Genomic DNA, 57,671 nt, shown 5'->3' on the forward strand with positions numbered 1-57,671 from the left:
TTCTTTATGAGAATTCACTCAAATATCCAAAATATGAAAAAACCTCAAAGCTCATTTAGCTTTGAGGTTTTTACTATCAATATTTCCCAGTAGCACTAAATCATTTAAAAACGTGTTTTAAACTTCTTCGGCGCTTGGTTTTGTAGCTCTTGCATCTGTTTTTGCATCTCTTCAGTGCTTGGCATGTTATTTGGGTCAAGTCCCATCTGCTTTGCCATTTGCTGTGGGTTCACATCTTTAACACCACCTTGCTGACCGCCACCGCCGAATAATGGACCACCGCCGCCTGCTCCACTGCCGCCGCCCATCAACCCTTGCATCGATTTCATCATTTTACTGATGCCTTCAGGCTTAGAAATCATTTTCATCATTTTTGCCATTTGCTTGTGCTGCTTGAGCAAACGATTGACGTCTTGAATCTCACGACCTGAGCCTGCAGCAATACGGCGCTTACGACTTGGATTGATTTTATCAGGATTTTTGCGCTCAAATGGCGTCATCGAATTGATCAACGCTTCCATCTCACGTACTTTTTCTTCAGGCTTGGCATCTTCAACGGCTTTTTGCATATCAGAGCCGCCCATACCTGGCATCTTATCTAAGAAGCCTGCCATGCCGCCCATGCTTTTCATTTGCTGAAACTGGGTCAATAGATCTTCAAGGTCGAACTCGCCGCCCTTTTGCATCTTTTTCGCCATTTTTTCGGCTTTATCACGGTCAATCTTTTGCTCAACTTCTTCAACTAGACTTAAGACGTCACCCATACCAAGAATACGCTGGGCAATACGTTCAGGATGGAACAGCTCTAGCGCATCTAGTTTCTCACCGCGACCCAAGAACTTAATCGGCTTACCTGTGATGGCGCGTACAGAAAGCGCCGCACCGCCACGAGCATCGCCGTCAGTCTTGGTCAAAATAACGCCCGTTAATGGCAGCGCATCGTTAAAGGCTTTGGCAGTATTTGCCGCATCCTGACCAGTCATCGCATCAACAACAAACAGTGTCTCAGAAGGATTGACCGCAGCGGTTAACGCCTTGATTTCATCCATCATGGTTTCATCAATAGCCAAACGACCAGCTGTATCAATAATCAAGATATCTTGATATTGAATTTTAGCTTCCTCAATAGCACGCAAGGCGATATCAATCGGGTTTTCGTCGCTACTTGAGTTGACGAACTTGGCATTTACTTGTCCAGCGACTTGCTCAAGCTGGGCAATCGCTGCTGGGCGGTAAACGTCAGCAGATACCAGCATGACTTTTTTCTTATGGCGCTCTTGTAAGAACTTGGCCAATTTACCGGCAGTGGTAGTTTTACCAGCACCTTGCAGACCTGCTAGCAGATAAATAACCGGCGGCTTACCTGTCATCTCAAGCTGCTGATTGGCACTGCCCATCATTTCAGTCAGCTCGTCATGGACGATTTTGACAAATGCCTGTCCTGGTGCTAACTCTTTAAGCACTTCAGCGCCAAGCGCTTGCTCTTTGACACGCTTCACAAAATCACGAGTGACTGGCAATGCCACATCGGCTTCCAGCAGCGCCATACGTACTTCGCGTAAAGTGTCTTTGATATTGTCTTCGGTCAATTGCCCCGTGCCTGCGATATTGCGCAGACTAGACGACAATCGTTCTGTTAAAGTATCAAACATAAATAACTCTCAGTTAAAATAATTCTGGATTAAGCTTAACTCTTCATAAATGAAAGAGTTGATAAAAACTATTAGGGTATGCGATTGCAGGTATTCAAGCTCAATTGCTAAGCATTTATCAGGAATACATAAGACGGTGCTCAATTGAGTGCCATTTTATGATAAATTGGGTAATTATTCTAATAATACCACTTTAGCATGAAATTAAGCGCGTATTTTGCGCGCATTATGAGATGAGGTTTTATATCTTGCAACTTGCATTTTTACTTGCTGCGATGGCTTACTTCTTAGTCAGCATCTATATTGGTTGGGCGCTGATTCAAGATAGACCTATCCATAAAGGCCCAAGCTTAGGCTTATTATTTGTGGGCATGTTGGCACACGCAGCGCTACTTTATCCACACATAGTCACACTCTATGGGCTAAATTTCAATCTGTTTAATATCATCAGCTTGGTCAGCTTATTCTTTTTGTTTTTTTACGTCATGTTTTCTCTGTATCGACCTATTGTCAGTCTGGGTATCCTCGCGGCACCGACCGCTCTTGTAGGTATGCTAATCGGTCATATTGGACGCGCGCCTTATCGTCCGATTACAGATATTAGCATTGGGCTTGAGTCTCATATCTTGCTGTCGCTTGCCGCATATTGTGTGCTGCTGATGGCAGCGGTACAAGCGCTATTTTTGCGACTACAAATACGTGAGCTTAAGCATCAATCGATTCACCGCTTTTGGGTCAACAAGCTGCCGTCTCTTCAAAGCATGGAGAGCCTATTATTCGATATGCTATTGGTCGGCTTTGTCCTGCTGAGCGTTGCACTGGGTATTGGTTTTATCTACGTAGATGACTTGATGGCGCAGCATCTTGTGCACAAAACAGCCTTTAGCCTGATGTCTTGGCTGCTGTTTGGTGCATTACTTATCGGTAATTGGCGTGCTGGATGGCGCGGAAAACGTGCCGCTAATATGACTATCTATGCTTTTATTTTATTAGCGATTGGCTTTGTCGGTAGCAAGTTTGTATTAGAGATGGTGTTATAGAACCAGCTTCACAATAGTAATATAGTAAAAAGCTGCGAGTATTAAATAAGAATACTCGCAGCTTTTTTATTAAATATCTTTTAATACTCTGTTCTAAATTTCAAACCACTCTAATGAAAACCTAATTAAATACTACCGTCTTATTCCCTGCGACAATCACGCGATTTTGTACATGCCAATTGACTGCGCGTGCCAATACATTACGCTCGATATCGCGACCAATAGCGCGCAGTTCAGTGACACCTTGACGATGTGTCACACGGTGCACGTCTTGCTCAATGATAGGTCCTTGATCGAGCTCAGCAGTCACATAATGGGCGGTTGCGCCAATCAACTTTACCCCTTTATCGTAAGCTTGACGATAAGGGTCAGCACCAACGAACGCAGGCAAGAACGAATGATGAATATTGATAATCTGCATCGGCCAGCGCTTAACAAAGTCTGACGACAATATCTGCATATAGCGCGCTAGCACCAATAAATCATTACCCGCCATCAATGTATGGATCTTCTCTTCTGCTTCTACTTTATTATCTTTGGTCACTAGAACGTGATAAAAAGCGATACCAAAATTTTCTACTGATTGGCGTAAAGCAATATGATTACTTACCACGCAGGTAATCTCGCAATCGAGCAAGCCGCGCTGATGACGCCATAGTAAGTCTAATAAGGCATGATCAAATTTAGATACCAAGATACCAACTTTGGTCTTAATCGCATTGTCATGTAAGCGCCATTCCATATTGTGGCGTTTGGCAACGGTATGCGCAAAGCTGGCTTCAAAGTTATCGATAATCTCACTCAATCCCGCTAAGGCAAACTCTAAACGCATAAAGTATTGACCGCCTTCATGGGCCGTTGAGTACTGATCTAACGTAATGATATTGCCGCCATAGCGATGAATAAACTCAGATACGGCTTGTACGATACCGGCTTGGTCACGGCATTTAATCAATAGGGTCGCTGTAGCAGTAATAGTAGGAATCTCTTTAAGTGTCATTTGAAGTGACGTTTTTGGTGAAGCAATCGTTGCGGTGTCTGACATAGTACGCTCAATTAAAAATAAAACTTGCTGCTTGCTTTGAATATAGCTAACAGCATAGGAAACCGACTATTCTAATCGTTTTTGCAAGAATTTGCTGATTGAGTTGGTTATATTTAATTATATTTAATTATATTTAATTATATTTAATTATATTTAATTATAGAGATTATATTTAATTATAGAGATTATAGAGATTATAGAGATTATAGAGATAAAACCCCCAACGCGAGGGTTGAGGGTTTTTGTATTTATAATATTGTAAGATGCTTACTATATGACAGATATTGTGGTCGTTGTCGTAGTAGCGGCTGGAGCTGGTGTTGTTACTGATACTTTGATTTTATCATTAGGACGACAGCCGCTATATTCGAACTTATAGCTTACCGCGCTATCAACTACTTTACCAACTCCTAGATTAATAATACTAGGTAATTTCAAATTGCCAGAAGTAAGTTCTGCTTCACAGGTCACATTCGTATTTGCTACAGTTAAGGATGACCCTTCTGGCAACGTGGTACTTACTGAACCCGTACCGTTCCCACTGATTGAAACACTAATAGAGGTTGAACCTGATTTAACAATAGCCGTAGTATTTGGCTCAGCATTTGATACCTGTATTATACCATTCGTCAGTTCTACCGTAGGAGAGTAGTCAGTCTTATCTTCAGCCACAACACTAATGGTAGTTCCTGACGGCATACTGACCGTACGTGCACTATTACCATACATTTTAAAAGCTCGGGTGATTGCCGTCTTTCCTAAATTAGGATTAAGAGAACCAGGTAAACCCTCATATACTGGACTATCGGAAGCTAAACCTAGTATAAACTGTTGGCGTAAGATAGCTGACAGCTTATTATCACAGGTCTCTTCAATATTTGGTTGAGAGTTAGAAGAAGGTGCACAAACAGCGCCAGTAGCCCCTCTTCTATATACAAATTCGCCAGCTTCAGAATCATAATTGTTATTTTCGTTATCATCACGGAAGAAGTCGCCGATGTTATGCGTGAATATATCACCAGCGCTAAATTGATTATCGCCATCCTTATCAATATAAGCTTTATCACCTTCTACATAAGCAATTACTGCGACACGATTATCTACTGGACGTGGGTTTTGAGTACTGAACTCAACCGTACATATTCCTTTGTTAGTCGCGCAACTTGGCGTTACTCTACCACCTTCACTGACGAAACTCATTACCGTACCATCAGGTACAGGGTTACCCACTCTATCTACTAATCGTACTGTAATGGTTGCAGTATCGCCATCTACACTATTAGCTAATACGTTTTTGCTCAACGAAATACTAACACCATTTTGAGTTGCACGTCCTGTCGCTACAGAGACGTCTTTTGATAAGGCAAATATACTGGTATTTGATTTTAAGGTGGCTTTAATTTCTACAGGTCCTGGTAATGCACCTGGATATAAGTTGACGACGACCTTACCTTGCGAATCACTAGTTACTGTTCTGGGGGCTTGGTTATTTAATGTTACAAAACTAAAGTCAGTAGGTACCTGCAATTTACTTATTTCAACTTGCTGATTGGCAGCAGGTCTGCCATTTGCGAATACAGTAAACTCTATCTGACCTGAGCTTGATGAGCCACTATTACTTGCTCCTAACTGCAGTTTCTCAGTTGTGGTATAAAATATTGAGCTCGCTTCAATACCAGAGATGTTTATAGTCTTTGTTTGTCTGTTTACTGGATTGTTCGCAGGAGTAGCAGTGATGGTTTGTGCACCTTCACATAAGTTACCATTATCATCAATAGCCTTATAAGTTGTACTTACATCACCTTGATTGCTAGAAATGACACTATTACTATCAAAACTGCCACAACTAGTAGTGAAGTTTACAGTAACATCGTTTTGGTAGACGTCATTGATTGCATCTTTTGTTTTGAGAGTGATATTTGTATTACTACCCGAGTCCAAACTGGTAGATGACAATGTAAATTCAGTTAGTGACACTTGTATAGCCTGTAAAGAAAAGTTATAGCCAGGCGTAGTTTTGGTCAAATCATTATAATTAACAGTTGCGCTGAGTTGATAGCTTCCTGTATTTGCACTATCTAAAGGTTTGACGGATATAGATGCCTCACCTTTTTCATTCGTCAAAACAGTGTTATTGCTAGTACCAAATATAACACCTTCAGCTTGAAAGGATACCAAAGCATTGCTTACTGGATTTCTATTACCATCAGTTACTATCACTGTTGCACTCGCTCCAACTGACGTAATAGTACGAGTTACTTTGCCATAGGAATCTATTAAAGTTATAGGTGTTACATTGATAGCACTTACTGGTATTCCTGTTCCATCCTCACCGTTGCTACCATTGCTAGGCTTTTCAGGACCCAAATCAGGGGCAGGCGCAATTATATCCGTGCCATCTCCACCACCACAACCAGCCAGTGCCAATGCGCAGGTTAAAAAGGTGAGCTGAAATAACTTAAAAGTGAATGGTAATGAGCTGTATGACATGTTTGGAACTCCGCAACGGCAATCATTTATATAAGTAAACAGGCAAAATCATTACACGGAATCCTAATGGATTGGTAATGATACATACATTTACAATAATGCCAGTAGTATTAACAGATTGTATTAAATATATAACTGAGACTTTACTGACTTTTGTCATAACTTACAACTAAAAAGTGAATCCTTATTATTAAATAATCAACAACATAGTGCCTTCATTTCAGGGTATAATAGCCCTCCTTTAATCCAACAGTTATCACAAAAATATTTGAGTATTCATCTCTTTTATGGTATAAATGTCGGCTTTAAAATTTTCTGAATTGGTATGCTTGTTATTTGCCTTTAGATAACAGTAATATCAACTCAACATTCATATAGTTTTGTTTGGTGCAAAGCTGCCGCTTGCTGTGTCCATGCCGCAAAAACGTGCAACTTGCCCAGACTGGTATGAGAAAAACTCATACCTCATAGATTAGGAGTTCGCCATGTCTCGAGTTTGCCAAGTGACTGGAAAGCGCCCTATGGTGGGTAATAATGTTTCGCACGCAAACAACAAAACCCGTCGTCGCTTTCTACCAAACCTTCATAACCATCGTTTTTGGGTAGAGTCTGAAAATCGTTTTGTACGTCTACGTGTGTCTACCAAAGGTATGCGCATCATTGACAAATTGGGTATCGATAAAGTGCTAGTAGATCTACGCGCACAAGGTCAAAAAGTTTAAGTAAATATTGGCAGTCTAATTTATCGATGAATGTCGCTATTTAGGCTGCTGCTATGCTGAATATTTACCAGCCCATATATTTATGACTGGATACTATCTACAGCCACTTAATACTTTAGACCCATACCTATCGATTGAAGACCGCTCATTTACAGGAAAGCCATCATGAGAGATAAAATTAAATTAGTATCAACAGCTGGTACTGGGTATTACTATACCACTACCAAAAACAAGCGCACTATGCCTGGCAAAATGGAAATCAAAAAATTTGATCCAAAAGTACGCCAGCATGTGATCTTTAAAGAAGCAAAAATCAAATAATCTCCATTTTTATAAATGGTTTTATTTGAACAAAAAAAGGGTTTATCAATTGATAAACCCTTTTTTATTGTTGTTATTTAGACTGACTACTATTTATCTATTTGCTATTGATTTATACATCATTAACTATAGTGCGTCGGCTCTTTGTCATAGACATGCGCATGCCATTGACTCATCTGCTTTTGCATAATAACTTGGATTGCAGCATGAATCATATGCTGCCCAATCGCTTGGGTATCACTACCTAATATCTCTTTTAACTTATCAGAAAAATCAATGGTCATCAGCGGCGCATCATCTTGTTCAGCATCACGTAAGAGCAATTTGCCATCGTCTGCTTCTACCAGCTCAAGGGTCGTCTCTTTGGCAAACCCTGCAAACTGATCGGTACTGTCATTATCTACTTCAATCTCATTATCGATATCGTATGGCATTCATTGTATCCTTATTATCCCGATTTATACCTGTAAAAAACGCGCTGATTCCACTTACTAAAGCTACTGTCTTACAGTCATGCGGGCAAAACTATCTTATTCATACAATGGACGCTTTGGCGCTATAATTCAAGGGCTGTTCTATAAGTCTTTTGCACAACTCAGGCTCGATAGTCTTAGTTTTATAGAAATTACCAGCCTTTAACGCCAGTAACGCAGTTTTGCTAGGGTAAATAAGAAAGCAACAAACATACCGAGATAGTACATGAGCTTTAACTCTAATGTCGGATCACGATATTTGAACGGTAACGCTACTGTCGCAGTCGCGGTTGGCAGTATCAATAACATGAGCAGCCAGTTTTCAAAGACGTGTAGCCAGCCTTGCCAATCAGTTCCATGACGAAGCGAAGACAGACCTAGCAACAGACAGGCAATAATTAAGCTGGTAAATAAACCATTTGGTAAGTCTTTTGGATAAATAATATTGGCAATACTGGTCGGTATGATTCTCATGTAGAATTCCAGTCAAGCTTATAGAGCATGACTTAACGGTGAAAAAGTGTATCAAAAAACAACTTATAAAAATATTACAAGGTTATCTTTATTAAGGAGCTTTATCTCTACTAATAAAAACTTAACTATAAGTACCCATTAACCACAGCATTGAGATACAAGAGGTCAAATACCCCAAACTAATGGCATTCCAGCTCTCTATATGCATATCTTTAACCTTGTTAAGTAGGCGTGAACCTAGCCAAAATAAAAGGGGAATGCCTAGCATAAATGCGGGTACGATCACCGCCGCGTGGCGTAATACTTCACCGGCATCTTCACCAACCATCAGGCGAAAGCCGTAACCAGCTAGACTCAGAACAAGGGCGAACATGGCTAAGCCAATAGTAATACCTTTTGGCACTAAGCTACGTGATTGCGAGGCTTGCTGGGACCCAGCTCGATGTTTTGCATTTTGCATATTCATATTTTACCTTTAGCTGACGTGTCGCTTAATATAATCAGTCATACAGCGGCTATTAATAATAGGTAACTTTACTATTTAATAGTATATAACTTACTATATGGGGCGTTACTCCCCATTTGCCAAGGCAAGCTCTGCACGCATGGCATCGATTGCTGCTTTATAATCTTCTTGATTAAATATCGCTGAACCGGCGACGAACATATCAGCACCTGCTTCGGCAATGGCGCGGATATTATTGGCTTTGATACCGCCATCTACTTCTAATCTAATATCACGACCGCTAGTAATGATACGCTGACGTACTTGGCGAACCTTTTCTAGCGTCCCTTCAATAAATGACTGACCACCGTAGCCAGGATTGACACTCATCAGTAGGACCTGATCCACTTTATCCATGACATAGTCTAAATAATGCAATGGCGTTGCTGGATTCAATACCAAACCACACTCAGCGCCGCCATCTTTAATCAACTGCAAAGAACGATCGATATGCGAGCTTGCTTCCGGATGAAATGTGATAATGCTGGCACCCGCCTCTAAGAACTGCTCAATCATACTATCAACAGGGCTCACCATTAGATGCACGTCAATTGGTGCATCAATCCCATAATCACGCAGCGCCTTACAAATCATGCTACCAAACGTCAAATTGGGTACATAATGGTTATCCATCACATCAAAATGGATGACATCAGCACCAGACGCCAATACACGTTCTACCTCTTCACCTAATTTGGCAAAATCAGCAGATAATATAGAAGGGGCGATTAGATACGGCTTAGAGGGACTGATCATAATTGAGCTACCTAATGGATATTTGACTAAGGATTTAATATATAGATGTATGCATAGCACGAATAATACGTATGTCTATTATAACGGATAATCAGGGTCTATAATGGGTACTGAGTATCGATATTATAGGTAGACTCAGCAGATACAGACACATGCAGACAATTAGCGCGGTTTATATTGGGTTTTGCAATAAGCACGACCTACCGTAAAACCTCGTATCGCTTCATGCTTGGTAGCGCGATTGCTCACACGTTGACGCCATGAGCGAAACGAGGACGGTTTTAGCACCTGACGCATAAGTGTAATGACGCCGGACTCATTGAGACCATAGCTATGCTCTATCGCCTCAAACGGTGTCCTGTCCTCCCACGCCATCTCTATCACGCGCGACACTTGTGACTCATCGAGGGCATGAACAGTCATATCATTGCTAGAAGCGGCGATAACTGAGCTTGATTTGACTGCATGAGTTTGAGGATTACTTAAATTGGTACTGGTATGGTCTCGCTGTTTATTCTTTAAAGCAGCATCCATATCCGCTTGCATGGTGGCAAGCGTGGCTTTAGTAGCAACAGAATTATCCTCTACTGATGGAGTATCGGCAGTAACGGTACTTAAGTCTTGATAACTTGCCATAGGTATGACCTTTTAAATCTGAAACACAATAACGAACAATATGAGAGCAAATTTTAGCTAAGCTGTGCCATACGCCAGTGATGTTCAATATGCTCATTGATCACTGTTTGAATAAAATAATAGCTATGGTCGTGACCGGCTTGATAGCGCAATGTTAATGGCTGCTTGGCCTTTGTACAGGCTTGTTGTAACTTTGACGTTTGTAATTGACCATCCGCTAAAAACTCGTCGGCAGCGCCTTGGTCAACCAAGATGCTTGAGTATTGCTGACCGAATTGTTCAATTATCTGAGAAGCGTCTGCTTGCGCCCACAAGCTCTTGTCATCACCAAAATACTCTGTATAAGCTGCTTGACCCCATGCCGACTCACTAGCGGCGCACACAGGTGATAAAGCTGACACACTCACAAACTTGCCTGGGAATTTAAAGCCTAATAATAAGGCACCGTGACCACCCATCGAGTGACCCGTGATACCAATACTATCAATCGGAAACTCTGAGCGTAATAAATCATACAGCTCATCAACGATGTAACTTTGCATATTAAAATGCTCAGCCCAAGGTGCTTGCGTCGCATCGACATAGTAGCTTGCGCCTTGACCAACAAAATAACGCTCATCGTTTGGCACTTCACTTCTTTCGCTACCTTCACTACTTCTAGGAGAGGTATCCGGTGCGATAAATATCATACCAAGCTCGCTACATTTTTGTTGAAAATGCGCTTTGTGGGTCACATTATCGGCATTACAAGTGAGACCTGATAAATATAAAATCGCCGGACAACGCTGCCCTGCTAGTGCCTCATCAGGCAGATAAATACTAAAGGTCATCGGCGTCTTGGTAGCCGCTGATTGATGACTGTAATAACGCTGCTCACCATCAAAACAACGATTGACACTTTTTTGCGTAAGCTGGGTGCTGGCTGAGAGACTGTGGTTATAAGAATTATTCATAAGCATTATCCTTTTTAGCTAAGATAAAATAGTTGAAAACAGATGCTTATTTAAAAAAGCATCAGATTAAAAATGGGATAAAAATCAGTTCGCTGTGTTCTTATCATCTACAACTGTATCTGCGCCCGTACCCGGTGAAATATTGATAGTCGTTGTCGCATTCGAAGTATCTATAATGCTAGCAAGCGGCGGTCGTGTTTTATCAAATAACACTTGCTCAAATGCTGGCAACGCCGTTTCCATCAAACTACCGATCACCATTTGCGGCTCTGATGGCTCAAAACCCATAGAGATCTCACGCTCTTCTACTCGATAAGCGGCGTCTTTAAAGGCAGCAGAAAAACTGGTGTTTTCTCTTAAGCTTTCAGCAAAAAATGCTTGCCCAAAATAGGTCATTTCAGCACTATTGGTACAGCCAAATGACATCTTGTCTGTTGCCGAAGCGGTAATCACCACTGTCGTCGGCGACGCTAATTCATCAATAAACGAACCTGAATAACAAGCCGATACCACGATAACACGCCAGCGAATACCTGAGGCATCTAACGACTCTCGCAGCCATGTTGCATCCAGATTATCCATCGCAAGCGGTGGATTAGATAAATGGATAAAATCCTGATCGCCATGCGACGATAGTGTCATAAATAACACGTCTTCATCAGCGTTCATCTGCTGACCAATTCTTTTTAAGCCGCGTAAAATACTGGTTTTGGTGGCAATTGGCTCATCTAGCCAAGTGTAGTTATTATTAATCAGTGCCAATGAATGCCCGCTAGTACCAAAACGCACATCAAACAGCTCACGTACTTTATTAATCTCAGAACGGAAGACGTTTTGATCAGAGAATCCCGCCACACCCATAAAGTACCAATCACTTTTGCCCGGTATACTAGGATCTATACGAGCCAGCGCCTCTTGTAATAAACGCGGCTGCTCATATAAGGCGGCTTCTTCTAATACTGGCTCTACGGGTATCTGCTTAAATATGGGCTGGTCAGCGACGTTACGCTGCCATATCGTCAATAGTGCAACAGCACCGATGATGACGATGATCCGCTCCCACCACGGTATACGCAGGCGACGAGAAAATATCCATAACAATGCCAAGGTCTGCCATAAAAACAGCACCAAAAATAGCGTTGGTAAAAACGAATAACTCCAATCGGGCAACCAGCTATAGCTACCTAAAAACTGTACTAAGCTTTGTAATAGAGCAGATAAAGTATCAGCAACCAACCACAGTACGACAGGCACAAAAACCAGTGCTTGATTGCCTGCGCGCCGTGCCAGAATAATGCCGCCAAGCAGAATAATCATCGGCCATATGAGATAGCTTACCAATCCTTGCTCATTGAATATACTGCCGTCTGGAGCGGCTAACCAAGAAAATAGGACGTTACTACCCAAAGCCAATAGCGCAAATACAGCGAACTGAACAAAGGTAGGTTTAACCCAAGAGAATGCCCGTGTTGAGCCTACTAGCATCCACAAGGTTGCAATAATATTGGCAGCGAAATTGAGCGAAAAGCGCTGCAGTGAGACGGTTTTTAACGACGCAAGTGACAAAGACTTAGACCTCTAGCCAGTCGAGAGAAATAAAACAAATCAATGATAAAATATTTTGATATCCATGCCGTTTACTGTCTTTCATTTAATTTTTTTACATGGCATAGGGATATCAATTTTATATTTAATTCACTATGAAATGAATATAAGAGACGGATAGCGCACATTAATATTATTGACTAATATTTTAGCTCGCTAATCTATCGCGATTGTAACGGATTGTCGGTCAAGAGCATAAGGCTGAATTGTAAAATTCGCTTAAAAACCCATCAAAAAAGGAGGTCTTAAATTTAAGACCTCCTTTTTTATCAAAATCTTCTATCAAACCTTGAATATTATCTCATCAATAGCTCATTAACACGTCTGAGATAAGCGGCTGGATCATCTAACTGACCGCCATCTGCTAGTAATGCTTGGTCGAAAATAACTTGCGCCAATTTATCAAAATCTTCGGCTGACTGCTCGCTACTTTCAAGCTTTTTAATCAATGGATGATCAGGGTTAACCTCAAGCGTCGGCTTGCTTTCTGGCACATCTTGACCCATTTGCTTAAGCATCTGAATCATTTGTGGTGATAACTCACCTTCACCAACGACTAAGCAGGCAGGACTATCAACCAAACGCGTCGATACTTTAACGTCTTTGGCACGTTCGCCTAACGCCGTTTTTAGCTTATCAACGACAGGCTTCATGGTTTCTTGCGCTTTTTCAGCTTCAGCTTTTTCGGCTTCGTCTTGCAAGTCGCCCAAATCAACTGCACCTTTGGCGATGTTTTGTAGCGGTGTCTCATCAAATGAGGTCAAGAAATTCATCGCCCACTCATCGACACGGCTGGTCATCAAGATAACTTCGATGCCTTTCTTTTTGAATAGCTCTAACTGTGGGCTATTTTTAGCAGCCGCTAGATTGTCAGCCGTGAGATAATAAATGGCTTTTTGACCGTCTTTCATACGCGCTTTATAGTCTTCAAAGCTGGTCGTCACACTATCCTGAGTACTGGTTGCATAACGCAGCAATTTGGCAATACGTTCTTGATTGCCCATGTCTTCGCCAACGCCTTCTTTGATGACATCACCAAATTCAGCGTAGAACTGCGCAAATTTTTCTTGCTTATCACTGTCTTCACTGTTGGCTAGACTGGCCAGCAAAGTCAAAATACGACGCGCGTTACCATCGCGGATAGACTTTACATCACGCGACTCTTGTAATAGCTCGCGGCTCACGTTCAATGGCAAGTCGGCTGAATCGATGACACCTTTAACGAAACGTAGGTACATTGGCAACAGCTGTTCTGCCTCGTCCATAATAAAGACGCGCTTCACATACAGCTTAAGCCCATGCTGCTGCTCACGCGTGTACAAATCGACAGGTGCTTTTTTAGGAATATACAATAGCTGCGTATACTGAACACGACCTTCGACACGGTTATGCGTCCATGCTAGTGGCGCGTCCATGTCATAGGTGATATTTTTATAAAAATCGATATACTCTTCATCTTCAATCTCAGAGGCTGAACGTGTCCATAAGGCACTGGCCTTATTAATGGTTTCCCATTCGTCTGTTAAGACCATTTGACCATTGGCAGGCGTGTCACTGCCTTCTTCAACCTCATCTTCTTGCCAGACTTCTTTACGCATCTGAATCGGCAAGCTGATATGGTCTGAGTATTTATTAACCAACTGCTTAATTTTGCCACGGTCTAAATAGCTATCTTCGCCCTCACTATATTGCTCTTTTAAATGCAAAGTAATGGCGGTGCCACGCGTCGCTTTCGTGATAGGCTCAACAGTAAAGCTACCCGTACCATCTGATACCCAGCGTACGCCTTTATCCGCAGGTTCGCCAGCTTTGCGAGTTTCAACACTGATAGTATCGGCAACGATAAAGCCCGAATAAAAGCCAACCCCAAATTGACCAATCAACTGACCATCTTGCTTCTGTGATTCAGACAGCTTGTCTAAAAATGCTTTAGTACCGGACTTGGCAATCGTACCTAAGTTTTCGATGGCATCGGCTTCATTCATCCCAATACCATTATCGGTAAAGGTGATGGTTTTGGCGTCTTCATCGACAGCAATGCGAATTTTTAGCTCACCATCGTCTTCATAAAGACTGTCATCATTGGTCGCTTCAAAACGCAATTTATCACAGGCATCAGAGGCGTTTGAAACCAGCTCACGCACAAAGATATCAGAATTAGAGTAAAGCGAGTGGGTCACTAGATGTAGCAGTTGCGCCACTTCCGCCTCAAAGGTATGTTTTTTTAATTCAGGGCTGCTTTCATTAGCGGCACTGTCATTAGCAGTGTCTTTATTAACATTAATATCGTAAACAATGTCATCAACATTTTTATTGTCTGTTGGGTTCTGTTCACTCATAAAAAACTCCTTCAATTTATGTTAAAAACTTATTATAAGATAGCAGTACTCAAACGAAACTTACTCAATGAATATTAGAGAGCTTACGTTTTGAATACCGCTAAGCTGTTTATACTAATAGGGGCGCGGGAGAAAATTTCAAGCGTAAAAACTTGATTCAATAAAAAACACCGCCCTAGTTTCCTGAGGCGGTGTCATTGTAATGATAATAGATTTAGCAAGTATATTTAGTAATACGTTTTTAGATAAACCTATCAGCTATAAGCAGCTAGGCAAATGACGAGCAGGATCCGAATCACGGGCTGCCATTGCATCTTCAACCGTTAAACCTAATGCTTTGGCAACGCCTTCGCCATAAGCGGCATCACACCAGTTACAGTTGCGAATGTGGCGATACTGAATAAAGTCCGGCACACCCGCCATATTGTTCGCTGTGTTTTCAAATAGCACTTGTTGTTGCTCAGCACTCATCAAATTAAACAACGCTCTCGGTTGACTGAAATAATCGCTATCGTCTTCACGGAAATCATAATGCGCCGCATAGCCGTCAATTTTTAATGGTGGCTCAGCATAATCAGGCTGCTCTTGCCACTGGCTAAAGCTGTTTGGTTCATAATGCGGGCGACTGCCATAGTTATCATCGACACGTCCTTGACCATCACGATGATTGCTCATCACAGGGCAACGCGGCTTATTCACCGGAATTTGCTGATGATTGACACCAACACGATAACGCTGAGCATCGGCATAGTTAACCAAGCGATTTTGTAGCATTTTATCCGGTGAAACGCTGATACCCGGTACTAAATTACTTGGGGCAAATGCTGCTTGTTCCACATCGACAAAGTAGTTGTCAGAGTTTTTGTTTAATTCAAACTCACCCACTTCGATCAGTGGGTAATCCCCTTTTGGCCATACTTTGGTCAAGTCAAACGGATGATAAGGAACGGTATCCGCCTCAGCTTCTGGCATGATTTGCACATACATTTTCCACTTTGGAAAATCACGATTTTCGATGGCATCGTACAAGTCTTTTTGATGACTTTCACGATCCGAACCAACCACCTCTGCCGCTTCTGCATCGGTCAAGTTCTTGATGCCTTGTTGCGTGCGGAAATGGAATTTGACCCAGAAACGTTCTTTGGCCTCATTCCAAAAACTATACGTGTGCGAGCCAAAACCATGCATACTTCTATACGATGCTGGCAGACCGCGATCACTCATAACGATGGTGACTTGATGTAATGCTTCAGGTAATAAAGTCCAAAAGTCCCAATTGTTGGTCGCTGAACGCATATTGGTACGTGGATCACGTTTGACGGCTTTGTTTAGGTCTGGGAATTTGCGCGGATCACGTAAGAAGAACACAGGCGTATTATTACCCACCATGTCCCAATTACCTTCTTCGGTGTAGAATTTCAAAGCAAAACCTCGAATGTCACGCTCGGCATCAGCCGCGCCGCGCTCACCTGCGACGGTACTAAAGCGAGCGAACATCTCAGTTTGCTTACCAATTTTGCTAAAAATATCCGCACGGGTATATTTAGTGATGTCATTGGTCACAGTAAAAGTACCAAATGCGCCAGAACCTTTAGCATGCATACGGCGCTCTGGAATCACTTCACGGGCAAAGTTGCCTAGCTTTTCATTTAGCCAGATATCTTGTACTAATAATGGACCACGCTTGCCTGCAGTGAGACTGTTTTGATTGTCTGCAACTGGTGCGCCGTTGCTCATCGTCAATTGGGTCGGGGCGTAAGGACATTTTTTATCGCTGCTATTATTACTGTTGTTGTCGCTCATAATCATATTCCTTTGGATAGCAAATGGATGAAAGTACAAAACCTATTCTGAATAAGCCTCTAATAACATATCCAGAATAGTTGTAAATGTTTCTGAAAAACGGCTATTTTTATTCATAGTAACCTGTAAACACAGTAATCTTGCCTCGTTAGACACCATTACAACCGATTAGTATTGATTTGTATAATTAATTAATTACATGCTTTCGTTTTGTTTTTCAGAATTACTCAAAATATTGTCTAACTCATCCAAATGCTTTTCATTCATAGAGCGATCTCAAACAATGACTACCTATTGGATACATCTTTGCATTAGCGCGGCATGGGACGAATAGTCAGAATTTGCTCACTACGACCAAAAGGTCCTTGCGTATCATGTAATATAGCGCTGCTAATCCCTATGCCATCAGCACCGTATTGCTGCACGGCTTCGATTCCAAGCCAGCGACCTTGCGGCGCGCGGTGCATATGAATTTGCAAATCAGTATTGGGGAACATCCATTCCAGTTTTGCCATCCCCAGTCCAAGCCTTGGTACAACCCCATTGGCAGTATCGGCCATGCCCAATAAATGCACCATGTCATGGGTAGGCATACCCTCTACCATGTCGATATCATTGGTCATCCATACCATACCTTTACCAGGACGACGATTAGGTTCAGCTACCAAACGTACGCTTTCAATGAAACCGCCGGGCCAACCTTTCATACCATCCCAAGCGGGTAACGCTTCAGGCTTATATATGGATTTTTGATCTTCAAGCCCTGCAATGACACTGGTATCTTGAGTAATCAAGCGCCATGCACGCGCAATGATGGCATCGCGACCACGACTGCTCATCACTGCTTCGATAAGCTCAATAGTCCTACCCGGACGGATACATCGCGTAGTCACGATAAAATCGTCAAGCGGTATCAGCCCTAAAATATCTAAACTGATACGAGCAATGCGCATATTTTCTTGTGGTATAAAACTTTGTAATTCGGCAGTGAGCAAGCCGGTGGCTGGCGCCATATGTTGCTCATGCTCGTTCCAAGCGCCTTGCGCATGCTTCGTTGGCTGATAATAAGCAACACTACTACCATCTGCTTGCTGCTCACGTTTTATAAAAGTGTAATAAGCTGACATGAATGTCCTCGGATTCTTTTTAAAATAGATTGATTAGGTATAAAAGAAAGGTAGTCTTTCTTTGTTTAGCGCATAAGGGCTTGCTTTTGTACCGTCAGCAGTGTGCGACTTTTAGCCATTACAAATAGAAAGAAAGCCATAATGGCGATAAGCGCGCCATATAACAGACTGTAATCTCTCATAAACTGGGTTGCATTTAACATCAGCATCCCTATCAGGATGACAATCGTAAACGTATTAATTTTTAATTGTTTATTGATCTCATCAAGGCTAGCTTCTGCCAAGACAAATCTTTTTTTCTGCTGTTTCATTTTATGTGACCTATCTGGCGCTATATACAAAGCCTGCTTATTTTATTTGCCAACTTGCGTCATTGGAATTCGTAAAGCTTTTGGCAAGCTAAAGGTGACATTTTCTTCAATACCCAACAGCTCACTTGGCAAATCACCACCCCAATTTTGCAGCTGCTGTAGTACCTCTTGAATCAATACTTCAGGCGCTGAAGCACCCGCAGTCACGCCCACACTTTGTATCCCATCGAACCAGCTCTTATTCATTTCAGTGGCATTATCAATCAAATACGCGCGGCAATTCATGCGCTCTGCCAATTCACGCAAACGATTTGAGTTTGATGAGTTTGGTGAGCCAACGACCAAGACCACCTCACAGCGACCCGCTAAATCCTTGACCGCATCTTGACGATTTTGGGTGGCATAACAGATATCGTCTTTACGTGGACCTTGAATGCTTGGGAATTTTTCACGTAGCGCATCAATAACGCGCGCGGTATCATCCATCGATAAGGTCGTTTGGGTCACAAATGCTAAGCGCTCAGCATCTTGTACGCTCAAAGCTTCAACATCGCTCTCGTTTTCAACCAGATGAATCTGTCCGCCATGACGATGGTTAAAGCGTCCCATAGTGCCTTCTACTTCAGGATGTCCCGCATGTCCAATCAATACCGCATCCATACCATCCTGCGCAAATTTAGCGACTTCGATATGTACTTTAGTGACCAAAGGACAAGTGGCATCAAACACCGTCAAATCACGACGTTCTGCTTCATCTTCTACAGCTTTTGAAACCCCGTGAGCGGAAAAAATAACAATAGAGCCGTCTGGCACTTCATGTAGCTCTTCCACAAAAACAGCACCGCGATTGGCCAAGTCGGATACCACGAACTTGTTATGTACCACTTCATGACGAACATAAATGGGTGGCTCAAAACGTAACAGTGCTTCGTTGACAATCGCAATCGCGCGATCCACACCAGCACAAAATCCACGTGGATTGGCAAGATAAATTTGCATAAGAAGACCTATCATTAGATAATTTATATAAAAGCCTAGGCTTAAAGCTTAAGCCACCGAAACTTTTATTCAAAAGTTGGGATAAAAACGATACCCTACTTTAGCATAATTTGCTTTTAAAGCAGTTTATAATGAGGCATCGATTACTACTTTTGTCACCATACATGATGGTGTTTTTTATTTTTACCAGCCTTTTATATTAATTCGAATACTTTTATTTATTTATCAAGACACAATTCACTAGGACACACTGTATGACAGGTTCATTATTTATTATCACTGCCGCTTCTGGCACAGGCAAGACCTCCTTGGTTAAGCAGCTACTTGCCACCACCAATGACTTGACTGTCAGTGTTTCACACACCACTCGTGAGCCGCGCCCAGGCGAGATTGACGGTCATCATTATCATTTTACTGACGTTGATAAGTTTGTGACAGCCATCAGTGAAAGTCAGTTTTTAGAACATGCCGAAGTATTTGGCAATTATTATGGCACCTCAGAGCAAAGTGTACGCGCGCAACTAGACGCTGGTGTCGATGTAATTTTGGAGATTGATTGGCAAGGCGCGCTGCAAGTCAAAAAGATCTTTACCGATGCCATCATGATTTTTATTTTACCGCCAAGTATCGCCACTTTACGTCAACGCTTATCAACGCGTGGACAGGACAGTATGGAGGTGATAGAGCAGCGTTTGGCTGGTGCTGTTAATGAGATGGCGCAGTACGTCAATTTTGACTATGTCATTATTAATGACAGTTTTGAGGTTGCTTTAACTGAGCTTAAAGCAATTATCGTTGCCGATAGACAGACTCTAAAGCGTCAACAGCAGCGTTATCAGCGCACGATTACCAATCTACTTAACAATACAGTAGACGAGTAAATGTGGCGTTGATTTGCCTTAATGCTTCATCTTGAAAATAGTTATCAGCAGACAAGCAAAAAGCAATTACGCCTGCAAGCAAAAAAATGCTATAATGTCTAGCTATCCCCTTTTATATTTTTGATATTATTTTTATTGAGTGGCGCGCCATGCTCGCAACCAGTAAAAACAACCGAGGTAGCTATTTATGGCACGAGTGACGATTGAAGATTGTTTGGATAATGTTGATAATCGGTTTGAGCTGGTTCTGGTCGCAAGCAAGCGCGCACGTCAGTTAGCTAAAGGCATCGCAGAGCCGTTGGTTGATGTTGATAACGACAAGCCAACAGTATTGGCATTACGTGAAATCGCTGCTGGTAAAATTACCCGTGATATTTTAAATCAGCCAGAGCATAACTTTGCTACTAGCTCGTTAGATCTAGCATTGTCAGGCGATCATAGCTTCTAATAAATTACCGTACAAAGTATGAATTTAGCAAGCATACGAGTATTGACTGACGATAGAGACCACAGCATAGGCTGTGGTTTTTTGGTTGTAATGATACTGGCTTTACTGTTTTAGTAGCCGTTTGGCTTTTAAAACCTAACCTTAAGTAAGAATTCTCCAGTTTTTACATTAGCTTATTGCTTAGCGGTTGACATTGGCGGCGATTTACGATTAATTAGAGGGTAGTCTGCCCATTTTTCAGCTTTATTCTTAAGCTCTATATCAATAGCTCAGCATTTATTCAGCCATTCTTTACCTTGCTAAATCATCATTTAAGCAGGTAAAAGAACATAGGATCGTGACTTTATGATTCAAAACTTGCCCAAACTCAGTCATCCATTAGTTGATGACGCTCAATATAATCTGCTGCGTTCAGTAGGTTACCTCACGGGCGCTGAACGCCGTGATATTGTTGATGCCTGTGAGTTCGGTGATGTTGCGCATATTAAAGACAAGCGCAAGTCAGGAGAGCCTTATATCACGCATCCGATTGCGGTCGCTGAGATACTAGCTGGCTTTCGCTTAGATCGAGATACCATCATTGCGGCAATTTTGCATGATACGGTTGAAGATACGGAAGTGAGCGATGAGCAGATAGAACAGCGTTATGGCAAAGTGGTTTCTAGGCTGGTCGATGGTGTGACCAAATTAAAATCATCGACGCATAATAAACAAGAAAATAAAGCGGCGACCTTTCATAAAATCCTGACGGCTACCCTCGCAGACCCACGTGTATTGATTATCAAGCTTGCTGACCGTTTGCACAATATGTCGACCCTAGATGCGGTACGTCCTGAAAAACAACGTACCACCGCGCAAGAAACTTTAGACTTTTATGTGCCCTTTGCACGGCTCATGGGTCTCAACGATATTGCTGATTATATCGAGGTACTTTGTTATCGCAATCTTAACTCTGAGATGTATAACAAGATCTCTGATAAATTGCTACAACATGGGCTTGGGCGCAACTTTCAGAGAGAAGCCATTCATCGTTATTTAAGTATTGTCCTCAATAATCTTGATCTTGATGGCATGGTTAAAGTCTTAGACAATCGCGTGGTTATCTTCCGGCAATTTTTCCGTAATCGCGGCGAGATTAATGCACTGCTACGCCATTACGCGTTTGAGATTGTGCTAGATAATATCGAAGCTTGTGACAAACTTGCCTACTATCTCATTAAAAAATATCAAATTGCGGACAGTCATATCGCGGACAATATCCGCAGACCTTTACCTGGCGGCAATCAATCGCTGACGCTTATCTATGAGCGTGACAATGATTTTGTTAAAGTAACGATTTTGACTAAGCAGATGCAAAGTGCCGCAAGGCTTGGTGTCATTGGTGCAGAGCATGCCTCTGATGTCAGTCAATCAGTCATTCAGGCGTCATTACGCAATATGAAAGATTTGGTCGATGAGGACTGTTTAAACGAAGGCAACCCTGATTTTGCCGCCGCGGTATCGACCATTAATGAGCTGATGGATTACCTGCATTCTAGCAAAATTATCTGTTATAGCCCGCAAGGTCGCGCTTATGAGTTGCCACAAGGTGCGACTGCGCTAGACTTTGCTTATGCTGTTGGTCCGATGGTTGGCAATGTCGCGGTTGGCGCTAATATTGATAAAAAACATGCCAAGCTTGGGACGGTAGTCAAAAATGGACAGTTAGTAGAAATCGAGGTTAATAGCCATTCTGAGCCAAAAGCAGAATGGCTTGGGTTTGTGGTTACTAATAAAGCCCGTGTAGAGATTTTGCGTTGGTTCAAAGATTTATCGGCGGCTGATAAGCAGCACCATGGTAGACAAGCACTAGATCGCGCACTGAAAACTTATCAAAAAAGCTTGGACGATCTAACCGATAGTGACTGGAAGAATCTAACAGAATGGCGTGGACTGACTGAGAAATCAGCGCTATTTGAGCAAATAAGCTCCGGTACGTTGTTACCGCAACTCGTGGTCACGCGTTTGTTTAGCGATGAAGTCTGTGATATCCAATCGCAAGAACGTATCGATGACATGACCCAACCACAGCAACTGATCGTCAATGCTTCAGGCGTTGAGCTTGATTTTGCCAATTGTTGCCATCCGATTTATGGTGATCCTATCGTTGGACATTTATCCCGTCATGGTCTGGTCGTGCATCGACATAAGTGCTTTTCACTAGACGATATTCGTAAAGACAATCCCTATCAAGTCATCCAATTACGTTGGCGCAATGATAAGGCGATCAAGCAAAGTGACTCAGAAGATCACGATAATAAAATTCGTTTTCCTGCTTATTTAAAACTGTCTATAGCACTGAGCGACGAGCAAATCAGTAAAGTTATTTATAATCTGCGGCAGTTAAATATAGGGGTTGAAAAGGTCGACGTACGTAGCAATGATACTATCATTCATATTGTTGTTCGTAGTCGCAATCACTTAGCCCAAGGTATTCGTGAACTACGCTCCTTACTTGGTTTCCCCAATATTATGCGTTTATATCAACTATAAATACTTTTATCATCATAACTGTTAAAATATATGCCTTTTAAATTATCTCTTAACACATAGATGATTTTGAAATGTGTAAAACTTTTAATCGTGCTAAACACTTCTACTAACTTTTAGAAAATAGCTTTAGCACATCAAACACCAAAAAAATATGATAAGGATATATCATGACACGTCAAACCATCCAAACGGATAAAGCACCTGCAGCCGTTGGCACTTACTCACAAGCGGTAAAAGTTGGCAATACTGTTTATATTTCAGGTCAGCTAGGTTTTGACCCTATCACCATGGAACTAAAAGAAGGGTTTGATGCACAAGCGAAGCAAGTATTTGAAAACATCAAAGCCATCTGTGAAGCTGCTGGTGGCAGCTTAAATGACGTGGTCAAATTCAATGTATCGTTAACTGATTTAAATGATTTTGCAGCATTAAACGAAGTATTTATGGCTAATTTGACTGAACCTTATCCTGCCCGCGCAGCGGTGCAAGTAGCGGCATTGCCTAAAGGTGGCGTGGTCGAAATTGAGTCTATTCTCTATATTGAATAAGTTAGATATTCAATACTGCTTGAATAACAATATTTCATATTGAGTCACCATAAGCTTAGCCTCATGCTAAGCTTATTCATCTCTCCCTCTTTATTTTTATTTCATATTGACTTAATCAAACTGCGAAGCCTTTTTATGTTGGTACAAGTTGCTCTGCCCGTGCCCCTTTATCGGGTATTTGACTATAGCCTACCGTCCGATATAAGTGCTTTGCCAAATGCTTCGCCAAACAATAGCTCAATACAACTGCCGCAAATTGGCAGTCGTGTTGAGGTGTCCTTTGGTCGTCAGACTTTAATCGGAATCGTGGTTGCTCATATTGCGCAAGTGGATACCAGCGTACCACTCAATAAGCTGAAACCCATTAATAAGTGTTTAGATGCTGAGTCTATTTTAGATAACAGCATGCTAAAGCTCGCCTATTGGCTTGCTCGTTATTATCATTATCCGCTTGGTGAGGTGTTAGCGGTCATCTTGCCCACGTTGGTTCGTCAAGGTAAACCACTAGATTTACTCATTACCCATTGGCGGATTCTGCCACATATCACTGATGACGACTTTCGTACTAACGCCAAAAAGCAAAAGCAGCAGTTTGATATGCTAAAGCTACATGGTCAACATGGTGCAAGTGAAGATGTACTACTATTAGAAGGTATGGAGCGTGCTTTTTTAAAAAAACTAGAAGATAAGGGTTTGATTGAGCGCTATATTCAACCAAAACAAGCACCTACTCCTGTCAAATTGGCAAAAATGCCCCTTGATCTTAATGAGGAGCAACAGCTTGCCGTTGCAGCGATTGTTGCTGCACATGAATCCAAATGCTACACGGGCTTTTTATTAAATGGCATTACCGGTAGTGGCAAGACTGAAGTCTATCTACAAGCCATGCAAGCAGTATTAGAGGCTGGCAAGCAAGTGCTTATTTTAGTGCCTGAGATTGGGTTAACACCGCAGACGCGTGCGCGTTTTGCCAGTCGCTTCGCTGCGCATATCGTCTTGCTACATTCTGGTATAAATAACACTCATCGATTGCAAGGTTGGCAAGATTGCCGTACGGGTCACGCACAAATCATTATTGGTACGCGTTCGGCAGTACTATATCCGTTTGCAGATTTAGGCTTAATTATCGTTGATGAAGCGCATGATGGCTCCTATAAACAGCAGGATACCTTGCGCTATCATGCTGCTGATGTCGCACTTTATCGAGGATTCCAAGCCAAAATACCGGTGGTCCTTGGTACGGCTACCCCTTCTCTTGAACATTTAAAATTAGTCGATGAGGGCAAGCTAGTAGAGTGTCAATTATCGACGCGCCCTGGCAATGCTAAACCTGCGCCCATGCAGCTGATTGATGCTCGCTTGCAAAGTACTCATCAGCAAACGCAAGATGATGGCGCGCGCTATGATACCGGACTGACGGATGTGCTTATCGGCGCCATAAGGCAAACCCTAGAAGCTGGCGATCAAGTTTTGATATTTTTAAACCGTCGCGGCTATGCGCCTGTTTTATTATGCGAGGCGTGTGGTTGGCAGGCAGATTGTCCGCGCTGCGACGCGCATTTAACCGTTCATTATAATAATCAAGCCCAGCGTAGCAATTATTCCAGCAACTCTTATTTAAAATGCCATCATTGTGATTGGCAAGCCTATATTCCGACTGTATGCCCTGATTGTGGCAGTCAAAATCTAGATGCCAAAGGGATGGGAACAACAAGGCTAAGCGAAAATTTGCACGCTATCTTTGCCAATCCGCAAACCAGTAAAGCGCTTTATCCCATTATTCAAATTGATCGTGATACCACTAGGCGTAAAGACAGCTGGGAAAATATCTATCAGCGTATTAATGAAGGAAATCCTGCCATATTGGTCGGTACACAAATGGTTGCCAAAGGTCATCATTTTCCCAATGTCACGCTCGTTTGCTTACCCAACGCTGATCGTGGCTTTTTGTCTGCAGACTTTCGCTCGCCAGAGCATACTGCCCAATTGATGATCCAAGTAGCAGGGCGTGCAGGACGCGGGGATAAATCCGGACGGGTATTGATTCAAACGCTGCAACCGGACAATGCGTTATTATTAAAATTGGTGAAAGACGGTTATTTGTCTTTTGCTCGTGAGCTGTTGCAAGAGCGTAAAACAATGGGACTGCCCCCTCATAGTCATGCTGCGCTGATACGCTGCGAAGGTAAAACCCTTGCTGCCACCACACAAGCACTCAAAGATGCCATTGCCGTTCTGCCAACAGGGCACAATTTAGCCGTTCTTGGTCCTATCGATGCGCCCATGAGTAAAAAGAACAGTCGCTATCATGCCCAGCTTTTGCTATTGGCCAAGGATCGGCAGCAACTGCATCATGTTTTAAATCATTGGTGGCAACCCGTCCTTACCCTACCGAGCGCTAAATATCTTAAGCTTACTTTAGATATTGATCCTGTCGGCTGGTAATGAGAATTTGCGAGTTATTGCTAGCATAATCATTTGTCGCATTACTCCTTTATCTTTACTTCGTCAGTACAGTTTCTAATATTTGACTATGATAAATTTATAATAACAAGTTGATCATTGTTATCAAAAACCACTCTACCTTATGTAGAGTAAATATTGAGCATCAAATCCATTATCAGCAAAATTGAGTGTTGTTATGAATCCAGACCATCCAAACTCTAAAAAAAACGACCATGCTCATCAGAGTATACCGGCTGATACGCATGGACACGTTGAGGAAGGTGAGGAAAGTGGTGGAAAAAGTAATACTGCTTATAGGAATCAAGACAGCCACGATCATGATGAACATCTAGAGCAAACAGTCGCCACGCGAGATACCAAAGGCTATCAGCGCACTTTACTGATAAGTTTTTTGATCATTACAGGCTACATGTTTGTAGAAGCAATCGGCGGTTGGCTCACTGGCAGTTTGGCATTATTGTCCGATGCCGGTCACATGCTGAGTGACGCGATAGCACTTGGCGCCACCTTAATGGCATTTAAAATTGGGGAAAAAGCAGCTACTCATCAAAAAACGTTCGGTTATAAACGCTTTGAGATTTTAGTTGCCTCTGTGAATGGGGCTACACTTGTCATTATTGCGCTAATGATTTTTTATGAGGCCATTAAACGCTTTAATTCGCCACCTGAAATTGCGACCCAAGGCATGCTTATCGTCGCCACTATCGGTATGCTGATCAATATTTTGGTTGCGTGGCTTATGCACCGAGGTAGCCGTAGTGGCGATACTCACGGTCATGATCATGGAGCCAATGAAGGCACAGCAACGGTCAAAACATCGGATGACAAAGAGCCGGTCAATCTCAATATGCAAAGTGCTTATTTGCACGTATTAAGTGATTTAATGGGTTCAGTGGCTGCCATTATCGCCGCATTATTAATGATGAGTTTTGGTTGGGTATGGGCAGATGCAGTAGCGTCCGTAATTGTGGCAATACTTATTTTATTTAGTGGCTACCGTGTGGTGCGCGATTCTGTACATATTTTAATGGAAGGGACGCCAGAAGGTATCTCTCTAGTGAATGTCGAAGAAAAACTTCTTGCTCACCCGCAGGTGCAAAAAGTGCATGACCTACATGTTTGGAGTATTACCAGTGGTTTAAACGCCTTATCTTGTCATGTGGTCGTCGATGGTGAAATGAGTATTCATGAGTCCAGTATATTGATTGGCAGTCTAGAACAAAGCCTGCTTGAGCTCGGCATCCATCACGCTACTATTCAGGTAGAAAGTGCGGCACACCCACAAACGAGTACCCATAGCGATGCCCTAGTCTGCAATATCTCAGAGCGACCAGCAGAGAATAACCATATCGGGCACAATCATTAAAATAGTTTGTCATTGAAAAAGTCTGGTTTAAAAAAAGCTGCCAGTCATCTAGACGTCATTAATTATTAAAATATCGTCAATTGTTAATGATGTCTAATGAAATCATGAAAATAACACAGTATAAGCCACAATAACCATACGGCAATGCTTATCCAAATACCCAATCCCACTCCTAGCAAAGTCATGCGAATCCAAAAATCCAAGTCACCATTCATGATATGAGGCAAATAAGCGGGTCCCATATTCGATGCCATTATTAGCCAAAGTCCAACTATAAGTGCCAATCCTGCACCTATAATTCTTATTAGTATCTTTCCAATATTTTTTAATAAGCTAAGGCGATTAAGTATAGCAAGCTTATTTTCTAGAGTATTATTCATAAGTCTTCTCTTTCTATTTTTTCATTTAAGCCATATTTAATGCCCTATCTTGCGATTAATAGTAATCAAATATAGCAAAATGAAATATCTCTATAGTGCATATATCAATATCACACTGACTTTTATCAATGTAATCACATGTTAAAAATGATGAGAAATTTAGCCTCACTGTCATATTTTTAATATAAATTCTGTATACTGAAAATTGAAACGCCACATTTGCCACCAATGGATGACCTTCTGCTATGTCTAGACGCTCAGCGCCATTCGTCGCCCCAAGTTATATCGATGACCCGATTTCAAAGGATGGCAAAAAACACGCCAAAGTTTTATTATCGACGCTGCAAGAAGACATTGCTCGCTTTCGAGGCGCACAGTTTCCACCTGATATCTTACGTCAAATTCGTGATATGCCTATCTATGAAGGTAACTTAGCAGAAGTCCAAGCCTATCAGCAACGTTGGCACAATTTGCTTGAACGCGCCATGGCTTTTTATCCTGCTGCCAATCTGCCGCCTGACTATTTGCCACTGCCTGCCAGCCTTGAGATACCGCAGTTTATATATCATGTGCAGCGCCTACATCTGACCAAAACCCATGCAAAAGAATCCAAGAGTTTCGGCTCGGTCGGGGCACTTACGGATAAATGCGGCGATTATAATGCTGATGACATTGCACGTATGACTGCTGCATTTGATAAGGATGAGGAGACGCGTTTGGTCGCGCACCGTGAGTTTATTGATTTGCGTGCTTATGTATTTTGCCGAGATAATAAGGGTGAGATGCTAGAGCCTGAACGGGTACGGTTTTATCGAACTGGACTTATTGTCCATGCCCTACCCGATTTTAAAATCGTAGACAGTCGACAGACACCACGCAAGCGCCGTAACGATGCTTATAACAATCCGCTGGCAGATAATGGCGTGTGGAAAATTTATCGTAAAAAATAACGATCATCAAGCTATCGTTGATTCATTTTAAAAACGATACAGTGCTATTGGTTATAATTTTTTTGCAGCCTCTTTCACGCCTGCGAACAGCAAGCAAGCAAGAAAAAATTATAGCCAATAGCACGTTATTACAATCGTATCGCTTTTATTTTGAACTAACTATATTTCATATTTGTAATAATGCTGTTGTACTGCCCATTTATCGTCATTGCTAAGGATTCCAGATGTTCGCTGCCGCCGCCAGCTCACCAAATTTAATGTTACAAGCGACAATTTTCTTGGGAGCAGCCCTGCTCTTTGTACCCCTTGGTAAACGTTTTGGTATTGCGACGGTTTTAGGTTATCTGATCACAGGATTGATATTAGGTCCAAGTGTACTGGACGTCGCAGGTGACGCTGAGAGCTTATTGCATTTCTCTGAGTTTGGCGTGGTGATGCTGCTGTTCATCATTGGGCTTGAGCTGCAGCCATCAAGGCTCTGGGCACTCAGGCGCTCAATATTCGTCCTTGGCGGTTTGCAAGTTGGTTTGACTGGTGTCTTATTGATGGGGCTGTTACATCAGATTTTTGGCTTGCAGCTCGATACTGCTTTTATCGTTGGCTTCGGGCTTGCGCTCTCATCTACCGCCTTTGTCCTACAAATTCTGACTGAAAAACAGCAGCTATCGAGCACTCATGGCCGTGAAGCCTTTACGATTTTATTATTCCAAGACATTGCGGTTATCCCTTTATTAGCGGTCATTCCTTTCTTATCAGGGGTGCGTGAACAAAGCTATGATTTGATTTATTTTGGTAAAGTTTTTGCGGTTTTTGCTGGGCTTATCTTTGCCAGTCGCTACGTCGTTCGTCCATTTTTTAAATTTGTCGCCTCAAGTGGTGCGTCAGAATTACTAACGGCAGTCGCGCTATTTATCGTAATGGGTGTATCGATTTTGATGGGTCAAATCGGGCTCTCAATGGCGTTGGGCGCATTTTTAACTGGTGTATTGTTGGCAGATTCTGAATACCGCCATGAGCTTGAAGCCAGTATCGAGCCTTTTAAAGGATTGTTATTAGGTCTGTTCTTTATGTCAGTCGGTATGTTGACCGATGTGAAATTGATATTAGCAAAACCCATTTTTATCATCGGCTGTGCGATGGCATTGATGTTTATCAAGTTCGGAGTGATTACAGCGATTGCAAAAATCTCAGGTAATCGCTGGCCAACCAGTATTCGACTGGGGGTTACACTGGCTCAAGGTGGTGAATTTGCTTTTGTCTTGTTCAGTGTTGCAAGTGCCCAAAACGTCTTACAACCTGAACTTGCCAATACGTTAAACCTGATCGTAACCATCTCTATGGCACTCACTCCTTTGGCATTCTTGTTATTAGAAAAAGTTGGCGAGCCATTATTTGCCAAAAGCAAACCAAGTCGCGAATACGATACGATTCCAGACCACGAGCATCAGGTGATTATTGCTGGCTTTGGGCGAGTCGGTCAGATTATCGGTCGTGTGCTACGTATGCACAATATTGAGTTTACCGCGATTGAACGCTCGGCAAACCGCGTCGATTTTGTCCGTAAATTCGGTAACCAAGTCTATTATGGTGATCCAAAAAACCCTGAAATCCTACGTGCAGCAGGTATCAAAAAAGCACGTGTCTTTATCCTTGCCATCGATGATTTAGAGCGTTCTATCACCACCGCCCAATATTTACGTAAAAACTATCCAGATTTAATTATCTTAGCACGGGCACGTGACCGCCAGCATTACTACCGATTACGTGAGGTTGGGGTTCGTCATATCTGGCGTGAGACGTATTTGTCCTCGCTAGATATGTCGCGTGAGTCGCTACAATTGCTTGGCATCTCACCAGAAAAAGCGCGTGAGACAGTGCAAACTTTCCGTGATTACGATGATGATCTGATTGAACGTCAACAAGCTATTTATGATGATGAGGCCAGTATGATTGAGTCGGCTCAATCATCGATGGCGGAGCTTGAAAGCTTATTTGATGAAGATATTGGCAAAGCGCGTAAGATGGACTTGAGCGATTTTTATGAAGCGCTAAAAAGCCAAGCCATACCAGTCGATGATGAAAATAATCATACGACTGAATCTAAGCATTAATTTTTTCAACTATAGAAATTGTTGTCAAAAATAATTCTCAATCTTTGTAGCCACCTAATCAGGGCTACAATTTTCCGGCGCTTGTTTTTTATTCAATGAACTGTTGCACTCCCAATCATCACTGTTTGGCAGATGATAAAAGACCAGTGTCTGATCATTGAGATAGCGTATAGGGAATTTTACATTTTGAATGGTCGCAATCACTGCACAATCAGTTTCTGCAACGCCAGCTGCGCTACGATCGATCTCAATATGCACCTTCTCAGTACCGCTATCGATAGGCAGATCCAGCGGACATTGTCCTGTTTGCCGATACGCTAGCGCCACATGATTTTGCGTGGTTTTAACGGTATCATACGCATCAAACAGTACTTCGTTTTCTTTTGGTTTGGCGATAATGGGTAAGAACTGCACTTTAATGACCATTAATGTAAAGGCAAAAAATCCAAAACCCCATCCTAGCCCAAATAAGCTCACCCCGCCCTCTTGGCGCAGATGCGCTTGTTGCAAACGCTCATCTTGTGGATAGTCATTAATCGCGTCGGCAATCTCACGTCGTGCCATCCGGTAATAGTAAGCATCCGTCCAGCGTGCCACCATAAACGACCAAAACAGCCAAATCAGCGCGGCAATACTAACGCGTATCGTCATCTGATAAGCATCAGCAATATAAGGCATTACTAAGAACTCAACCGCTACCAAGACTAGCGCGATATTAAGCTGAATAAAAGACCATCCTGCCACGCTGTAGACGAGTGCATCCATATAACGCTTACGATAGAGTAACCATGGAAAGGTCACAAAAAATGCTGCCCAATGCCATTTTGGCGACAGATAGCCTTGTTCATCAAATTGCTCAAAGCGTTTTAGATAATAGCGTTGGCTACGATGCCCGACAAACCATTTATCCAGTTGTGTGCGTCTGGCAGGAGGCAATTTTTCTTGGTAAAAAGGGGGCGGCGAATCCGTCTCAATAAATAACATAGTGACAAGCCTTACAGGCGATTAAAAAGACATTTAACTTAACTATTGGGATTATATGATAACGCTAATAGCATTGCATGGGCCAGAGAAACACTAGATAAATAATGTACCTAAATTACAAAACGCGCTAACATTATTAAAAAAGTATTGTTCATTCACAGCCGTACAGATTTCACTTATAATAAGCGCACTACCCATTTATTAAGCCTTGTTAATCCTATGAGTCAACATCCTGATATTAATACCAACGTCGACGCCACCAGCCTTACCGATGATCAAAAATCTTTAGACACTAATGCTACTAGTGGCAATGAGGTCGCACCTGACGGTAATAAGCATATTCGTATCGTCAACACCTTTATGAAACGCCGTACGCACATGAATAAAAATGCCGAGCTGGCATTGACGGCGCCTGAATTTGCGCATTACTTGGTTAATAACAGCTTTGGTGATGGTAATCTTGAAGGTATTGACGATTTGCGCGCGCTATTTGCTGAATTGCCAAATGGCAGTGAGGCACCCTTGACCCTTGAGATTGGTTTTGGACTTGGGGATTCGTTCATTGAAATGGCAGCAGCCGAGCCAAGTCGTAATTTTGTTGGCATTGAAGTCCATGAGCCGGGTATCGGCAAATGCGCTTATATGGCTGGTACTCAAAATTTGAGTAATGTCAGAATCATCAATGGTGATGCCATTCAACTACTCAAACAGCTACCAGAAAACCATATCGATCGCATTCAGCTCTACTTTCCTGACCCATGGCAAAAAAAGCGCCATCATAAACGCCGCTTTGTTAGCCCTGAGCGTATGGCGATTGTCACCCGCAGCCTAAAGCAAGGCGGCTGGTTCCATACCGCCACTGACTGGGAACATTATGCCTTTTGGATGGTAGAAGTTTTGGATGGGTTTGTAGGCTTAAGCAATCAAGCAGGCGCAGGCAATTTCACTTCCCGCCCTGACTTTCGTCCAATGACAAAATTTGAGCGCCGCGGTCTAGCAAGCGGACATGGGGTTTGGGATTTAATCTATTTAAAAGACTAATACCAAACGCATTACGTCGGCTTCCTTTAAAGCGGCTAAGATATTTATCAGTATCTTAGCCGCTTTTTTATATCTATCAGTCTTCAAACCTTTTACTCATAAGGGTTAAAGACTGATATAACTGACTATAAATATGTTTGATGAGTATCAATAGCTTTCAATTCGAAAAAAAATTATCAGCACAGATGTGAAACATAGGCATTGCCCATACTAAAATCCTGCTAAATTTAAACTTGTAAAATCAGAAATAGCCAAGTTTTGTAAATTAAATGATAACTCTTGTCTGCGCAATCATTGATACCGTAAGGGCTTGGTGAGTTCTCCCCATAAGCTGTGGATAACCCTGTGCATAAGTCGCTACTTGACAAGCATTTGCCTAGATAGCTTAAAGGCTTAGGTAAAATCGTTCATTTTTTGTACGATTTAAAAATTTATTAAAATCAATAGGTTAATGATAATTTAAAAGTAAAATAATTTATTTATAAAATTTTTAATATTAATTTTATCCTATGATATGTTTCACACTGGCTAAATAAACTTTATTTATTTATTGTGGATAACTTCCAAAACTATTGACAAATAGTATGCTCATCAGGTTCAAATATGAACAGCAATTTTGAGAATTATATACAAATATTTTTGTTTTCCCATACGACATCTATTGTCGCCTAGTATTCAGTTATGTTCAATATATACCTTGGATTTTGTTATAATTACCCTATCTAATAAACAATGATATAAAGTTAGAGGAAGACATAATCTGGTGATATAAGTTGCAAGCCCTACGAGCCTCATTAAAATCTCTAAACTTTTTTTCGCTTTTATCAGCATCTAATTTTACTGTATAGTAGCGTGATGTAACTGACATCGCGATCTACAAGACTCATCTCATTGCCTACTCTAAGCTTAGTTCAAAATGCTATCAGCGATAGCTTACATTGTCATTGATAACATTGAACAAGCCGTTTTTGATATTAATACAACTTATTCTTATAAATGATTGATAACAAGGAGTCCTACATGGACGACAATAAAGCCAAAGCACTTAAAGCTGCACTAGCTCAAATCGAAAAGCAGTTTGGTAAAAATACCATCATGCATTTGGGTGACAACTCAGCAACGCTTGATGTCGACGTGGTATCGACTGGTTCATTAGGTTTAGATATTGCACTTGGGATTGGCGGTTTGCCAAAAGGTCGTATCGTTGAAATTTATGGCCCTGAAAGCTCAGGTAAAACGACTATGACATTGCAGGCAATTGCAGCGTGCCAGAAACAGGGCGGCGTTTGTGCCTTTATCGATGCTGAACATGCCTTAGACCCTGTATATGCCCGCAAGCTTGGTGTGAATACGGATGACTTGCTACTTTCACAGCCTGATAATGGTGAACAAGCACTTGAAATTACCGATATGTTAGTACGCTCAGGTGCAATCGATATGATCGTTATTGACTCGGTCGCAGCCTTGACGCCGCGTGCCGAGATTGAAGGCGAGATGGGCGATTCACACATGGGTCTGCAAGCCCGTCTGATGAGCCAAGCTTTACGTAAAATCACTGGTAACGCCAAACGTTCAAACTGTATGGTGTTATTTATTAACCAGATTCGTATGAAAATCGGCGTGATGTTTGGTAGCCCTGAAACCACAACTGGTGGTAATGCGCTTAAGTTCTATGCCTCGGTACGTATGGATATTCGCCGTATCGGTGCAGTCAAAAATGGTGATGAAATCATTGGTAACCAAACTCGCGTTAAAGTCATCAAAAACAAAATGGCACCACCATTCCGCCAAGCTGAATTTGAGATTACTTACGGTGAAGGCACCAATCACTTAGCCGAAGTGATTGATTTGGGTGTTGAGATTGGTGCAGTTGGTAAAGCAGGCTCTTGGTACAGCTATGGCGATGAGAAAATCGGTCAAGGTAAAGCCAATTCTGTCCTGTTCTTAAAAGAGAACCCTGCTATTGCTGAAGAGATAGAAGCCAAAATCCGTGCTGAAAAACTTGGCGTAAAGGATGACAGCAAAGCAGCGGTCGTGGCTGAGACTAACGAAGAACTAGCCTCTGAACCTGTACAATAACGGTATATTTTCAAACCGTTATCAGCAACTATGATGTCTTATGAAAATTAAAACGTTAGCTGAAATACTCGCTGAGTCGGATACCGATTCAGCGAGTTCTACGCATAAAAATAAGAAATCCATTGAACAACATTCATCTACTAGGTACTCATATAAAGACAAGCCTAAAAGTACCAGTAAAACTGGCAAGCGCTCTCAGCATCTAAATACATATGATTTAGATGAGAAGTGTACAGTAGATAACCATACTAACTTTATGGCAGATTCGACTGGCGCCTCTCCCTCTTTAAAAGTTTCATCCAAATCCAAAAAACGTAAAAAACACTTTCATCCAGCTGCTACCTTTCACGCTGAGCCTAATAGCGTACCTGCTTATCAGCCACCTGCTGCGCAAAGTATCAAAGAGATGCTGGCTGAAGTTAAACATGCGGTCCATGACAATGAAGAAGATAGTGTCTCTATTAATGAGACTGGCGTTGATTCAGCTTTGATGAACTCACAACAAGCATTTGAATCGGTAGCTACTCATGATATTCAAGGAGGCGACCAAAACAGCCAAATCGACAACCTACCAGCTACTCTAAAAGCATATTTGCGCACGCATGAGCAGCGCCAAGCGGAAATGGATGCCATCAAAGCTGAAAGTCGCTTACGTTGGTTGGCGTTTTATTATTTGTCACGCCGCGAATACGGTAAGGCTGAGCTTAAGCAAAAATTGCTAGATAAAGAGCAAGAATCGGCTAAAATTGATGCCCTACTTGATGAGTTCGAAGAAAAAGGCTATCAAAGTGATTACCGCACTACTCTAATGCTGATTCGTGAAAATATCAGAAAAGGACGCGGCAGAGGTCGTATCAAGCAAGAATTCCATCGTAAAAAGATGGCGATGCCCGATAATATCGATGAACTTATCGATATGGCAAATGCAGAATCTGATGAGTTTAGTGAATTTATTGATGATAACGCAGATAATTTGGTCGAAGGTATAGACTGGCTCAAACTGGCAGTCACAGCGCGTATCAAAAAATACGGTGATGATATACCCACTGAACAAAAAGACAAAGCAAGGCAGCTGCGGTTTTTACAATATCGTGGCTTTAATAGTGATATTTGCTTTGCGGCATTGAACTATACGTTAGATACTTTAGATGAACGTTTTTAGCAATTTTTAATGCAACAGTCTTAACCTTTATCGTTCGCTATTATATTTTAGATATAAAAAAGCGCACCTAATCAGGTGCGCTTTTTTATCGTTTTAAATGCTATAAATGATAACCTAGTTATTTTAGTGCCCCTAGACGACTTGATAGCTGACTGATAATTTGGTCAATTTCTTCATTGGCTTCAGGTTCGTTATCTAAATTACCATTTGGCGTCAATTGGTTCATGACTTCCGGTAATAGCTCAGCCAACCCTTGACGCACCTCTATCTCGTTAGCGCCTGTATGAGCAGCGACTTGCTGAATTTCACTGTCATCAAACAATCGATTGATATCATTGGGATCAAGATTATCGTTAAGCTCATTAGTACTCAACCAAGAGCGTGCTTGTTTTTCATAGCCCATACCGGTAATTTTCGAGAGAGCACCACTTAACCCACCATTACGCTTTATCCAGCTCAGTACCATAGGCATAAGGGCAGCGATAAGCATACCTTTACCACCGAAGCCGCCTCTCGTCGTTTGACCACCAAGTACACTACCTAAAATATCGCCAAGTCCACCAGTACCTGAACTCATGCCACCGCGCTGTTTGCCACCTGTTAGCCCGCCGATAATATCGTCTAAACCAAAACCATTGTCTGCTGAGCGGCGCTCATACTGTTGTGGATCATAGCCTGCTGACTGATTGCCACCGCCAAGCACACTCGCCAATATATCACCAAGACCACCAGTACGACGCGGATTGATACGTTGATTAACTGGATTACGCTGTGCGTCCTCTGGATCCATGGCACTACGTGCTACTTGACTCACTAAATTCCCTAGCAAACTCATAACTTTATCCTTTTTATTATAATAAAATTCGTCGATACAGGTTTTGGTATAGCAAAGTAACGACTGCGACCTTTACCTACTATTTAAACCGACCTATAAATATCAATTCCAATATAGCAAATCTATTTGTCTCTTTAGATAGGCATTTTGTTATGAGATGTAGGAGATAATTTAGTACGGTAAGATAAGGCAGGTAAGCATCTACAATTAAAACTAAGTTCAATTAAACGGTTTTGTTTGCAATCATATTTGCCAAGATGATCAACTCGCGCCATTGCTCGGTATTAACCTGATCACGAAATATAGCCACAGAAAATCGGCGTTGATAAGGCTCTACGATATTAAAATCAAAACAGATAACCCAATGAGAATGACTGACCGTATTGAGCTTTGCTTGCCACAAGACATCCCCACGACTCGTACGTATTAATAACTGCCAATCTTGATAAACACTTTTATCAAGTGGCGGCTGGCTTAGATGCAATAGTATGGGTCGTGATAATGCTAAATAGCCAATGACTGCAGCGCTGATGAGGAGTATAACCACATATTGCCATAAGGCTAATGAAGCAAGCGCCGCCAATACCATAACGATACTGGATAATGCCATATAAAATAGCAGATATAAATAGCTTATGGGTTTAATAGCAGTATCGATACGTAGCGAGGTTAATGCTGTCATAGTGAGCTACCAAGGAATATTTCTGATTAATAGAAAAGACTCAATACTACTTTAACAATTAACTCAGATTTTTACTGTGACGCCATGTCTTAATCTTATTAACCAACTCCCATATCGCCTCATCTTCTGGTCGGCTTTGATTGGTAAAATAATCTAATAAATCAGGGTCTTCATGAGTCAGCATTTGCGCAAAGCTTTCTTGTTCGGCAGCTTCTGCCGTTAAATAAAGCTCTTTAATATAGGGTTCAAAATAAAAATCTAACTCTTTAAGACCACGGCGGGCTTGATAAATAATACGACGTTGCTCATTGGTGGGCTCTGGCTGGTTACTAATGGTCATAAAAGTATTCTCATCCGTTTAAAAGGGCTTTAAATAAATATTAAAGTGCCAAAATTCTATTATTCGCAATTGTTATCATCGATAAATCTATTTTTGATCATAATTACTTAAGTGTAGCCATCTAGTGATAGCGATTGGTGTTTATCATATGCAGATAGCTGGCTCCAGAGCGCCACGGCTTGCTGCATCATAGCGACATTATGAGTACGAATGATACTTGCCCCCTGCTGCAATGCAAAAAGACCAGCCGCAGTACCCACAGTATCACGCTCAAATGGCTTTGTAGTAGCAAACGCTTGCATACCCGTTTTAATCAACACTTCTGCTAAAAATCGCTTGCGTGAAATACCAAACATCATTGGCAGCCCAAGTTTTTGTAAGCTTTTAAGCTCACTCAATAATGCACAGTGATGCTGATAGTTTTTAGCAAAGCCAAAACCGGGGTCAATAATGATATTTTCGCGCATGACACCAATACTTGTCACTTCATCAATACGCACCTCTAGCTCTGTCATGACTTCCCTAACCACATCATCATACTGTGCCAGATTATTCATTGTAGTTGGCTCACCGCGCATATGCATGAGCATAACAGGAATATTAAGCTTAGCTGCCATCAGCGCAGCTCCCTCACGCTTGAGTGCCCGTACATCATTCCAAATATCCGCGCCTACTTCAAACGCTGCTTGCATAACCTCAGGACTACTGGTATCAATGGATAGCCATATGTCATTGCCTAGCTGCTGCCTAATTGCTGTCACGACTGGCACCACACGCTGTAGCTCATCAGAAGTCGCTACCACTTCAGCATTTGGACGGGTAGACTCGCCGCCAATGTCGATGATGGTGGCACCTGCTGCCAGCATCTCCTTACAATGCGCTACCGCCTTATCAACTGCATTAAACTGCCCACCATCTGAGAACGAATCTGGCGTGACATTTAAGATGCCCATGATATGAGGCTGTGATAAATCTAAGACCTTATCACGGCTGGTCACAGCATAAGCAGCTAAAGGTTGGAATAGTGACATAACTTATCCATGATAATTTGAATTCGTAAAATTGATTTTAGCTCTAACTTATAATGCTTATGATATCAGTAAATCTGATGTCATTCTAAATTGGTAATAAAGAAAAAGCCCTTTGTAAAAAGGGCTTTTTTTATTCAAAACTTAACAATAACTTTTACATCGCTGGTAATGGCGGAGGGGTCATTCCGGTTGTTTTCACATCATTCTTTGATAAGTTCACTTCATGATGCTGATAGACTCTTGGTGGACGAGGTTGTTCGCCCGCTAAGATATCTTGCAGCTGATCGCGGTCAATGGTTTCCCATTTCATCAAGGCATCAACCATAGCATGCATCTTTTCTTGATTGCCTTCAATCAATTCACGAGCGATATCATATTGCTCCTCTAGCATACGGCGTACTTCTTCATCAACCTTTTGCTGTGTTGCTTCTGAAATCGTACGACCACCGCCACCGAAGTAACCTTGTGAGCTGTCATCATCTTCATAGACCATGATACCAAGCGCATCAGACATGCCGTATTTGGTTACCATTGCTCGTGCCATTTTGGTCGCACGTTCAAAGTCATTTGAGGCACCCGTCGACATTTGATCGATAAAGACTTCTTCAGCGATACGACCACCAAATAAAATCGCAATATCACTCAGCATTTTTGATTTATACATACTGGTTTGGTCGTGCTCAGGCAACTGCCACGTAACACCAAGCGCAAATCCACGCGGCATAATAGTGACTTTATGCACAGGATCGGTACCCGGTAGCAGCTCGGCGACTAGCGCATGACCTGCTTCATGATAAGCAGTAGCACGGCGCTCTTCTTCACGTATGACCATTGATTTACGCTCAGGACCCATATATAGCTTGTCTTTCGCATCTTCGAAGTCATTCATATCGACGCTGCGCTTGTTACGACGAGCGGCAAACAAGGCTGCTTCATTAACAAGGTTAGCAAGCTGGGCGCCACTGAATCCTGGCGTACCACGGGCTAAGGCATGAGCGTCAACACCAATAGTATTAGGCAGCTTCTTTAAATGCACTTTAAGAATTTGCTCACGACCTTTGATATCTGGCAGCCCTACTTGCACCTGACGGTCAAAACGACCCGGACGCAATAGTGCTTTATCAAGAACATCTGCACGGTTAGTGGCAGCAATGACGATAACACCTTCGTTGCCTTCAAATCCATCCATCTCAACCAACAATTGGTTCAATGTCTGCTCACGCTCATCATTACCGCCGCCCATACCGGAACCACGATGACGACCGACAGCATCAATCTCATCAATAAAGATAATACATGGCGCGCTTTTCTTCGCTTGTTCAAACATATCACGGACACGTGACGCACCAACACCGACGAACATCTCAACGAAATCAGAACCTGAAATCGAGAAGAAAGGTACTTTAGCTTCACCAGCAATAGCTCTTGCTAATAGCGTTTTACCCGTACCTGGAGGACCTACCATCAAGATACCGCGTGGAATCGTTGCCCCAAGCTTGGTAAATTTATCAGGATCACGTAAGAACTCGACGACTTCGACGACCTCTTCTTTGGCTTCTTCACAACCAGCAACGTCTTCAAAATTTACTTTGATTTGGTCTTCGGTTAGCATTTTGGCTTTTGATTTACCAAAGCTCATCGGTCCACCGCCTTTACCGCCAGCGCCGCCTTGCATATTACGCATAAAGAATAAAAACAGACCAATAATCAGCAAAATTGGGAAACTGGCTATCAGCAATTGCATCAATACGCTTTGGCGCTTCGGTGCAGTGCCTTGGACTTCAACTTTATTTTCACGCAGCAATGGCATCAGCTCGTCATCCATCACAGCTGGACGAATGGTTTCAAATTCAGAACCATTTTTCTTCTCGCCGGTGATTTGCTCGCCATCGATCTCAACACTGGCTACTTGATTTTCTGACACAGCGGTCACAAATTCAGAGTAGTTAAGGTTATCGGGCTCAGATGATTTATCAAAGCCACTAAACACCAGCACTAAAACGCCGATTACCACCAGCCACAATAAGGTATTTTTTACCATGTCGCTCACTAGTTATTCCCATCCCATACTTATTGGTGTGTTTACTAAACACGTGACGTCTATATATAAACGTATGTCTCGCTATTCAAGGTCTATTGGCGAATTATCATTTCTCATTGCAAATCTAAGGTATAAAACAACCTTATATTTTTATTAGAGAAACAAGCCGCGCAATAACGATAAATAACTGAGTTTATAAGGCGCTTACTGTCAGACGACTTTGCTAAAAATATCATATAAGCACTTAGAAAAATGCTTAAGAGTTGATTTCAAACAAAGTTAATATATCATGATATGTGGTATTAACCTGAATAATTCAAGCAGCATTCCCATTTATTCAGTTAACGATTGTAGCCGTTTTCATTCAATGATTTTAACTGGCTAATTTTGAGGTGAGAGTTTCATTTCATATTACTTAATTGCGATCCAAAATATCTCTTTTGAGCGCGGTCTAGAAGCACCAGGCTTAATACTACGAATTTTACTAAAATCCGCCTGCATCTGCTTGCGTAATTCTTGTGTACCCTCGCCTTGAAACACTTTCATAATAAGCGCGCCACCTTCTGGTAAGGTTGCCAGCGCGAAATCGACCGCCAGCTCACATAAGTACATCATACGAGGCTGGTCAATAGCACTATTACCTGCTGTATTGGGCGCCATATCAGACAGCACCACATCAACTTGTCTATCACCAACCTCAGCCATGATACGGTCAAAAACTTCTGGCTCGCGAAAGTCACCTTGGATAAAGGTAACATCCGGCAAGGTATCCATCGGCAAAATATCAGAGGCAATCAAGATACCTTTTTCCCCAACCAATTGACCAGCCACTTGAGACCAGCTGCCAGGGGCACTACCCAAATCAACAACGGTCATACCTTTTTTGATCAGATTGGTTTTTTCATTTATTTCTAATAATTTATAAGCAGCACGGGCACGGTAGCCATCTTTTTGGGCCTTTTGCACATAGTGATCATCAATGTGCTCTTTCATCCAAGCACTACTGCTCTTTGACAATTTTTTGTTTTCAATACGTGTGGCCAAAATTCCTGCTCCTATAACGTGCTTTTCTATATGCGCATATGTATTTATTAACTAATGTCTTAATAGACTTTTTGCTTTATGTCACTTTCTACAACCATGCTATCAAAAATACTATTAATTATGATTTTCAATACTATCAAGCTATTTATTAGCTTCAAAAGGCTAAACCGTTAATTTTTCTTAGTGAAAACACTGCTTTATAAGAGCGTAGCGTTTATAATGTACCCATAATGGCAGTTTAACATTTTCATCACGTAAAATCGTGCAAAATCCTGCTGATCTCATGCAAGATGATCATAGATTAATTATAATGGTCATCAATTGCTCTCAATTTTATTATATTTTGTTTTTACCAACCCCTAGGAATTCTATGCAACTTGATAACGCAACCATCAAACGCTTAAAAGGCATTGGTCATGATTTGAAACCGATTGTCATGATTGGCAATAAAGGTGTTACGCCAAGCATTACTGAAGAGATTGATCGCGCCTTATCAGATCATGAACTAATTAAAGTAAAATTGCCTGCTGGTACCAAGGAAGAGCGTGATGTCATCGGTGCTGAGCTTGCTTCTACTGCAAAGGCAACTTTGATTCATTCAATTGGTCGTATGGCGCTATTGCTACGCAAAAACCCAAATGCCAATCCTAAGCTTTCAAATCTTGCTCGTAATGTGTAATGCCTCATTACTTGTTAAGTTTATATCGTCTGTTGTATATAAAGTGGTTTAAAATAGCCTGCTGAGTTATTTTTAGACAGATGATAACGGTGAATAATAAAAGCCGCGATGCAACTTTGCTCGCGGCTTTTATGTCATTTATAGTTCACTATTTAACATGCGATATTTGTTAGCAGCTATATCATGTTTTATGATGCTAATACTTTTTGAGATAATAAGATAATGAGCCAGAGTTTTGATTTATACCTAGCAACTGAAACCTTAGCAGAAGATGCGCAGCAACTTGGCGTGACAGTGAGCGTTTTACAGCAAATTAGCGTACAGGTAAGCGCAACGCTTGTAGCGCAGCCAGAAGCTTATTTACAGCTAGAGTATCGTGTGACGTTGCCCTCTGAATCACTAGCTGCTCAATTGAATTGGCCAAAGTGGCAAGCAGATAAAGTAGGCTTTAAGGATTATCTGTGGGAACGAACCTGCCTTGAGTGCTTTTTAGCAGGTTATTTAGTAAGTAGCCGTTCAGAAGATAGTGATAAGTCCCCCAAAACCAATATGACAATGTCCTATATTGAGATCAATGCCAGTCCTGAAGGTCAGTATGCGCTTTATGAGTTTGACAGCTATCGCTCTCCTACAACACTACCGCCAAGACCTCTTATGTACGCTGACGGACAGACACGTACTGCTATCGATTGGATAGACGGTAACAACCCGAAACTGCTAATAGACTACCCAATATCAACACATGAACGTTATCACTACCAACGCAGCTTTAGAATGCCATTAGATTCATTGACGTCATTTAATCGTAAGTCAGATTACAGTAATGATGCCCTTATCAAATACATACATCCTTGTGTTATTTTATCCTTTGGCGCTACGATTCTATACTTTGCACCCAAACATGCCTCGCCACCCGACTTTCATAATAGTCAGTATTGGACACCATTTGATAGGCTATCCGCCCTTGCCAAGTAAAAATATCAACTTAATAGCTAGCCTTATTTGAGACATAAAAAACTCAGTAATGTCATAAAGAGCATTACTGAGTCCGGAGAGAGCGCTTAACTGATACTTATTTGTCAGCCATAGCAAGGTAGATACCACGATCTGAAGCATCATCGACGTATCTAGCATCACGCCACGTCGTATAGTTGTAATGACCGCTGTATGGGCTGATGCTGTTTTGACGGAAGTCAGACACCCAATCATTACCATCAAATATTTGAATATGGCCATGAGGACGACTTGAGGTACGGTCATAAACAACCACATCACCAACCTGTGGTTCCATGTTATTACTGATTTTGGTAAAACCCGCTTGTGACAGTGTGCCACGAGACGCATATTGATACGCTGAAGGATTAGGCGTGAATTCGTAGCCCGCTGATTGTAACGCTTTACGGACATAACGAGCGCAATAGCCTGTGCTACTAGATAAAGCGACTCGTGAAGCATTCGCTGCTGCAATAGCAGGCGCTGAATAACGATCTGGCACTGAACTTACTTTCTGCTGACGTTGCTCATAAGACAAACGATTGGTTAGCGAAGCAAGCTGATATTCTTTTTGTTTTGCATGCGCGCTTAAATTATCGATTGCTTGGCTGATTTCATCATTGCTAGAAACATATGCACCGCTGTTGGTGCTGTAGATGTTACGACTAGAACCATAGTTCGCAGAAGTAGTGATATTGGTGATGGTATGACTCAAGGTATTATTTGATTGAAAGGTTGTTTCGGCAGCACCACTTGTCTGTGCTACGCCCATTCCCAATACTGATAAAATTAATAAAGCTTGTTTCATAAATTTACTACCTATTGTGAAAACAGAATTGCTCGTCATCCGTGACAAAGCATGAATTAGTTTAGAGAATATAATCATGAAATAAACATGATAAAATATTTAGTACAATCGCTCTTTTACTTCTTAAGTAGCTGATGCTGATATCATTAGCAGCTTAATCATCTACTACATAAATCGTTTGCTACGTCATACCTTGCTTTAAAAATGAGCGTTTAGAGCCTGTTTATTATGAGTATCGATTTTTCACCTATTAGATGAGTCATTACGATGTCCAAAAAAAACCCTAACCGCCTTGCCACTCTCATCGATCATCAAGCTTTTGCTGGTAGTGCGCTACCTCAAAGCCTATCTGATAGTATGCGTTTATATGTGCAAGCGACCACTGAAATAAAAGCGCTTTTGGTAGATTGTCTACCTGAGGAAATCCTCAATAACTGCTGGGTCGTAGGCTTAACGTCTGAGCAATTGACACTCAGTGTCGAATCAGTCACTGCTGCCAATCATATTCGCTATTTGCAGAGCGCGTATTTGCAAGTGTTAACAGAGCAGTCAATTACATTTAAACAACTCAAGCAAATTCGCGTCGTCATAGCCAATAAATCTACCAATAATAATTATTCTAAATCATCATCAGGCTTGTCAGCATCACGCTCAATGTCCGTTAAAGCCCATGAAAATCAGGCTCTTAGCCAAAACACAAAGCGGACTATATCACAGGCAGCAGAGCATGTCACCACTGATGAAAACCTCAAAAAAGCACTATTACGCCTTATAAATCCGTAAAAAACCCCTACAGACAATGTAAAGTTATGTAAACTAATCCGGTAAATGATACGATTCAGGCTGGGTTTTTGTAATTTCAAAAACAAAAAAAATCATCTGTCAGTGTCATTCACATTGTGAACCTCACTGACAGATGATTTTGCTATTCGCTACAGCTTTTATCTCATCTACTATACAGGCAAGTTATCATAAAATAAAGAAATATATATCCACTTATATGAATATAATTTCACTCTACTTATAACCATTTTATGTAATATTGCGTAAATGTTTCGATACTTCGTGTATATTCCTGTATTCATCCTTCGACAGTTATACCATTTAAAGGTAAATATTCGATAGGACATGTTACATTGTCATCAAAAGTTACAATTTCAAAGTTATTATGGTCAGATAAAATCTCACGTACCAATAAGTTATTTAAAGCATGACCGGATTTATAAGCATTAAAACGACCCAGAATAGGATATCCAATCAGATATAAATCACCAAGTGCATCTAAAATTTTATGACGAACAAATTCGTCATTAAAACGCAGACCTTCTTCATTCAAAATATTACTTTCATCGATAACAATCGCATTGTCCATGCTACCGCCTAATGCCAGATTGTTCTGACGCATGGCTTCGATATCACGTAAAAAACCAAAAGTGCGTGCTGAACTCAGCTGTTCAATGAAGTTTTGGGTTGAAAACTGTAATTGGGCATGCTGAAAGTTTTTATCAATCGCAGGATGATCAAAATCAATCTCGAAATTAAGCTCAAATCCATTATAAGGACGTAGCTCTGCCCATTTATCGTCAACTTTGACACGTACCGTACGTACAATCCTGATAAATTTCTTTGAAGCATCCTGTTCGCAAAAACCTGCTTGCAATAACAGTCCTACAAAAGGCGCAGCACTGCCATCCATAATAGGTATCTCTGATGCCGATACACGAATTAATAGATTATCAACGCCAAGTCCCGCTATCGCGCTGAGCAAGTGCTCAACCGTACCGACACGTGTACCACCAAGCACCAGATTAGATGACATCATGGTATCTTGTACCAAAAAGGCACTGGCAGGAATTGGCGTGCTGCCAGTAATATCAGAACGCTCAAAGACGATTCCAGTATCGATTGGTTGCGGATGAAATTCTAAATCAACAGGTTGACCACTATGAAGACCAGTACCTGTAACAGCAATTGCTGTTTTTATGGTTCGTTGATTCATGGCTGTCTTCTCACATATTTTGTTACAATTGCCATAGTGTATCATTACCCGAACCCTGTTCGCTAGCGATAAAAAGCGTTAATTTACCTATCTCTTTGATTGATAACACTTATCGAAGCATTATTATCGGTGACTGTTTAGTCGCAATCACCAACAGAAGGCTATGAAATATCGGGCTTTGAAAGGCTTCATCTCTTGAAAATACCGCCTAAATTGGTATGAGTAGGTAACATTTTCTGATAAATAGGAATAACCAATATATAAGTAGTTGGTGAACAGCAGAGATTATGAATAGGCACAAAAAAGCCAGCGCTTGAACACTGGCTTTTTTAGAGAGCAATATTTATACGAATGATATCTATTTGTTCTGCTGACGCTTTAGATAATCTTGAATGCTATTGGTCTTAGTTTTAGTCTGTTCAGGCACAGTATTAGAGCGAATTGGGTTTTCTTGATATTGAGCTTGAGACTGTTTTTGACTGTTCAAGGCACTAGTATGCAAGTTTGGATCAACAGGTTGCGTACTATTTACAGAAGGTACAGGTTGCTCAACCACTTCAGGCTCTTCACCAGCGTTTTCATCCAAGGTTAAACCAGTTGCAATAACGGTAACATGCAAATCGTCGCCCATTTTTTCATCAATCACTGAGCCATAGAAGATATGCGCTTCATCGATATCAGTAATTTCTTCGACAATCACACTGATCTTGCTCATCTCATCTAGAGATAAGGATTCAGATGAAATCACGTTGACGAGTAAGCCTTTGGCATTCTCTAGGCGCAAATCATCAAGTAATGGCGATCTAATGGCTTTTTCAGTCGCTTGACGCGCACGATCATCACCGCTGGCACGACCGATACCCATCATCGCATGGCCCTTAGCGGTCATTGCGGTACGGATATCGTTAAAGTCAATGTTGATCATACCTTCGCTAGCGATGGTCTCTGCAATACCTTGGACTGCATGCAATAGCACATCATCTGCTTTTTTAAAGGCATCTTGCATAGAGATGTTGCCGTAGACACTCATCAACTTATCATTTGGAATCGTAATGATAGAATCTACAAAGTTAGTCAGCTGCTCGATACCCGCTTTGGCAGCCTTGATACGTTTTCCGCCTTCAAATTTGAACGGCGTGGTGACTACAGCAACGGTCAATACTTCCATTTCTTTGGCAATACGCGCTACGACTGGTGCAGCACCAGTGCCCGTACCACCACCCATTCCAGCGGTGATAAAGACCATATCTGAATGCTCAAGCAGTGCACGAATTGCTTCTTCGTCACTTTCTGCTGCTTCACGACCCACTTCTGGATTCGCTCCTGCACCAAGACCACGGTTGGTTTTTGCGCCAAGTTGTAGCTTATGCGGTGCGGTCAAACGATCAAGCGCCTGTTTGTCCGTATTGGCACAGACGAATGTTACACCTCTAATCCCTTGCTGTACCATGTGTTCAACTGCATTACCGCCGCCGCCGCCTACACCGAATACAGTGAAGCTTGCTTGGCCATTATTTTGAAGCTGATTATCATCTGGCATGGTGTATTTTGACATAAAAAAGTTTCTCCAGTTGCAGATAGCGTGATGGTCGATACGTGGTAACACACGCATATGGCGCGCTATCGACTTACTATATATAAATGTATTTGATTAAAACAGGGCCATGGCTTAAATAGTAATGCTTAACCAAGATATGCCGTTATTATACAGGGTATTGCTTTTAATATGCTTGCTTGGTCTAGTTGACAAACCGCTTATCTAATTGGGTAAATAGATTTTCAGCAAGATTACAGGACAATTATAATATCTTTTTCAGTACACTGGCAAAACGTTGACCAGCACTTTGAAAAACACCCGTCACACGATTTTTTTGAATCGCTTCAGGCTCGCTTTTTTCACTGCGCCGAAACTGCTCGCTTTGGCTATATAATAGTGTACCAAATGCCGTTTGATAAGCCCGATCATTAACCTGAAGATTCAGCTGCTTAAAGGATTCATCATTATCAAAATGATTATAAGCACTAATCGCAGGATGCGTATTGGTTAATACCACTGGCATTTTTAATAGTTTTTTCGCAAACGGTATCATGCCTTTAATCGCACTACCGCCACCTGTGAGCACAATGCCCTTATCAATATAGCCTAATAAGTCCGCTTCATGTAACTGGCGTACTACCTCAGTGAAAATCTGCACGTAACGGGCTTCGATAATACGCGCAAGGTTATAGATACCAATGTTGATTTCATCACCTGACCCTTGGGGTTTAAATAGGAAAAATGAGCTTGGATCTACGCTGTTCACATCCACTGTACCATGCGATTTTTTCAGCTTTTCAGCCTCTATCATCGAAATACCAACGTCTGCCGAAATATCCATCGTCACTTCATGGCTACCCGTTGCGATACAATGGGTAAAAATCAGCTTATTTTCTTTATAAACGCAAATACTTGTGGTGCTGGCACCTATATCTACCAAGCAAACACCTTGTTGGCGCTCTTCGCTCATCAAACTATATTCGGCACTGGTTACCGCATCGAAGACAATATGATCAATACCCACATCACAGCTTTGCAATAGTTTTTGGATATTTTGACGACCAGCAACTGGCATCATCATCATGTGATACATCACAGCTATATTGTGCGCCACCATATCAATGGCATCATCAACCATAAACTCTTGGTTATCGATATAAATACCTTGCTGACAACAATGCATCAAATAATAGTCAGATGACAAATCTTGCGATTTGGCATTTGAGAGCGCTTGTACCATATCTTTAGCACGAACGAATTCATCTTCTACTCTAACATCGCCCGCACTATTTTTGCTCAATAGCTCAGGAGTCGCCAGCGTCAGCCAGACACTATGCACACGGCAATTAGCGGTATCTTCCGCTTCTTGAATAGCCTGTTTGATAGCGCCTTGCAAGCGTTCGCGATGCTTGATTTGACCTTGATAAAAGTCGCTATTCTTAACTTGTCCCACACCCATAATACGGATGTCTTTTGCAGACACAACACTACCAATGACGACATAAACTGCCGTGGCACTTAAATGGACAACAACCAAATTTTCAGTATTTTTCATGGTACCAGACAAATTATCGCTAAACAGGAGAACAAATGATGTCTCCATTAAATCATTAAAATAAGTCTATTATCAGCTGATAATAGCGTATGTATACTCTGTATAAAAAATAAAGCAGACAAGTTTAGCGTGTTGGCTACTTTATATATTACTTATAGAGGTGCTTCAGTTGATGGTTTTTCGTTTACGGGTGTGTCATTATCTTTTGGCACTGCTATATTCCATGCAATCGTAAATCCATTTTTGTAACGAAGATCTACTGATTGTATCTCATCACGACGGTTTTTTAACTGATTACCCAGTAGCTGGCTTAAGTTCAGTAGCTTTTGCGCCGTATTCTCATTATCAACGATAATACGTAACCCATTATCAAAACGAATCAGCCACGTCATTCTTGGCGACAAAATAATATCTTCAACTTGTAAGCCAAGCCGAGCATACCAGTCATTGACTTGCTGCATCTGCTGCATAATGACTGGCGCTTGAGTCATATTGCCTTGCAAAGTTGCAAAGTTCTCTTGCGTTAAATCTCTACTATCAGCAGGGACAAACACATTGCCTGTTGCATCCACTAGACGCTCAGTACCAAAATTTGCCACTGCTTGCTTAGGCAATACGGTAACCACAATACCTTTTTGCCAGTCACGACTGATACTGACCTGATCAACCCAAGCCAAACCAGTGGTAATATCTCTCAGCGCTTGCAAATCAGAGGTGAAAAAGCTGCTCACACTTTGCTGATTCATAACATGCTGTAGCGCCCGATATTCGGCAACCGTCAATCCTTGATGATCGACATGAATAGCTGCTGGAGGTGCGTCACGTAAAGCCTTACCGCCCATTATCAATATCAGCACTAATAACCCAAGCACCAATACGGTAAAAAAGTATCTAACCGCAGTGGGTACTTGAAAGATTGATTTTGGGTGACGGGTTTTATCACTCATCAAGTCAGCGACGTCATTGACAGTTTGAGCCATATTAAACTTCGTCCCTATATTTAATCAAAATAATCTGTATATTTCATACATTCGATTCATATTTACGTAAATCGATGATCTTTTTTATTTATGCAAAAGCGCTTATCACCATTATGCAGGTGTAAAATATACTTAATAGATATGCTATCAATTCGTAACTTTAAATGGCAATATAAAGTGTGCTTATCGGCCTTTAAATGTAACATTTCTCTTATTTAATGAAGCACTTACCAAAGCGTTGCATAACTATCACCAAAACCACTAGATAGTTACAATATTAACGCATTTTAGCTTCAAACAATAGCCTAACCCCTACTACTACTAACGAATTTACACAAGTTTACACGAAGCTGTGGTATAGCAGCTATAGCGATACATTACGAATAATGAGAAGCTACTATTCAACAATGATAAATAGTTTAAATACCTCATTTATTGAAATAATCACTCTTGTATAATTACTAAGAACAGCTTGTTTTATATAGGCAGTGACTTATTTAATAAGGTGTTACACCGTTTGCGCCAAAATATGCCAGCACAAGCTCTCGAAATCCATGCCACGAACTTTGGCTGCCATTGGTACCAAACTATGACTGGTCATGCCCGGTACGGTATTAATCTCAAGTAGCCAAAAGTTGCCCGCTTCGTCTTGCATCGCATCGATACGTCCCCAACCTTTTGCATCAACGGCACGAAACGCCGATAAACTTAGATCTTGCAAATGCTTTTCATCCGCAGCACTTAAACCACAAGGGATATAGTAGCTGGTATCGTTACGATTATACTTGGCTTCGAAATCATAAAAATTGGTGATATCCGCAGGCTCTAAGCGAATGACAGGATAAGCTTCATCATCAATGATAACGATAGTAAACTCGCGACCAGTTATCCAGCGCTCCGCCATCACTACATCGCCACATTGTACGGCGGTTGCATAGGCAGCAGGAAGCTCATCAAGGTTATTAACCTTAGTCATACCAATGCTTGAGCCTTCATGAACAGGCTTGATAATCAGTGGTAGTCCTAACATATTAACCACCTGCTGCCAGTCGGTATCAGCGGTTAGCAGTGAAAACGGTGCAGTCGATAATCCGCAGCCTTGCCACAGCTGTTTGGTACGTACTTTATCCATACCAAGTGCTGACGCTAAAATACCTGAGCCGGTTTGAGGAATATCAAACCACTGTAGTACGCCTTGCAGCAGACCATCTTCACCACCACGACCATGTAAGACATTAAATACACGATCATACTGACGTAGTTCAGTAATGTCTTGATGCTTAGGATCAAAATGCGTGGCATCAACCCCTTGGTTTTGTAGTGCTTGCAATACAGCTGCACCGCTGTCTAAAGACACGCTACGCTCATTACTATTACCACCGTAAATGACAGCAACTCTGCCAAACTCACTCGCCTCTTTTACTTTACTTTCTTTAATATCGGGTAACGTATTAGCGCTTTGGCTATTGTTATTTATTTTATCCTGCTCTGCTTGTGCAGCAGCTGCTAAAGCTGTTTCTGGATTGATAATAGGGGCAGCGTTATTTTGAACATTGCCTTTAATGTTGTTGTTACTGTTATCTGTAGCGTTTTGCTCAACATTAACGCCATCTTCATCAATATTATTGTTATTTTCTTTAGTATTATTCATGGTCATCGTTAGTGCTCCTAATATTTTTAAAGCAATGCTTCTAAGGCTTATTTGATATAAAGATTATTGGCGGCGAGATCGATAGCTATTTGCCCGACATTACCCGCGCCTTGGGTGATCAGCATATCACCTGCTTTCAATAATCGCTGCATGACAGGGGCAATATTATCTTTATCTACTATCGTTGGCTCGACGGCACCGCGCAAACGTATACTACGTGCTAAGGCTTTGGTGTCCGCACCAGCAATAGGGCTTTCACCAGCAGAGTAGACATCCAACAATAATAACTCATCGACAGTTGAGAGTACTTCGACAAAATCATCGAAGCAGTCACGGGTACGGCTGTAACGATGAGGCTGGAACATCATCACTAAGCGACGCTCAGGGAAGCTTTGACGCGCCGCTTTGATGGTGGCATCAACTTCTTTTGGATGATGACCATAATCATCAATCAGCAGCACATTACCATCATCTATCTCCACAGAGGCATGTTGCTCAAAACGACGACCAACCCCTTCAAACTTCTGTAGCGCACGGGTGATTGCAGCATCATCAACGCCTTCATCAGTCGCCATAGTAATGGCTGCAAGCGCATTGTAGACATTATGCACGCCTGGAATATTCAGTGTCAGACGCAATGGCTCATGATCACGACGTAGTACTGTAAAATGGGTTTTTGTACCTTCGGTGACCAAATCAACGGCTTGTACATCATTAAATGGCTCAAGACCAAAGGTCAATACTGGACGCCCAATATCATCAATCATCGCGTACAGCTCAGGATCATCACCGCAGACCACTGCCAAACCATAAAATGGCATGTTTTGTAAAAACTGAATATAAGCTGCCTTTAATTTATCAAAACTATTACCATAAGTTTCCATATGATCTTGATCAATATTGGTGACAATTGCCGCCATCGGATGCAATGACAAGAATGAGGCGTCAGACTCATCAGCCTCGGCAATTAGAAAACGACTGCTACCAAGCGCGGCATTTTTACCCGAAGCATTAAGCTTACCGCCAATCACATAAGTAGGATCTAAATTGCCTTCTGCCATCATAGTGGTCAGCAAACTGGTCGTGGTGGTTTTACCATGCGCCCCAGCAATAGCAATACCGTGACGATAACGCATCAATTCACCAAGCATATCCGCACGGCGCACTACCGGAAGACGTGCTTCGAGTGCTGCTTTTACTTCGGGATTGCTACGATCGATGGCAGACGATACAACGATGACATCAGCATTGGCAATGTTTTTGGAATCATGACCGATAGCAATATCAATACCAATCTGCGCCAAACGTTTGGTCACTAAGCTCTCAGTAATATCAGAACCACTGACTTGATAGCCTTGATTATTCATAACCTCAGCAATACCACACATCCCCGAACCACCAATACCAATAAAATGTAAATGCTGAATACGGCGCATTTCTGGTATTTCAATCAAACGTTTGGTTAAGGCTTTAGCAGAGGTTGGCATAAGGTTTTCTCTTTTTATAAGACGGATAAAATATAGTAAGGCAAAAATATCAGGTATTTATTTGTTTATCTACAAAGCTTGCCAGATAATATTGGCAACGTGCTGGCAGGCTTGGCGATTGGCAAGCGCATGACCTTTTTTTGCCATCTCTAAGCAAGCAGGTCGATCAAGGGCTGCAAGCTCTTCACTCAAGCGTTTGGGCGTCAGTTCATTTTGCGGTAATAGAATCGCCGCTTTATGTAATGTCAACGTCCGCGCATTTGCCGTTTGATGGTCATCAACTGCACTTGGCAATGGTACAAAAATCGCGGCAATACCCACATTTTGGATTTCAGTAACGGTCAACGCACCAGCACGGCAAACAATAATATCTGCCCAGTTATAAGCCGCTGCCATATCATCGATAAATGGCTGTACGATAAACTGATGTGTACTTAAATTCTCACTATCATATGCTGCTTGCGTCGCAGCTTCATTATTGCGTCCACATTGATGACGTACCTCAAACGGACGTTCTATTAACGCCAGTGCTTTTGGCACGGTCTCATTTAGCACTTGTGCACCCAGTGAGCCGCCAACCACTAGCAGTTTTAATGCTGAGCGGTCATTTATATCATAACGCGCTATAGGTTCAGCGACACCAGTTATCGCATTACGTACTGGATTACCAACTGTTTCAAGTTTTGCATCAAGCTGACTATTGCCAAAGGTATTTTCAAAGGCTTGCAAGACTTTGGTCGCCATCTTCGCTAAGTAGCGGTTACTCATGCCAGCAATGGCATTTTGCTCATGGATAATAAGCGGTGTCTTGGTCAAACGGGCTGCTATACCGCCGGGTGCGCTGACATATCCGCCAAAGCCAACCACTATATCAATATTATTACCACGAATAATTTTGATCACTGCCATAGTCGCAGAAAGTAAGGTAACTGGCATCTTAAGCAAACGCCCAATCCCTTTACCGCGTAAGCCTTGCATCTCAATCGCATGAAAAGGATAACCGGTTGGCGCCACCAAACCATTCTCCATACCGTTTGGTGTGCCTAACCAATGAATCACCGCACCGCGCTTAGTCAGTTCTTCACTAACCGCAAGTGCTGGAAATACATGCCCGCCAGTACCAGCAGCCATCATTAATATGTGCGGTGTCTTCATGAAACGCCTGCCTATCTTTTTTGTATTGATATGAAGGACTTATTGTCCTATAGCCATCTTACTCATCGGGTCATTAGAGCTGTTTAAAAGCCCGCATAGTATAGTGTAAATCGTGGTCTGATATATAGTCATTTCTGCCCGACCAATAACAAAAATCCAAGCCGTGAATAATCGCGACTTGGCTTTGGTAAATACCGCGAAATCGTTATCAAAACGCTAGTACCCTGACGTTTTAACGATCTATGTTAGCACAACTATTTTTACTCATTGTGCCAGTAGATGAGCATTACATTACTCTATCCTTACAGCTTATTTAACTAACAAACTTTAGCAGCCTATCAGATTGCCAGTCTTCGCTCTATTGCGAGGATAAAATCGGTCGCAATGTCTGTACCACATTGGTCATCAATCTCACGCACACAGGTTGGACTGGTGACATTAATTTCCGTAATGCGTCCGCCAATTAAGTCTAAACCGACGAACATCAGCCCTTTTTCTTTGACAATAGGTGCGACCACTTCTGCGACTTGGCGTTCGATATCGGTCAGCGGCATTGCCACCCCGCTACCACCGGCAGCAAGATTGCCACGCGTCTCACCCTTTGTTGGAATACGAGCCAAGGTATAGTCAACCACAGTCCCATCAACAATAAGCACGCGCTTATCACCTTCTTTAATCTCTGGTAGATAACGCTGTGCCATAATCGGCAGCGTTTCAAGCTCAGTCAACATCTCAAGCGTCACGCCAATATTTGGACTGTCAGCAGTCAGGCGAAATATGCCTGTACCGCCCATACCGTCTAATGGCTTAACAATAACGTCTTGCTGCTCAGCGATAAATTTGCGAATGTGAGCCTGTTTACTGGTCACAATCGTTGGGCTCATATAATCGCTAAACCAAGTGGCAAACAATTTCTCATTACAATCACGAATGGCTTGTGGGTCATTGACGACCAGTACACCTGCGGCCTTTGCATGATCAAGCATGTAAGTTGCATAAATAAAGCGCATATCAAACGGTGGATCTTTACGCATCAAAATCACATCATAATCGCTGACCGAACCTGTCGTCTTATCCCCTAACGTATAAAAATCCTCAGGATCACGCTTGACAATGACTGACTGCGTATCGACCATCAACTGCCCACGATCAAGCCATAAATCATGAATCTGACAGTAACCCAAACGATGACCGCGATCTTGCGCCGACCACATCATAGCCAGACTGGTGTCTTTTTTATAATTAACTTGCTCAATGGGATCCATAACCACAAGTATGTTCAAAGATTTTTTTGGCTGTTCTAGGCTCATAAGAATACTCATTTACAGGATGTTATTAATAGATAAAATACACACAAATCACATATCAGCATGCCAATATATACAAGTATAGATAGCAATAGTTACGCTTAACTATACGCCATACTGGGTACGGTAATGCTGCATTTTTGCAAGTTGAGTTGCATTTTGATTCGAATGACCACCCTCTGCCAGATAGCTGATTAAGTCGTCAATATCGACAAGGGCGCGCACTGGAACGTTTAACGTTGCCGCCAGTTCCTGAATTGCCGAGCGCTCTGCTAAGCCTTTTTCCTTACGGTCAAGCGCCACAATAATACCGGCAACATGTGCGCCTGCTTGTTCTAAAATCTCAACCACTTCACGCATCGCTGTACCAGCGGTAATGACATCATCCAATACCCAAACGGCTTTGCCATTAACATCAGCGCCGACCAAATTACCGCCTTCACCATGCGTTTTGGCTTCTTTACGGTTATAGCCCCAGTTGGCATTGATACCATGATGTAACCATAAAGCCTGTGCAGTTGCTGCCACAAAGGGAATACCCTTATAAGCGGCACCAAAGATAACCAGTTCTTGTGCGCCTTTACCCTCATTTGTAGCAGCCATCTGTTCAGCTAAGGCATCTGCATAACCACGTGCTAATAGCGACAACATCTCACCTGATGCAAGCAAACCTGCATTAAAAAAATACGGACTAATGCGACCAGACTTTAAGACAAACTCGCCAAACTTTAAGACTTGGTTGTCTAACGCCAGTTGAATAAAGGCATGAGATGAAAATGGGGCATTGTTAGCGTATTGGGCATGGGGCATTAGAGAATTCCTATGAACAAAAAGAAAGGTTTAAAAATGATTATCATGACGCGCATTATAGGCGTTGGCGCTTAACTTGACCAACCATTGATATCATAATCTTGTATATTGGGATATCGGGTCAGAAGACCGCAACGTGAGGAGAGGTCAAAATAACAGTGACCATCACGACTCATTTGAATATTCCAGCCCAAATGATGAGCGGCTATGATCACATGCCCTGCAAAAATTCGAATTTGGCGATAGGCATGCCGCTGAGCAGGCTCACAGATACTCTGACTGAGTAAGTAGCTGCGTATATGCTGGCAAATTTGCGCGGCACTATAACTATGGTTGATACTTTTGCGGCGGCTGCACTGCTTTAAAGCATGAACAGCAACGCTACACGCCATAATATCAGTCGCTAAGCTGCCTTCACCTAACTCGAACTGCTGCGGCTGCAGTATTACGTGCCAGTCATCAGCATACATACTATTTAAAAGCTCATCAGGGTTATAGCGTTTGGTCAGGGTGCGCAGAGATAGTGCAGCAGATACTT

51 protein-coding genes (1 of these 51 only partly in view) are annotated in these 57,671 nt (G+C 41.9%); 17 read left to right on the plus strand and 34 right to left on the minus strand.

The window, feature by feature from the left end:
- Positions 1-104: 104 nt before the first annotated feature.
- On the minus strand, positions 105-1,652 hold the full coding sequence (gene ffh, locus PSYCG_RS10360) for a signal recognition particle protein (RefSeq protein ID WP_020444154.1): 1,548 nt from the start codon (positions 1,650-1,652) through the stop codon (positions 105-107).
- Positions 1,653-1,885: 233 nt separating this feature from the next.
- Here ffh and PSYCG_RS10365 point away from each other — a divergent pair, with 233 nt between their 5' ends.
- Positions 1,886-2,692, plus strand: coding sequence for an inner membrane protein YpjD (locus tag PSYCG_RS10365; protein WP_020444155.1), 807 nt, complete (start codon positions 1,886-1,888; stop codon positions 2,690-2,692).
- A 121-nt stretch (positions 2,693-2,813) separates the two neighbouring features.
- On the opposite strand, the gene purU is transcribed toward PSYCG_RS10365, so the two are convergent.
- Positions 2,814-3,692, minus strand: coding sequence for a formyltetrahydrofolate deformylase (purU, locus tag PSYCG_RS10370; RefSeq protein ID WP_201765232.1), 879 nt, complete (start codon positions 3,690-3,692; stop codon positions 2,814-2,816).
- Between the two features lie 315 nt (positions 3,693-4,007).
- Positions 4,008-6,227 (minus strand): Ig-like domain-containing protein, encoded by a 2,220-nt coding sequence (locus PSYCG_RS10375; RefSeq protein ID WP_020444157.1) that lies wholly within the window; start codon positions 6,225-6,227, stop codon positions 4,008-4,010.
- 485 nt (positions 6,228-6,712) lie between these two features.
- Here PSYCG_RS10375 and rpmB point away from each other — a divergent pair, with 485 nt between their 5' ends.
- Both rpmB and rpmG read left to right on the plus strand, forming a co-directional pair.
- Entirely contained in the window at positions 6,713-6,949 is a 237-nt protein-coding gene (gene rpmB, locus PSYCG_RS10380; RefSeq protein WP_011280972.1) for a 50S ribosomal protein L28, read from the plus strand.
- A 165-nt stretch (positions 6,950-7,114) separates the two neighbouring features.
- A complete protein-coding gene (gene rpmG, locus PSYCG_RS10385; protein ID WP_010201403.1) occupies positions 7,115-7,270 on the plus strand; it encodes a 50S ribosomal protein L33 in 156 nt (51 codons plus the stop codon).
- A 122-nt stretch (positions 7,271-7,392) separates the two neighbouring features.
- On the opposite strand, the gene PSYCG_RS10390 is transcribed toward rpmG, so the two are convergent.
- From PSYCG_RS10390 to ispH, 12 genes are all read right to left on the minus strand, one after another.
- Positions 7,393-7,704: a hypothetical protein gene (locus PSYCG_RS10390; protein WP_011514309.1), complete on the minus strand. Its 312-nt coding sequence runs from the start codon at positions 7,702-7,704 to the stop codon at positions 7,393-7,395.
- Between the two features lie 201 nt (positions 7,705-7,905).
- Positions 7,906-8,217 carry a hypothetical protein gene (locus PSYCG_RS10395; protein WP_020444158.1) on the minus strand — a complete coding sequence of 104 codons (312 nt, stop codon included), beginning with the start codon at positions 8,215-8,217 and terminating at the stop codon, positions 7,906-7,908.
- 121 nt (positions 8,218-8,338) lie between these two features.
- A complete protein-coding gene (locus PSYCG_RS10400) occupies positions 8,339-8,683 on the minus strand; it encodes a hypothetical protein (protein ID WP_020444159.1) in 345 nt (114 codons plus the stop codon).
- Between the two features lie 105 nt (positions 8,684-8,788).
- Entirely contained in the window at positions 8,789-9,478 is a 690-nt protein-coding gene (rpe, locus tag PSYCG_RS10405; RefSeq protein WP_020444160.1) for a ribulose-phosphate 3-epimerase, read from the minus strand.
- A 162-nt stretch (positions 9,479-9,640) separates the two neighbouring features.
- Positions 9,641-9,901 (minus strand): TIGR03643 family protein, encoded by a 261-nt coding sequence (locus PSYCG_RS13720; protein ID WP_201765233.1) that lies wholly within the window; start codon positions 9,899-9,901, stop codon positions 9,641-9,643.
- A 266-nt stretch (positions 9,902-10,167) separates the two neighbouring features.
- Positions 10,168-11,067: an S-formylglutathione hydrolase gene (gene fghA, locus PSYCG_RS10415; protein ID WP_020444162.1), complete on the minus strand. Its 900-nt coding sequence runs from the start codon at positions 11,065-11,067 to the stop codon at positions 10,168-10,170.
- A gap of 84 nt (positions 11,068-11,151) precedes the next feature.
- Positions 11,152-12,633, minus strand: a complete 1,482-nt coding sequence (locus PSYCG_RS10420; protein ID WP_020444163.1) for a C13 family peptidase — start codon at positions 12,631-12,633, stop codon at positions 11,152-11,154.
- Positions 12,634-12,968: 335 nt separating this feature from the next.
- Positions 12,969-15,011, minus strand: coding sequence for a molecular chaperone HtpG (gene htpG / locus PSYCG_RS10425; RefSeq protein ID WP_020444164.1), 2,043 nt, complete (start codon positions 15,009-15,011; stop codon positions 12,969-12,971).
- Between the two features lie 258 nt (positions 15,012-15,269).
- Positions 15,270-16,814: a catalase gene (locus tag PSYCG_RS10430; protein ID WP_020444165.1), complete on the minus strand. Its 1,545-nt coding sequence runs from the start codon at positions 16,812-16,814 to the stop codon at positions 15,270-15,272.
- Positions 16,815-17,125: 311 nt separating this feature from the next.
- Positions 17,126-17,941 (minus strand): thioesterase family protein, encoded by an 816-nt coding sequence (locus PSYCG_RS10435; RefSeq protein ID WP_020444166.1) that lies wholly within the window; start codon positions 17,939-17,941, stop codon positions 17,126-17,128.
- Positions 17,942-18,006: 65 nt separating this feature from the next.
- Positions 18,007-18,252, minus strand: coding sequence for a hypothetical protein (locus PSYCG_RS10440; protein WP_020444167.1), 246 nt, complete (start codon positions 18,250-18,252; stop codon positions 18,007-18,009).
- A gap of 42 nt (positions 18,253-18,294) precedes the next feature.
- The gene (gene ispH / locus PSYCG_RS10445; RefSeq protein WP_011514320.1) at positions 18,295-19,251 is read right to left on the minus strand and encodes a 4-hydroxy-3-methylbut-2-enyl diphosphate reductase; all 957 of its coding nucleotides are present in this window, start codon (positions 19,249-19,251) and stop codon (positions 18,295-18,297) included.
- A gap of 254 nt (positions 19,252-19,505) precedes the next feature.
- Here ispH and gmk point away from each other — a divergent pair, with 254 nt between their 5' ends.
- The 6 genes from gmk to PSYCG_RS10475 all read left to right on the plus strand — a co-directional run bounded on the left by gmk (position 19,506) and on the right by PSYCG_RS10475 (position 27,492).
- The gene (gene gmk, locus PSYCG_RS10450) at positions 19,506-20,132 is read left to right on the plus strand and encodes a guanylate kinase (RefSeq protein WP_020444168.1); all 627 of its coding nucleotides are present in this window, start codon (positions 19,506-19,508) and stop codon (positions 20,130-20,132) included.
- A gap of 187 nt (positions 20,133-20,319) precedes the next feature.
- Positions 20,320-20,580 carry a DNA-directed RNA polymerase subunit omega gene (rpoZ, locus tag PSYCG_RS10455; RefSeq protein WP_011280985.1) on the plus strand — a complete coding sequence of 87 codons (261 nt, stop codon included), beginning with the start codon at positions 20,320-20,322 and terminating at the stop codon, positions 20,578-20,580.
- Positions 20,581-20,925: 345 nt separating this feature from the next.
- A complete protein-coding gene (locus PSYCG_RS10460; protein ID WP_020444169.1) occupies positions 20,926-23,112 on the plus strand; it encodes a RelA/SpoT family protein in 2,187 nt (728 codons plus the stop codon).
- Positions 23,113-23,279: 167 nt separating this feature from the next.
- A complete protein-coding gene (locus tag PSYCG_RS10465; protein ID WP_011514323.1) occupies positions 23,280-23,660 on the plus strand; it encodes a RidA family protein in 381 nt (126 codons plus the stop codon).
- A 63-nt stretch (positions 23,661-23,723) separates the two neighbouring features.
- A complete protein-coding gene (locus tag PSYCG_RS10470) occupies positions 23,724-26,105 on the plus strand; it encodes a primosomal protein N' (protein WP_020444170.1) in 2,382 nt (793 codons plus the stop codon).
- 196 nt (positions 26,106-26,301) lie between these two features.
- Positions 26,302-27,492 carry a cation diffusion facilitator family transporter gene (locus PSYCG_RS10475; RefSeq protein ID WP_020444171.1) on the plus strand — a complete coding sequence of 397 codons (1,191 nt, stop codon included), beginning with the start codon at positions 26,302-26,304 and terminating at the stop codon, positions 27,490-27,492.
- Between the two features lie 83 nt (positions 27,493-27,575).
- Here the strand turns inward: PSYCG_RS10475 and PSYCG_RS10480 are convergent, their stop codons facing one another.
- Positions 27,576-27,872 carry a hypothetical protein gene (locus PSYCG_RS10480; RefSeq protein WP_020444172.1) on the minus strand — a complete coding sequence of 99 codons (297 nt, stop codon included), beginning with the start codon at positions 27,870-27,872 and terminating at the stop codon, positions 27,576-27,578.
- 245 nt (positions 27,873-28,117) lie between these two features.
- Here PSYCG_RS10480 and PSYCG_RS10485 point away from each other — a divergent pair, with 245 nt between their 5' ends.
- Together PSYCG_RS10485 and PSYCG_RS10490 are read left to right on the plus strand one after the other, a co-directional pair.
- A complete protein-coding gene (locus PSYCG_RS10485; protein WP_020444173.1) occupies positions 28,118-28,822 on the plus strand; it encodes a hypothetical protein in 705 nt (234 codons plus the stop codon).
- 224 nt (positions 28,823-29,046) lie between these two features.
- Positions 29,047-30,933: a monovalent cation:proton antiporter-2 (CPA2) family protein gene (locus PSYCG_RS10490; protein WP_020444174.1), complete on the plus strand. Its 1,887-nt coding sequence runs from the start codon at positions 29,047-29,049 to the stop codon at positions 30,931-30,933.
- 54 nt (positions 30,934-30,987) lie between these two features.
- On the opposite strand, the gene PSYCG_RS10495 is transcribed toward PSYCG_RS10490, so the two are convergent.
- The gene (locus PSYCG_RS10495; RefSeq protein ID WP_020444175.1) at positions 30,988-31,917 is read right to left on the minus strand and encodes a DUF2628 domain-containing protein; all 930 of its coding nucleotides are present in this window, start codon (positions 31,915-31,917) and stop codon (positions 30,988-30,990) included.
- A 219-nt stretch (positions 31,918-32,136) separates the two neighbouring features.
- Here PSYCG_RS10495 and trmB point away from each other — a divergent pair, with 219 nt between their 5' ends.
- The 3 genes from trmB to PSYCG_RS10510 all read left to right on the plus strand — a co-directional run bounded on the left by trmB (position 32,137) and on the right by PSYCG_RS10510 (position 36,199).
- On the plus strand, positions 32,137-32,958 hold the full coding sequence (gene trmB / locus PSYCG_RS10500) for a tRNA (guanosine(46)-N7)-methyltransferase TrmB (protein WP_011514330.1): 822 nt from the start codon (positions 32,137-32,139) through the stop codon (positions 32,956-32,958).
- 1,020 nt (positions 32,959-33,978) lie between these two features.
- A complete protein-coding gene (gene recA, locus PSYCG_RS10505; RefSeq protein ID WP_020444176.1) occupies positions 33,979-35,037 on the plus strand; it encodes a recombinase RecA in 1,059 nt (352 codons plus the stop codon).
- A gap of 40 nt (positions 35,038-35,077) precedes the next feature.
- A complete protein-coding gene (locus tag PSYCG_RS10510) occupies positions 35,078-36,199 on the plus strand; it encodes a regulatory protein RecX (protein ID WP_020444177.1) in 1,122 nt (373 codons plus the stop codon).
- A 118-nt stretch (positions 36,200-36,317) separates the two neighbouring features.
- On the opposite strand, the gene PSYCG_RS10515 is transcribed toward PSYCG_RS10510, so the two are convergent.
- From PSYCG_RS10515 to PSYCG_RS10540, 6 genes are all read right to left on the minus strand, one after another.
- Positions 36,318-37,034 (minus strand): YidB family protein, encoded by a 717-nt coding sequence (locus PSYCG_RS10515; RefSeq protein WP_020444178.1) that lies wholly within the window; start codon positions 37,032-37,034, stop codon positions 36,318-36,320.
- Between the two features lie 223 nt (positions 37,035-37,257).
- The gene (locus PSYCG_RS10520; RefSeq protein WP_020444179.1) at positions 37,258-37,716 is read right to left on the minus strand and encodes a hypothetical protein; all 459 of its coding nucleotides are present in this window, start codon (positions 37,714-37,716) and stop codon (positions 37,258-37,260) included.
- 58 nt (positions 37,717-37,774) lie between these two features.
- A complete protein-coding gene (locus PSYCG_RS10525) occupies positions 37,775-38,056 on the minus strand; it encodes a succinate dehydrogenase assembly factor 2 (protein ID WP_020444180.1) in 282 nt (93 codons plus the stop codon).
- A 107-nt stretch (positions 38,057-38,163) separates the two neighbouring features.
- Entirely contained in the window at positions 38,164-39,087 is a 924-nt protein-coding gene (gene folP / locus PSYCG_RS10530) for a dihydropteroate synthase (protein WP_020444181.1), read from the minus strand.
- Between the two features lie 154 nt (positions 39,088-39,241).
- Entirely contained in the window at positions 39,242-41,137 is a 1,896-nt protein-coding gene (gene ftsH, locus PSYCG_RS10535; protein ID WP_020444182.1) for an ATP-dependent zinc metalloprotease FtsH, read from the minus strand.
- Positions 41,138-41,539: 402 nt separating this feature from the next.
- Positions 41,540-42,172, minus strand: coding sequence for an RlmE family RNA methyltransferase (locus PSYCG_RS10540; protein ID WP_020444183.1), 633 nt, complete (start codon positions 42,170-42,172; stop codon positions 41,540-41,542).
- 370 nt (positions 42,173-42,542) lie between these two features.
- Between PSYCG_RS10540 and PSYCG_RS10545 the strand changes: the two genes are divergently transcribed.
- Both PSYCG_RS10545 and PSYCG_RS10550 read left to right on the plus strand, forming a co-directional pair.
- Positions 42,543-42,851: a YhbY family RNA-binding protein gene (locus tag PSYCG_RS10545; RefSeq protein ID WP_020444184.1), complete on the plus strand. Its 309-nt coding sequence runs from the start codon at positions 42,543-42,545 to the stop codon at positions 42,849-42,851.
- A 222-nt stretch (positions 42,852-43,073) separates the two neighbouring features.
- The gene (locus PSYCG_RS10550) at positions 43,074-43,826 is read left to right on the plus strand and encodes a DOMON-like domain-containing protein (RefSeq protein ID WP_020444185.1); all 753 of its coding nucleotides are present in this window, start codon (positions 43,074-43,076) and stop codon (positions 43,824-43,826) included.
- 97 nt (positions 43,827-43,923) lie between these two features.
- On the opposite strand, the gene PSYCG_RS10555 is transcribed toward PSYCG_RS10550, so the two are convergent.
- A complete protein-coding gene (locus tag PSYCG_RS10555; protein ID WP_011514341.1) occupies positions 43,924-44,652 on the minus strand; it encodes a CHAP domain-containing protein in 729 nt (242 codons plus the stop codon).
- A gap of 267 nt (positions 44,653-44,919) precedes the next feature.
- Here PSYCG_RS10555 and PSYCG_RS10560 point away from each other — a divergent pair, with 267 nt between their 5' ends.
- Positions 44,920-45,435, plus strand: coding sequence for a DciA family protein (locus PSYCG_RS10560; protein ID WP_020444186.1), 516 nt, complete (start codon positions 44,920-44,922; stop codon positions 45,433-45,435).
- Between the two features lie 298 nt (positions 45,436-45,733).
- Here PSYCG_RS10560 and lpxC read toward each other — a convergent pair whose 3' ends face one another.
- The 10 genes from lpxC to PSYCG_RS10610 form a co-directional block, all read right to left on the minus strand.
- Positions 45,734-46,651 carry a UDP-3-O-acyl-N-acetylglucosamine deacetylase gene (gene lpxC, locus PSYCG_RS10565; RefSeq protein ID WP_020444187.1) on the minus strand — a complete coding sequence of 306 codons (918 nt, stop codon included), beginning with the start codon at positions 46,649-46,651 and terminating at the stop codon, positions 45,734-45,736.
- Positions 46,652-47,009: 358 nt separating this feature from the next.
- Positions 47,010-48,206: a cell division protein FtsZ gene (gene ftsZ, locus PSYCG_RS10570; protein WP_011514344.1), complete on the minus strand. Its 1,197-nt coding sequence runs from the start codon at positions 48,204-48,206 to the stop codon at positions 47,010-47,012.
- 244 nt (positions 48,207-48,450) lie between these two features.
- Positions 48,451-49,743, minus strand: coding sequence for a cell division protein FtsA (gene ftsA, locus PSYCG_RS10575; RefSeq protein WP_201551241.1), 1,293 nt, complete (start codon positions 49,741-49,743; stop codon positions 48,451-48,453).
- 152 nt (positions 49,744-49,895) lie between these two features.
- Positions 49,896-50,723 carry a cell division protein FtsQ/DivIB gene (locus PSYCG_RS10580; RefSeq protein WP_020444189.1) on the minus strand — a complete coding sequence of 276 codons (828 nt, stop codon included), beginning with the start codon at positions 50,721-50,723 and terminating at the stop codon, positions 49,896-49,898.
- A gap of 508 nt (positions 50,724-51,231) precedes the next feature.
- Positions 51,232-52,374, minus strand: a complete 1,143-nt coding sequence (locus PSYCG_RS10585) for a D-alanine--D-alanine ligase (protein WP_319802584.1) — start codon at positions 52,372-52,374, stop codon at positions 51,232-51,234.
- A 47-nt stretch (positions 52,375-52,421) separates the two neighbouring features.
- Positions 52,422-53,861, minus strand: a complete 1,440-nt coding sequence (gene murC, locus PSYCG_RS10590) for a UDP-N-acetylmuramate--L-alanine ligase (RefSeq protein ID WP_020444191.1) — start codon at positions 53,859-53,861, stop codon at positions 52,422-52,424.
- Between the two features lie 69 nt (positions 53,862-53,930).
- Positions 53,931-55,016, minus strand: coding sequence for an undecaprenyldiphospho-muramoylpentapeptide beta-N-acetylglucosaminyltransferase (gene murG, locus PSYCG_RS10595; RefSeq protein WP_020444192.1), 1,086 nt, complete (start codon positions 55,014-55,016; stop codon positions 53,931-53,933).
- 338 nt (positions 55,017-55,354) lie between these two features.
- Complete coding sequence (gene gshB, locus PSYCG_RS10600; RefSeq protein ID WP_020444193.1) at positions 55,355-56,326, minus strand: glutathione synthase; 972 nt, start codon at positions 56,324-56,326, stop codon at positions 55,355-55,357.
- A gap of 102 nt (positions 56,327-56,428) precedes the next feature.
- Entirely contained in the window at positions 56,429-57,133 is a 705-nt protein-coding gene (gene pyrE / locus PSYCG_RS10605) for an orotate phosphoribosyltransferase (RefSeq protein WP_020444194.1), read from the minus strand.
- Positions 57,134-57,204: 71 nt separating this feature from the next.
- A protein-coding gene (locus PSYCG_RS10610; protein ID WP_020444195.1) for a hypothetical protein crosses the window boundary here: on the minus strand, positions 57,205-57,671 show its end. Its footprint extends 529 nt past the window's final position; the window shows 467 of its 996 coding nt (coding positions 530-996); the start codon falls outside the window, past its right edge; its stop codon occupies positions 57,205-57,207.

Origin of the sequence: Psychrobacter sp. G (genome assembly GCF_000418305.1) — a bacterium.
GTDB classification, from domain to species: Bacteria; Pseudomonadota; Gammaproteobacteria; order Pseudomonadales; family Moraxellaceae; genus Psychrobacter; species Psychrobacter cryohalolentis.

What these genes read in the sequence shown, in the direction of transcription:
- PSYCG_RS10365 (WP_020444155.1), top strand. Translation starts at nt 1,886, where the DNA reads ATGAGGTTTTATATCTTGCAACTTGCATTTTTACTTGCTGCGATGGCT.
- PSYCG_RS10460 (WP_020444169.1), top strand. Translation starts at nt 20,926, where the DNA reads ATGATTCAAAACTTGCCCAAACTCAGTCATCCATTAGTTGATGACGCT.
- PSYCG_RS13720 (WP_201765233.1), bottom strand. Translation starts at nt 9,901, where the DNA reads ATGACTGTTCATGCCCTCGATGAGTCACAAGTGTCGCGCGTGATAGAG.
- PSYCG_RS10510 (WP_020444177.1), top strand. Translation starts at nt 35,078, where the DNA reads ATGAAAATTAAAACGTTAGCTGAAATACTCGCTGAGTCGGATACCGAT.
- rpoZ (WP_011280985.1), top strand. Translation starts at nt 20,320, where the DNA reads ATGGCACGAGTGACGATTGAAGATTGTTTGGATAATGTTGATAATCGG.
- folP (WP_020444181.1), bottom strand. Translation starts at nt 39,087, where the DNA reads ATGTCACTATTCCAACCTTTAGCTGCTTATGCTGTGACCAGCCGTGAT.
- ftsZ (WP_011514344.1), bottom strand. Translation starts at nt 48,206, where the DNA reads ATGTCAAAATACACCATGCCAGATGATAATCAGCTTCAAAATAATGGC.
- rpmB (WP_011280972.1), top strand. Translation starts at nt 6,713, where the DNA reads ATGTCTCGAGTTTGCCAAGTGACTGGAAAGCGCCCTATGGTGGGTAAT.
- PSYCG_RS10495 (WP_020444175.1), bottom strand. Translation starts at nt 31,917, where the DNA reads ATGTTATTTATTGAGACGGATTCGCCGCCCCCTTTTTACCAAGAAAAA.
- PSYCG_RS10375 (WP_020444157.1), bottom strand. Translation starts at nt 6,227, where the DNA reads ATGTCATACAGCTCATTACCATTCACTTTTAAGTTATTTCAGCTCACC.
- htpG (WP_020444164.1), bottom strand. Translation starts at nt 15,011, where the DNA reads ATGAGTGAACAGAACCCAACAGACAATAAAAATGTTGATGACATTGTT.
- murC (WP_020444191.1), bottom strand. Translation starts at nt 53,861, where the DNA reads ATGCCAACCTCTGCTAAAGCCTTAACCAAACGTTTGATTGAAATACCA.
- PSYCG_RS10435 (WP_020444166.1), bottom strand. Translation starts at nt 17,941, where the DNA reads ATGTCAGCTTATTACACTTTTATAAAACGTGAGCAGCAAGCAGATGGT.
- rpmG (WP_010201403.1), top strand. Translation starts at nt 7,115, where the DNA reads ATGAGAGATAAAATTAAATTAGTATCAACAGCTGGTACTGGGTATTAC.
- purU (WP_201765232.1), bottom strand. Translation starts at nt 3,692, where the DNA reads ATGACACTTAAAGAGATTCCTACTATTACTGCTACAGCGACCCTATTG.
- PSYCG_RS10555 (WP_011514341.1), bottom strand. Translation starts at nt 44,652, where the DNA reads ATGAAACAAGCTTTATTAATTTTATCAGTATTGGGAATGGGCGTAGCA.
- PSYCG_RS10525 (WP_020444180.1), bottom strand. Translation starts at nt 38,056, where the DNA reads ATGACCATTAGTAACCAGCCAGAGCCCACCAATGAGCAACGTCGTATT.
- PSYCG_RS10550 (WP_020444185.1), top strand. Translation starts at nt 43,074, where the DNA reads ATGAGCCAGAGTTTTGATTTATACCTAGCAACTGAAACCTTAGCAGAA.
- murG (WP_020444192.1), bottom strand. Translation starts at nt 55,016, where the DNA reads ATGAAGACACCGCACATATTAATGATGGCTGCTGGTACTGGCGGGCAT.
- PSYCG_RS10470 (WP_020444170.1), top strand. Translation starts at nt 23,724, where the DNA reads ATGCTAAGCTTATTCATCTCTCCCTCTTTATTTTTATTTCATATTGAC.
- recA (WP_020444176.1), top strand. Translation starts at nt 33,979, where the DNA reads ATGGACGACAATAAAGCCAAAGCACTTAAAGCTGCACTAGCTCAAATC.
- PSYCG_RS10520 (WP_020444179.1), bottom strand. Translation starts at nt 37,716, where the DNA reads ATGACAGCATTAACCTCGCTACGTATCGATACTGCTATTAAACCCATA.
- gshB (WP_020444193.1), bottom strand. Translation starts at nt 56,326, where the DNA reads ATGAGCCTAGAACAGCCAAAAAAATCTTTGAACATACTTGTGGTTATG.
- ftsA (WP_201551241.1), bottom strand. Translation starts at nt 49,743, where the DNA reads ATGAAAAATACTGAAAATTTGGTTGTTGTCCATTTAAGTGCCACGGCA.
- ispH (WP_011514320.1), bottom strand. Translation starts at nt 19,251, where the DNA reads ATGCAAATTTATCTTGCCAATCCACGTGGATTTTGTGCTGGTGTGGAT.
- PSYCG_RS10490 (WP_020444174.1), top strand. Translation starts at nt 29,047, where the DNA reads ATGTTCGCTGCCGCCGCCAGCTCACCAAATTTAATGTTACAAGCGACA.
- PSYCG_RS10465 (WP_011514323.1), top strand. Translation starts at nt 23,280, where the DNA reads ATGACACGTCAAACCATCCAAACGGATAAAGCACCTGCAGCCGTTGGC.
- PSYCG_RS10400 (WP_020444159.1), bottom strand. Translation starts at nt 8,683, where the DNA reads ATGAATATGCAAAATGCAAAACATCGAGCTGGGTCCCAGCAAGCCTCG.
- PSYCG_RS10545 (WP_020444184.1), top strand. Translation starts at nt 42,543, where the DNA reads ATGCAACTTGATAACGCAACCATCAAACGCTTAAAAGGCATTGGTCAT.
- trmB (WP_011514330.1), top strand. Translation starts at nt 32,137, where the DNA reads ATGAGTCAACATCCTGATATTAATACCAACGTCGACGCCACCAGCCTT.
- lpxC (WP_020444187.1), bottom strand. Translation starts at nt 46,651, where the DNA reads ATGAATCAACGAACCATAAAAACAGCAATTGCTGTTACAGGTACTGGT.
- ffh (WP_020444154.1), bottom strand. Translation starts at nt 1,652, where the DNA reads ATGTTTGATACTTTAACAGAACGATTGTCGTCTAGTCTGCGCAATATC.
- PSYCG_RS10395 (WP_020444158.1), bottom strand. Translation starts at nt 8,217, where the DNA reads ATGAGAATCATACCGACCAGTATTGCCAATATTATTTATCCAAAAGAC.
- PSYCG_RS10440 (WP_020444167.1), bottom strand. Translation starts at nt 18,252, where the DNA reads ATGAAACAGCAGAAAAAAAGATTTGTCTTGGCAGAAGCTAGCCTTGAT.
- PSYCG_RS10515 (WP_020444178.1), bottom strand. Translation starts at nt 37,034, where the DNA reads ATGAGTTTGCTAGGGAATTTAGTGAGTCAAGTAGCACGTAGTGCCATG.
- PSYCG_RS10430 (WP_020444165.1), bottom strand. Translation starts at nt 16,814, where the DNA reads ATGAGCGACAACAACAGTAATAATAGCAGCGATAAAAAATGTCCTTAC.
- pyrE (WP_020444194.1), bottom strand. Translation starts at nt 57,133, where the DNA reads ATGCCCCATGCCCAATACGCTAACAATGCCCCATTTTCATCTCATGCC.
- gmk (WP_020444168.1), top strand. Translation starts at nt 19,506, where the DNA reads ATGACAGGTTCATTATTTATTATCACTGCCGCTTCTGGCACAGGCAAG.
- rpe (WP_020444160.1), bottom strand. Translation starts at nt 9,478, where the DNA reads ATGATCAGTCCCTCTAAGCCGTATCTAATCGCCCCTTCTATATTATCT.
- PSYCG_RS10585 (WP_319802584.1), bottom strand. Translation starts at nt 52,374, where the DNA reads ATGAATAATACTAAAGAAAATAACAATAATATTGATGAAGATGGCGTT.
- PSYCG_RS10475 (WP_020444171.1), top strand. Translation starts at nt 26,302, where the DNA reads ATGAATCCAGACCATCCAAACTCTAAAAAAAACGACCATGCTCATCAG.
- PSYCG_RS10580 (WP_020444189.1), bottom strand. Translation starts at nt 50,723, where the DNA reads ATGGCTCAAACTGTCAATGACGTCGCTGACTTGATGAGTGATAAAACC.
- PSYCG_RS10480 (WP_020444172.1), bottom strand. Translation starts at nt 27,872, where the DNA reads ATGAATAATACTCTAGAAAATAAGCTTGCTATACTTAATCGCCTTAGC.
- fghA (WP_020444162.1), bottom strand. Translation starts at nt 11,067, where the DNA reads ATGAATAATTCTTATAACCACAGTCTCTCAGCCAGCACCCAGCTTACG.
- PSYCG_RS10390 (WP_011514309.1), bottom strand. Translation starts at nt 7,704, where the DNA reads ATGCCATACGATATCGATAATGAGATTGAAGTAGATAATGACAGTACC.
- PSYCG_RS10485 (WP_020444173.1), top strand. Translation starts at nt 28,118, where the DNA reads ATGTCTAGACGCTCAGCGCCATTCGTCGCCCCAAGTTATATCGATGAC.
- PSYCG_RS10560 (WP_020444186.1), top strand. Translation starts at nt 44,920, where the DNA reads ATGTCCAAAAAAAACCCTAACCGCCTTGCCACTCTCATCGATCATCAA.